We start from the raw sequence: 57,671 nt of genomic DNA, 5'->3' as shown, positions 1-57,671 counted from the left end.
CCGCGCGATATTCTGGCCGTCATATTTTAGTGACGCTTTAGAGTATTGGAAGTAAATTATTTAGGATCCAAAATCAGGGGTGTTTTACACCCCAATTTTGGGTGATGCGTGAATTTGTCGGATGAATTCTCTGTTGAACGATTCTTGATTCAGAGACGTTTGCACTTGTAACTTATGTTTGTGTCCATGCCATATAGGATACCTGAAAATATTCAAAAGGTGTCGAGGTAGAAAACGGAGGTTTCGCCGGAGCAACACCGGCATTTTCGACGATAAAAACCGATAAATGTTTGAATTATATGAGGCAGGTATGAACTTAAAAGGTAATCGACCACAAAATGCTTTAATTTTAATCTTAAATTCCAAAGTGCGATCAATGAGAAATTTATTTCTGATAGTATTTATAAGTCTCTTGGTTAATGCAACCTACGGACAAGGTGGTGATATGATTGTGATCGAAGGCGGCAGTTATATGCCGCTGTACGGAGACTCAGAAAATGAAGTTCAAGTGACTGCATTCCGACTGGATCAATATCCGGTCACCAATGCAGATTATCTTGATTTTGTCCGGGACCAAAAAGAATGGCAGAAGGACAATCCCATTAAGTTGTATGTGGATGAAGCCTATCTTAATCACTGGGCCTCACCACTGGATTTGGGTGACGCCTTACCAGAGGCTGCGGTGACCAATGTGTCCTGGTTTGCCGCCAAGGCTTACTGTGCATGGAAAGGAAAACGTCTGCCTACACTCGATGAATGGGAATACGCTGCCATGGCGGGCGAGAATGCTACAGATGCCCGAACGCTCGAAGAATACAACCAATACATTCTTTCCTGGTATGAAACTGCCCATACTCATCTTAATCCGGTAGGAACCGGAATGAAGAATGTGTATGGTATTTATGATTTACATGGCTTGGTGTGGGAGTGGACATATGATTTTAGCTCCGTCCTCTTGTCCAGTGAGTCTCGTCAGGGCGGCAATTCGGACAATAACTTATTTTGCGGTGCAAGCGCTATCGGAGCGACGGATCTCATGGATTATGCTGCTTTTATGCGGTATGCATTTCGATCAAGCATGAAGGCGAGATATACCTCCAGAAATTTGGGATTCCGATGTGCTGAAGACGTAAAAGATAATCAACAATGAAACAATTACTATTTTTAACAGCGATATATGTTTTCCTCGCCACAGCATGCCAAAATGAGCAAAGTGTTCACTCGGATGATCCAGCGACAGCGGAGGAAACGTCCCTTCCGGAAATGTCTGTCTATCACTTACCTGGTACATGGACAAACCAGGATGGGCAAGAGTTTGAATTGAAAGAACTCAAAGGAAAGGTACTGGTGATGGTGATGATCTATACCACGTGCAAGGCGGCGTGTCCGCGATTGATCGCCGATATGCGCCGAATTGAAGAACTGGTGCCTGAAAAATATGGCGATGATGTGCAATATATAATGGTGAGTATTGATCCGGAAACAGATACTCCGGAACGATTAAAAAGCTTTGCAGCCGAAAACGATATGACAGATAAACGTTGGATGTTCATCCGATCTACGCCGGAGTATACCCGCGAATTTGCTACAGTACTAGCGGTTAATTATAAACGAATCTCCCCGATGGACTTTTCGCATTCCAATATTATCAGTGTTTTTGATCCACAGGGTGAAATGGTCTATCAACAAGAAGGACTCGATGCCAAACATGAAAAAACAATCAAGAATATTGTGGAGCAGGCAAAGAAGATCGGTAATCGGTAAGTTTTAGTGTATAGTATGTAGTTCTTAGTGCATAGTTATTAGTCCTAGTGGCCTGTTCCATAAATCATTATAAATTATAACACTTCATATATCTCAAAATGTCTCAGCGTTCAATCTAATCCGACCCTGACTGGGTCAGAATCCTTGCAGGTTAACGACCTCAGAGCGGTCGGATTAGATTCTGAATCGCATAATTCAGATAGTCATAACTTACTAATGGTTTATTTGAGCGTTCTCGGATCGCTACAATTTGTTTGGCGCTCTTAATATATGTGATAAGCTGACCTGCAGCATAGGTCGAAGTACGTTAGCAACGGTTATTGTCAAAATATAGACCTCTCCGAGGTCTATTGAATCAAGCTCAAACAGAGCTTTTATTTGCGCTAAACAGGCATAAGCTGGGGATGGAAACGTGAGATAAAACCGATTCAATTATTTATGAATTAGTGCACTAAGTTAACAGCCTTCAAACGTATTTGTGCGCCAAAAGTTGGTGATGATCAGTAGTCGGTATGTTCTTCAAACCACAAACCACAAACCACAAACTACAAACTAACTTGGCGGTGTATACAGAAGTGGGAAAAACTTGCCGTTCATAGGATTCCCTTTCGGAATCGGTGGGACGCCATCCAGCATCGACTCATCGGAGTCTGATCGCGTTCCATCCGCAAAAACATTGAGAACAAATGCACGGCGGGATCGATTCGAATGGTTCTCATAGGATCCATGCATCATTAGCGGATGATGAAACGACCCATACCCTGCCGGCATTTCCACGGGAACTTTTTGATCATATTGCTGCTTTTGTTCGGGGGTCAAATGTTCCTGAATCCGGTCCATCTCACCGGCGAGTTCTATTTTATCCAATAGCGGCCAGCGATGACTGCCTGGTATATAATACAGACAACCATTGTCTGTGGTTGCATCATCGAGTCCGGTCCAACATGTCAGATGCTGCATCGGAATGGTTCGAGTCCAATAGCTGTAATCCTGGTGCCATGCTACAACACCGCCATGGTGAGCTGGTTTTGAAAACAACTGATCGTGCCAAAACCGGACGGCTTTATTACCCAGCAACTGGGAAGCCGCCACCACAAATCTGGGATTCCAGAGCACATCATGGAACGCTCGGGTGATGCGCCAGTGTCCCAATGAATGAAACAATACTGCATCAGGATCACCGGATTCGTTGGAATGGTATTCGTAAAATAAAGCGTGCTTGGGATGATGACCGGAAGAAATGGATTCCAGATCTTTTTTAAGTTGTGAGATTTGATCTTCATCCAGCATTTTTATTGGTGCTAGATAGCCATTCTCATTGAAAAATTCAATTTGGTCGGCCGATAACCGGTATCTATCCCAGGCCTCTTTCGGCGTAAGATCGGGAAATAATTCACCAAGCAATCTGTGGTATTCGGCCAGATCATCAATGTTATCCATGAAATTTATTTTATTTGTGAGAAAGATAAAGATATTAAGTTAACCTCATTAGGTTTGCAGACGACTATTTTAGGGGATATGCGATTATTATCCCAGTTCTTTGTATTTTTCCGCATAATGACAGATCGAAAATGAAAAAGCTTACTCGAAAAAAAACTCGATTGACGAAAATCCCACCAGAACGTATTTTGCAGTTTGGCGGCGGGAACTTCCTCCGTGGATTTGTGGACTGGATGGTGGATGTACTGAATAAAGAAAACATATTTAACGGATCAGTGGTTATTGTAAAGCCCACACCATCCGGTGACTACGATGAATTGAAAGCACAGGATGGATTGTTCCATGTCGTTCTGGATGGTGTAAAGGATGGGAAGCAGATTCATCAGATAGACCTGGTTCAGTCAGTCAGTCGTACAATCCAACCCTACACCCACTGGAAAGATTTTCTTCAAACAGCCCGGGATCCCGGGTTTCGCTTCATCGTCTCCAACACCACCGAAGCAGGTATCGCCTTTTCCAAAGACGATCAGTTTAATGATAAAGCTCCCAGTGAGTTTCCAGCAAAATTAACACGATGGCTTTATGAACGGTTTACCTTCTTCGGAGGTAGCCCTCGCCGTGGTTGTCTTATCCTGCCCTGTGAGTTGATCGAGCAGAATGGTTCCACACTGCAGGAGGTTGTGCTCCGGTATGCGGACCACTGGCAGCTGGGCCGTAAATTTATAGAATGGATTCAGGACCATAACTATTTTTACAATACCCTCGTGGACCGGATTGTTTCTGGTTTTCCTACAGATCGAGCTGAAGAGATTAAAAAATCCATTGGATACGACGATAAATTGATTGTGGCCGGCGAATATTACCACAGTTGGATTATTTCCGGAAATCCGGTGTTGCAAAAGGAGTGGAAATTGGGTAATGCGGGGTTAAATGTACAGTTCGTCTCCAATATTACTGATTATAGAAATCTCAAAGTACGGGTACTCAATGGCGCACACACCGCTCTCGTTCCGGTTGGATTTCTGGCGGGACACAAAACAGTGGATGAAGCCGTGGGAGATGAGAAAATCGAAGACTATTTGATGGAACTATTGACCCGGGAGGTCAAACCTACCTTGGACTTTCTTTCGACCACTGAAGTTGACACTTTCATCAATGCAGTTCTTGATCGATTTCGGAATCCGGTCTTGGCACACCAATTACTTGATATTTCCTTGAATAGCATTTCCAAATTTCAAGCTCGATTACTGCCAACCATCGAGGACTACATCGACCACACGGATGATTTGCCCAGACGAATTATTTTTGCATTGGCTGCATGGATTCTGTTTTACAGAGGCCGGTTTCATGGCATGGATATCCCGTTAAAAGATGATGAAAAACACGTTCAGTTTGCATCTGCGATCTGGATGGCCTACGATGAGGATAAAATCGGATTGATCACACTCGTCGATCAATTTTTGGCTAAATTTGGCGTGAATCGGAAGCTCGGTCCGTACGAAGACATCCGAAGTCTGTTGGCGGACGATATTAAATCTATACACAAATCGGGGGTTTTGGAAAGTTTGCCGGAATAACCGTTATGGGGTGTTTAAAAATCTGTCATAACCGCTGTTATATCGACAATCACAGACGACCAGACACCATGATGCCTTGCGTGGTTACTTCATTTTTCCTCGATCAAATTTTCAAAGTCATCCGGAAAGATCAGGACCCGAATAGCTTTTTCCAGATTGCTGAATTGAAGGGTGGAATTGAGCATTTGGAAGTAGCGGTATTCCTTTGGATCCACTCTGATTAAAATAATTCCTGGTTTTAACCCCGTTTGAAGGGCATACCAAAGGGACTGACCAATCGCTTCTTTCCAGTTTTTAGCCCATTCTATTTCATAAGCGTATTCTTCAGTGACCAAATCTACGCGGCCGTTGGTTACGGAAAATTCCCGTTGGCCACCTAAAAGTTCTTGAATATAGTCTGCATAATGCCGCTCGTGAAGGGCTTTGTTTTGTGCTAATAGTAAAAAAGGTGCTGCTACAAGCAGGCTTATTAGTATACATTTTACAGATTGGGTCGACATCTAATTGTAGTGATTTTATGAAAAATTAATCGTGATGGTCGGGGGCTAAAACTTACAGGTCCTACAAATAAAAATTAGGGTTCACCTCATTCAAAATCAGGCGTTCCAGTCTAGGGTTGAGGTTTCCTTTTTAGCTGTATCGTACCCCAATTGCCGCCATGCTTTGATGATTTCAGGCCGGGCATCGAGGGTACCTCCCAGTGACCGGGGCGGTTGGATGATTTTTATCTTGTATCGACGATAAATTTTGGAATCGATTTTCAGTTTATCCAGATTCTGTGCGCGAAGCATGTCGTTAATCCATATAAATTGTTCCAGGTCGTTTTTAAAAATCTCAGCCATGGTAATATCGAGCATGGAGCGAACCGCGATATCTACGATGGACGGGTCGGGGTCAATAGGGGGCAGGCTGCTGGTGCTGCAGTTGATGACGATAATGTAATACTCTTCGTCGTCCTTTGCTCTGGAATTGATTTCATCGATCACATCTTTCAAGGGAGTGACATTGCGAATACCTCCATCGACATTGTCAAAAAATTTTTCACCGGCGATGGTATGAATGTAAGGAATTGGAGGCCATATTACCGGCATCGTGGAAGATGCCATGATGGCTTTTTGCAGTTCTTTATTGTTGGGCAGTTGATGGTGACTCACCGATTTGTATCGGCCGTCCCGCAAAGATACAAAGCCCATTTTATAATCGACATCTTTGAATTTGTCCAGATGCACATGCTTTTTCAGTAACTCCAACAGTGGGGTATTATCGGCCAGACCTTCCAGATCAAGAAAATTTTTCAACACCTGGCGTGCAAATTTCTCTTGCCTGCTTCTGGAAAAAATCAGCAGCAATCGCTGCCAGATCGAAAGATCCGGAACCAATTCGGTTAGTATTTTTTTGATGTCCGGTTTCCCGTGTTCCAAGTATTTGGAAGTGTATACTATGTCAGGACCTTCATGGATAATCTTGTCAAACCAGATTTCTTTCAATGTTTCCAATTGACGTGTTGCCACGAAAGCCCCATTAAGCGATCCGACCGATACCCCGGAAATAATATCAAAATGATTGATATCCAAAACTTCATTTTCAATCATCACGGGGTTGTACAGCAGGTATTCAAGTGCGCCAATCTGAAAAGCGCCTTTGAAGCCACCTCCGCTAAGGACCAGTGCCAGCTTTTTTTTCTTTTTCTTCATTTATTAATGGTTTTACGCGTTGGAACACATTTCTTTTGGATGGTTAAAATTGGGCTTGATTGGTGTCAACAAGAATATTAATTTACTGAAAAGATATGAAAATATTTGAGATTGATCAAACTGCAGAATCGTTCGGACCGGTCGATCGTGCCGGGTACTCGATTTATAAATTTAATACGGTATTAGTCTATTGGGACAATATAAGTGATCGGGTATTCCTGGGATGTGTCGTGATCATTCCTATAGGGTTTGAATCCAGCAGAAACAGGACAGGTACGCGGTTTTCAATCGATCAGATCGAAGGTTTTTAAAACCTGTTTTTTAATTTTCTGCTGAAAGATCCGAAACGAACTAAAAATGGAACGGTTATTGATGCATTATAAATGCTTATAATGTCTAAATCGCTTTAAAATAACTAGATATGAGGTGTGTTCACTGGGTTTTTACCCTGTTCTTTTTTTTGTTATTAGGAAAGGTCTGTGCGCAGGATTGTCGGCCTCAAAACGATTCAATGGTCCTCGTTGATTTTTTTGGTGCTACAAATGGGGGGAGCTGGAAAGTCAGGTGGAACCTGAATAGACCCTTTAAGGATTGGCACGGAATTAGTGTAAATCAGGCAGGATGTGTGACGGCGATTCTGTTGTCTGACAATAATTTACAAGGAAATATTCCGGACCTGAATCTGCCGTTTTTGGTTAAACTTGATGTGTCCGATAATAATATGCTCAGTACACTGCCCGCATTTTCAAAGGTTCAAAAACTACAACATTTAAATATCTCTAAAAATCGCTTCCACGGAAGTTTACCAGCACTGAAGAACAGTGCTGGAATGGAAGTGTTGATCGCTAACCACAACAGGTTGGATGGTTCCTTGCCTGACTATTCGCATATGACTGAGATTCAAATCCTTAATCTGGCCAACAATGCACTATCCGGAACGGTCTCCTTCCTATCCATGATGGATCAACTAAGTTACCTCAATCTTCGAAATAATAACTTTCATGGGAATCTGCCAATTCTACACAATAAAAGTAATTTAACCGAGATCGATGTGTCTCAAAATCAATTCAGTGGTCCATTGCCTGTGATTGACCGACTTGGACAGATGACTAAGGCTAATTTTTCCGAAAATAAGCTGACCGGTTCATTCACATGGCCCAAGGAAGTATCTGTACTTCAGGAGTTGAATATTTCTCATAATAGGTTATCTGATACGCTTCCTGCCACGGGTCCGATCGGAAAGCTGGAGAAATTTTATGCGTCCGGAAATCGCTTTTCAGGTCCTATCCCTCATTTGGATTTGCCCCATTTGCGGGAGCTCCTCTTGGATGGTAACCAACTAACTGGATCGATTCCTGTCTTTGATGATCTACCCGTTTTGGAGCAATTTTCCTTACGGAAAAACGAATTGGAAGACGTGGATTTTACGCATGAATATTTGAATCAGATTATTTTTTCTGATATCAGCGAGAACCGACTCACATTTCAAGATGTAGTCCCATTCAGAAATTTTCGAGGAGGAACGATTGTTTTGTTTCCACAAAAGAATTTTAACTTTTTGTTTGATTCATTTACGGTTACAAAAGGAAATAATTATACGATTAAGTTAGATACCGATGAAGATCATTTTAATACAGAATACCGGTGGTTTCAAAATGGGGAACGAATCAATCAACACCTGAACAAGGAATATTTTATATCGAATACCATACCTCAAGACGCTGGTACATACACCGTAACGATGACAAATTCCACCTTCCCCGGTGTGTCTATTATGAGTGATACTTTTACGCTGGTAGTCAATTGTCCACAGGTCATTGAAGAACGTCAGATTAAATTGTGTCCGGGTGAAATATTCACCTACAAGGGACGGACTTATGATGCTGATACAACCTTCGCCGACAGTGTCTTTAGTCAGAATGAATTTGTATGTGACAGCTTATATTTATTTACTGTGGAGACTTTTCAGCCAGATACGGTTCATGCCATGAGTGAATTGTGTGAAGGGGAGGTTTATTATTTTGGTCCCGACTCATTGGAGCTGACCCAATCCGGATCCTACCTGGATACCTTCACGAATCTGGGAGGGTGTGACAGTATTGTCCGACTGGATTTGCGCTTTCGACCGGTATATCACGAGACACGGGATGTCGGATTGTGTCCGGGTGAGGAGTTTCACTATGAAGATTCTGTATATCATACAGATGTGGATTTGGTGGATTCATTTTCTTCCATTTACGGATGCGATTCGATCGTGACGCTGCAGGTGCGGTTTTCTGACCCTGTCCGTACGACAACGCGCTACGACCTTTGTTCGGGCGACAGTATTCTGCTGAACGGACAATATTTTTCGACTTCGACTTCCTGGACCGATACATTGTCAGCCAGGGGAGGGTGTGATTCGATAGCCACCGTACAGGTTGTGGTTCATGACCAATATGAGAAAACCATCAACGTCGAATTATGTAGTCCGGATACCTACGAATGGCAAGACCGAAAATTATCTTCTTCCGGGAGGTATTCTGATACGCTTCAAACGATATTTGGTTGTGATTCGATCGTGCATCTCAATTTGACCATTGCACCGAGCTACTTTTCCCGGGATACGATCTATATGTGTCCGGGAGATTCCGTGTTTTTTAATACCGGCTGGCTCACCGGACCAGGTATATATTTTTCTGAACGAACCTCCGTATCCGGTTGTGACTCTGTGAATGTTCTCGAAATTATGCTGCAGGAATATGCTGAAAAAGAGCTGGTGCTGGATCGATGCATGGGAGATACGGTGCGGATCAATGAAAAATCATATACCCGATCTGGGATGTATACGGATACCCTATTTTCTGAGACAAGTTGTGATACGTTGATCACAATCGACCTTTCTTTTACAGAGTTGGTTCTGATGGATAGTACGATAGTAGGGACGGGGACGACAGACTCTACGGGGTCGATCACCGTAGAAGCAGGTGGAGGGCAGGCTCCTTATCGCTATGCGTGGAATACCGGGGATACGACGGCATTATTGGATTCGGTGGCTGCAGGAGATTATACTTTGACCATCACGGACTCACTCGGATGTTCTGCCATTTTTGAGCTGACGGTCCCTGTGATGACTTTTGTGTGGCAATCGGTGGAAAAGAAAAGCTGGATTAAAGTGCGTCCTAATTTTGTGGATCGAAGCAGCCGAACCTCTGTCTATCTCGATGTGCAGAAAGGGATGCGTGGAAGTACCATCTCCCTGTACAATGAAATGGGACAGGAGGTCAGCAAAAAATCATTTGATGTCCTGGAATCGGGTCATTCGATGATCTGGGAACTGGGATCTTACCCGGCGGGCGTGTATTATTTTCACATCCGGGAAGAAGGCACATCTGCCTTTCAGGTGGAGCGATTGGTGGTGTTGTAGAGTAGTCGGAGCTTTCAGCTCCGGAGAGAGCGTCCCACACCTTGGTATGGCAGTAAGGCGCAGGACGGCCGTTGCCGCTCATCCTTTGCTGGATGCATTACACGCATACTAAGGTGGGGGACGACTGTTGTCGCGCTTCCTCTGCTGCATGCATCACACACCATATTCCTACTCCAAAAACGGCTTATTATCCACCGTATCTTTGGGGGTGGGTTTGATGTTTTTTTCAGGTTTTACGGGTAAGGGAGGGCGCTGGAGACTGTCCTCCACATACTTTACCGCATTGATCTTAAGCAGACTATCAGCCATGGAAATAGCGCTTTCCATCGTGTTTTGGTAGCACTCTTCCTGTCTGTTTTCGATAAATTGATTCACGCGTTTGGTGATTTCCTGTTCCCGCAGCTCTTCGAGCGTCAGTTTCTTCTCTTTGGAGCATGCCAAAGACCCGAAAATCAGCGCAATAAAAAGAATCCAGTGCTTCATCGTCCGATCAATTTATCGATTTCTTCTTGCCGTTCCATCATGATGGAATCAACCCAGCGTTGCATGACGCTGTCCTTGAACTGGATACATGCGCTGTCCATGACCGGAATCAGGGAGTCTTTTTGTTTGGTGTACAGCGAGTCGATAAGTTTGTAATCATCTCCGCTGAGCGATATCTCGGTTTCCAGGCAGCCGGTCAGTGAAAAACAAAGTACGCATAGTAATAACCACTTGGAACCTGCCTGCCATTTGTATTGGTGTTTACCTTGAAGGCATCCGGCAAGAGGTCTGAACATATTTCTGAAAAGAGATCCATTATGCATCGGGCTCGATCAGTTTTCTTTTGAGTTCAAAATGTTGGCCGAGATATACCTTTCGGACCAGTTCATCTGCAGCAAGTTCCTCTGACGTACCATCCCGTAAGATCTTTCCTTCAAACATCAGGTAGGCCCGGTCCGTAATGGATAAGGTCTCCTGCACATTATGATCAGTAATGAGGATGCCAATGTTCTTGGTCTTGAGCTTGGCCACAATATGCTGGATGTCCTCCACGGCGATCGGGTCAATCCCTGCAAAAGGTTCGTCGAGCAAGATAAATTTGGGGTCGGAAGCCAGAGACCGGGCAATTTCTGTCCGGCGCCGTTCCCCGCCGGAAAGCGAGTCGCCCATGTTTGTCCGCACCTTTTCCAGTCCAAATTCATCGATCAGACTTTCCAGTTTTTCCTTTTGTTCGGTTTTTGAAAGGGGCATCATTTCGAGAATAGCTTTGATGTTGTCTTCCACGCTAAGTTTTCTAAAAACACTGGGCTCCTGCGGCAAATACCCAATGCCTTTTCGGGCCCGACGGTACATCGGTAGCTTGGTGATGTCCTGGTCGTCGAGAAATACACGGCCTTCATTGGGGCTGATAAAACCAACCGTCATATAGAAGGTCGTGGTCTTCCCGGCACCATTGGGGCCCAGAAGTCCGACGATCTCTCCTTGTGCAACCTGAATGGATACATCGTTTACGACCGTTCGCCGACCGTATTTTTTCTTCAAATGCTTTGATTGTAACAGCATGCTATTTTCTCTTGGTGTCAAAGTTACAACATTGAGTTTTTAGTTTATAGTATATGGTGGATAGATTATAAGGTTTATGGGGTTTATGGGGTTTATGGGGTTTATGGGGTTTATGGGGTTTGTGGGGTTTGTGGGGTTTATGGGGTTTATGGGGTTTGTGGGGTTTGTGGGGTTTATGGGTTTTATGGGGTTTATAAAGTTGATAAGGTTTGTGAGGTTGAGGCTAGCGGCGAATGGGAGTTCGTCTGAACAGGTGTAGGGGGGATAGATGGGATTGATGAGATTCCTACCAGAAGATGCGATTAATCGCGACTGTACGGGATAGCCAGAGACCCAATAAATCGCATCTTTAAGCGTGTGTACAGTTATTTTGTTGAGCTGTTTGTTTAATTTGCTATTCCGAAATCAAGTTCACTTCTGTTTCCTGGATCCAGTTTACGCGAAGATTTTCGATTTCCACTTTTTGAATCTGCTCTGCCGGCCGCCGGCCCGGGTATCGCGCCGGATCCCATATCCCGTTTTGGTTTTCATCCCAGATTACTTCCAGGGTATAGGCGCCCGGTTTTAAAGAAGAAAAGACCTGTTTCTTGTCGAGCTCTGAGGTTGTTTTTTCGGTAATGACTTTGTCTTTTTGCTTCAGCCGAAGAAGAAACTGGGGGGGTAATCGATAGTTCTCTGCCGCCGTTAATGTGATTTCCAGTGAGGCCAGTGATTCCGGAGCGACGGGCTGGATTCGGTACGTGATGGTGTCATGAGAAATATCATTCTCAAACTGAAGGGCACCGGGGAACAGCGTCATTTGATAGGAAGAATCAGCCTTCCAGGGGTATTTGATTTGGAAAGCATTGAAGTTATAGAACATCGTATCCAGGTCAATTCGCTGGCTGTCTCTTTGTTTTTCCATCTGAATCTGACTCACGTCCAGGGATTGCAGCGGCCAATTGGTTTTAAACTCCAGAGATTCGCTCGGTAGTAAAGTCGGATCGACACGGGCTATTTCTAGATCGTTGGCATCAAATGATTTTTTATCTGTCGACCGTACATTGATCGTATCGCGCAGCCCTTTGTTGTTTTCGGTAACGACCCGGACCGGCAGCGAGTCGGGGTGGTAGTAGATCCGGAGTTGATTATTAATGCGATCAATATGACGGATGGGGTCTGCGGTGACCTGTAGACTGGCGGAATCCGTAATCGGCCCGCTAAAAGTCAGGACAATCAGACTGGACGTGGCTGTGTCCACATTGTCCAGATAGACCGGTGGCGGTCCCAGCGACAAGGTGAAGTTGAGGGTGCTGTCATTCACCTGGTTCGTCGATATGGGCTGAGGAATAAAGCCCAGGGGTTCGATTTCTTCGCTGTGCCGAAAGTCCAGATCTTCATCCACATAAGCCAGAAGTTGAAAAGTGTCCGCCCGCAGATAGTTGAATCGGTATTCCCCCGCTTTGTTGGTCCGGGCAAAATAAGAAGGAGGTAAAGTCGAGATGGCCGAATCTGCCAGATTGCTGTATAGCATGACCGACGCATTCTCCACGGGTTTTCCGGTAAGCGCATCAGTAATCACACCTGAAAATCCCAGTGAATCCAATACCTCGCCGGTGCTGAACACAAATTGGTAGTCTTCCAGAGGATTTGATTCGGTAATATCCTGAATGGATGTGCCTAGATTTACGATGTAGGTGGTGTTCTCCCGAAGTTCTTCTTCTTCATCAAACGATATGATCAGAGATTTCTTTTTGAGTTGATATTGTGGTCTTTTCTCCAGTGGCGGACTGATAAAAATCTGATTGAAGGGATCGTCCAGCTTGACCCATTCGTCAAAGGAGATGATTATTTCCTGCGGCGTGAAATTGGTTTGAGGCGTGGGCGTCGAATTGGTGCTGTCCACCACCGGAGGCGTTTCATCTTTTGGCCCCCCCTGAATACTGCCGGGCGAAGCGCATCGGAAGAAAACCAGGCATACGATCAAAGTCGCTGCGAGCAGATGGAGGAAATTGGATGTTTTTAGATGCATCTTACGATCGGTTCAATGGATGAAATTTATGAATCGTGTTGCGAAGATATTCATTATTTATATGAGTATAAATTTCTGTAGTCATTATCGATGCATGACCGAGTAATTCTTGCACCGCCCGCAGATCCGCTCCACCCTCGACCAGGTGGGTAGCAAAACAATGACGGAGGGTATGCGGTGAAATATTTTTTTCGATGCCGGCCCGTTCCCCGGCTTCCTTGATGATGTGATAAATCATATGCCGGGTGAGCCCGCGGCCGCGGCGGTTGAGAAAGACCAAATGCCGGGCTTCGGCTTTGATGAGACCGTTTTTTCGTTCGCTCAAATATATGTTGAGATATTTTAATGCACGCTGGCTGATAGGCACCAGTCGTTCTTTATTATTCTTTCCGAGCACTTTGATCATTTCCAGCTCTTCATAAATGTGATCAATATGCAGGTGAATGAGTTCGCTCACCCGAAGTCCACAGGCATACAGCACCTCCAGCATAGCCCGGTTCCGATGCGCCAAGGGCTGACTCAGATCAAAACTCTCCAATAAAGACTTGACCTCCTCAATAGAAAGTACTTCAGGTATCCGTCGCGCAATCTTGGGTGCCTCGATGTGTTCCATGACATCAGAGGGAATCATTCCTTCCAGAATAAGATATTGCGAAAATGCACGTAGTCCACTCAGTATCCGCGATTGACTTCGTGGATCAATATCGCATTGGTGCAGTTCCTGAAGAAACGACCGGATGTGGTTGATGTCCAGTGCCTGGATGGGCAGCTCACCGAACTCCTTCTCTACAAAACGAGCCAGTTTTTCGACATCCCGTTCATAGGCTGAGATGGAATGGTCGGACAATCCTTTTTCCACATTTAGATATAGTTTAAACCCCCGGAGATAGGTATTCCAGATCATGATGAAGAAATTGAGTTGTAAATGGAATCCATCTCTTATTTTATATTTTTCCTCATTACCAGATTTTTTTGATCGCCGGGTGATAGACATACTGCGACCATCGTTTGTTGTAGGTGTGTACTTTTTGGGTCACCTCGCCGGTAGAATTAACGACCGGGTGACCTTCGTTGACCCACTCAAAAATACTGCCGTACAGATTGAAAACCTTGGAAAATCCCCTTTTTTGCAAGTCTTCGCCTATTTTTTCACTGCGATACCCCACGCTGCAATACACCACAATGGGCCTTTCTTTGGGAATGTCCCGGAGCACTGTATAGTCGGGGTTCGAAAAGTTCATGTATTGCGCCCCTCGGATGTGACTGACCTGATATTCTTCCGGAGTCCGGGTATCCAAAATAAAAAAGTCCTTCTTATGGTCATAAAATGAGTCTACGGATACGACTGGAACGCTAAATCGAAGTATCCGGCTGAGCCGTTGGTCAAACTCGGGATTAGTGACGTGGACCCCGGTCGTGTTTTGGGAACAGGCCGAAGGTAAAAACGCCAGGGATAAAAGGCTCCATTTGATATATGACCACATCTTTTGACTCATTTTAATTTTCGACTACCAGACCCCATCTCATCATCGATCCATTGTCTGTCAACACAATAGGAAATCAATTCATCCTGAATAAATTTTTTCACCGGATCTTTGTGATGATCTGGATACAACAAATGGACATTGGGTCCGGCATCCAGGGTGAAACACACTGGAATACCCGTATCCTTACGATACCCCTGAATAGCCTGGATGATGATCAATGTGTTGGGATGCATCAAAATATATCCGGGAGAGGAGGCCATCATCAGGGCATGGAGTGTCATCGCTTCGGCTTCGACCAACGTGGTAAATGCGTCCAGATCGCCCGATTTTAAAATTTCTAATAAATTCTCTGTGTTTTTTCGGGCCTCCTGGTAACGAACATCTCCATATGGATTGCCCACCATAAGTTGATGACCGGCACTGCTCGAGACTTTTTTTTCGCCCTGATCGACCAGGAGAATAGCATCCTTGTACTGCTGAAAGACCGGATGTAGAATGGTGCCCAGTCCTACTGCATACGCATCACTGGAGCCGGGATAGCTGCATTGACCCCAAAGGGCGGCATTGGCATAATTGCTTCGACAGGCACTTCCACTACCCAACCGGCTGAGCCGGGAGATGCGCTGATCAAATTTCGATTGCTTTGTTTCTTCAGAAGGTATAGATATGGTAATTTGTCTTTCCATATCTATCAGCGCAGCAGCCAAAGCATTCATGGCCGAAGCACTTGAGGCGATCCCGGAAGAGTGGGGAAAAGTGTTTTCGGAAGATATCGTTAACCGGTAATTGAGAAGCAAAGGAATTTCTTCTGCCATCCGGTTGAGGTATTTTTGGATCCTTTGCCGGAAACTTTCTTTTTCCTGTCCATGAAAATAAAAGGTGAAATCCACATCCGAAGACGACGGGACATCTTTTCGTTCCCATTCCAGGCTGGTGGTGGTTTGTGCATTTTTTAGTGTAAAACTAATCGATGGATTGCAGGGAATTTGTTCGTGTTTTTTACCCCAGTATTTCACGAGCGCAATATTGGAAGGACTTTGCCATTGGCAATGGCCGCTGTCTTTAGCATCTAAATTCATACTGTTCCCAAATTTACTTTTATTTTTATGTTTTTAGCCGAATACGGCTTTCTAAACTTATCCGACCACCTCCGGGTCGCTGTTCCGCAATGCACATTGACCTCATCCAATCCGTCCACCTCCCGGGGCGCTGTTCTACGATGCACATTGATCTAATCCAATCTGACCGCCTCCGGGGTGGCTGTTCTGCGATGTACATTGATCTAACCCTATGCGACAGCCTCCCGGGTCTGTCGGCCTCCGGTTTGCTGGTATAGCGAGATTCAATCCAAATGCCGAATGATCTAACTGAGATTGACCTCAGAGAAGTCAGATTAGGTTAGCAACCTAGTTATTTCAGTTTGATCGACCTCAGCGAGGTCGGATTAGGTTTTTCCAATTTACCCAATTCAATCGTTTTAGGCCAGAATTTATATCAAACAGCTTTTTTGCAAAAGTCGTTATTTTAAATCTTGAAACAGGTTTTGTGGAGGAATTATTCATTAAATTTCACATCAAAGTCGTCCAACACCATATCCATGATCGGGTCTTTACCGACCTGATATCCTTCTTTGAGATCGTAATCAAAAAACCCCGACAGTGTACTCCAATAATTAGCCGTCAGCCAGCCACGCGCATTTCTGATGAGTACATACATGGGAATATCGAGTTCTTTCTCGATCATATGAATCAGGATCCGGCCCTGGGTTTTGGTCAGGTTTTTGAAGATGTCTTCGTATTTTTTAAACAATTGTTCCTGAACCCGACGGGCGTATTTGCGTTTTTTCCAGATGCTCAAATCAGCGGTGACCCTTTCAATTGTCTCATAGGTCTGGATAGCTTCCACGGCAAACGGATACACATCCTGCGCATATTTTCGGTAGATGAGATAACGCCGATACTCCGCATTGGAAGCAAAAAAACGCTTGGACGTCACGCTGATCTCGTCAAAGGTGGACATGAGCAGGGTGTCATCGCCGTCAATAATGACCTGGACGATTTCTCCGTCGATCACCAGATCTTCCATTTGAATGGAGTCTTGCTTATGGTGTTGGGTTAAGGAATCCGCAGACATGGGGTTCTGGGCAGGCAGGACCATGGCGGGCATCCAAAAAAGCAGGAATCCGAGTAATCGGGTGATCATTTCAGCAGATAGTGTTTTCATCATCACATACAACGTACCATCGAAATTTATTGTTTTCAAGAGGGGGGTGATTAAATGCAGTGACGGTTTTCAATTGCGTGCCCGTTTCGCAGTATTCATGCCTTGTGAAGCAAGTATTGCCTGGGATGTGGGAGCTCCAGCTCCCACAAAAAATTAAAAAATTGAGCTGGGGCTCCATTTCCCGTGGGAGATAAAAACGCTGCTCGACTGCCAACAACTTACAGACTCTGCGACTAGAACTTGTACCCCACAGAAACATTCAAACTCCGGTTGTGGAAGATGTCGCCGGGTTTCTGGCCGTCAACCTCTGGTTGTATATTCGCCAATCCAAGCTGAGCCTGGACCTGAAGCGAGAATACACCCCAAAAATCATAGCCTGCCAGCAGATTGACCCCATAATCCAGTGGTTTACCATAGAGGTAGTTGCCGAATTCACCATCTTTTACATCTTTTTTGAATATGACATCGCCGCTGTTTTCTATGATAATATCTCCGATGACCACGTCGGTCTGAGTTTCCCACTGGCCGCCCAGCCCATAACCGATATAAGGTCCGGCTCCGAGCACTAAATTTCCAGATCCGACCTTGGGCTTATACAGCAGATTTACGGGTACTTCAAAGTAAGAGACCTGGGCTTTAAATTCATTGTCTATGCCGGCGAACCCGTTGGAATTTTGCTTGAACCCCTTTTGGGAATAAATTGCCGCTGGTTGGATGTATATATTCCCGATGACAGGTATGTCAAAGGTTAACCCGGCTCGTATTCCCGGAATCCCCTGGGTTTCATCCACATTGCCATTCTCATTTTCAATATAGCCTTTTGAGAAATTGGCACCAGCTGTGATGCCCACTTTGGTCTGTGCGTGAGCCGTTTGATGGGTGAATACAAAGACCAGGATCAGACCGAGAGATAGAAATATATTCAAGTACTTCATCATAATATATTTTTGCATTTTGAATTAATCAGGTGCTTGCGCATTTCCTAGAGAAACGATTCTAAGCCAGCGAACTTTATCCAAAACGCCGGTTTAAAGGTTTGTTGACTTTTTTTTGTTATTTTTATCAAAATGCATTTTTGCCAAATACCAATCCAAATCATTATGAGTGTTCAGTATTTGCCCATGGTCGTGGTTTGGGGTAGTAGTCCTTCTGTGCTCAGCATGCCGCAGTGAGAAATTCGCTCTCATACTGATTTACTCGAAACGAAGTTCGTGATACTGCCAAGGTATCCCGCAGATTACACAGATCAACGCAGATATTACCACGCCATCGACTTGGTTTGAAAGTAAATCTGCATAAATCTGTCTCGTTCTCTTATGTGTTTAGTGTTATTAGCAACTCGGGATATGAGATCTGCCTGCTCCCACGAAAAACGCATAATGGAGCAGGGGCTCCATTCTCCCAGGCGGATGAGACGAGTACTCGTCCTCAGACGAGACGGGGAATATAGTGATTTAAGCAAAAATCGTGTGAGACACTCGCTTCTACACCATGCTACATACGGACCGGATTCTGCCATGTTTCACACATCAGAAAGTTTTTCGGACCGCTCACTGTTCCTTTGTGAAATCCTTAGTGTCTCTCCGTGAAAGAGCCTATGTTATTTCAACACCCCGTACTTCTCCGCAAATTTCCGGTACAGCTTTTTCTGTTTATTGTCCAGATCCACTTCCCGACCATCGATAAAGGCCTGCAGGATCATGCTGGATTTGGGGTCTAGAATATCGCCATCGCTGATAACGATCGTGGCACTTTTCCCGGCTTCCAAGCTGCCGTATCGTTTGTCGATCCCAAGGATACGCGCAGTGGACAGTGTCAATGCCTGGATCGCTTTTTCTGGATCGAGGCCAAATCCGACTGCCTGGCCGCCCTGGAAGGGCAGATTCCGCTGATCCCAGGATCCTTCGTGCGAAAAGCACCACAATACGCCGGCGGCTTCAAGCTGTGCCGGCGTTTGAAAGGGTTGTGTAATGTCGGTATCCGTGTGTCCAGGAAGACGCTGCGTCGAAGCTAGGATGACCGGGATCTCTTTTTGGGCTAAAGTTTCTGCGATCTTCCAGGAATCTTGTGCGCCGGTGAGTACGATCCGGATGCCCAATCGCTCGCTCCAGTCAATGGCATCAAGCATGGCTTTTTGGTTGTTGGCATGAACAAACACCGGATGGTTCGCTGAGATAACATCACTTAAAGCCTGGAAACGGAGATTCGTGTTGGCGTGGTCCTTCCGCTTCCCATAGGCCATCGCAGACTGGAAATATTTTTCGATACTGCGGACGTTTTCTTCGTATTTGTCGCTGGTCTTGAGTCGTCGATTCTTGGAATCATAGGTATAAACACTGGGCCAGTTGAGATGGATTCCGGCCGTATCCTGTACACTTGCATCTTCCCAGTTCCAGGCATCGAGTTGAACTAAGCTGGATTGGCCCGAAATAATTCCGCCGCGCGGTGTGACCTCACTAAGCAGGATGCCGTTGGACCGGAGGGTTGGGATAATCCGGGAATCGGTATTGTAGGCAATCAAAGCCCGGACATGGGGGTTGTATTGCCCGACTTCCTGAAAATCCCGGGTGGCTCGGACCGCACTGATTTCGACCAAACCAATATCGGTGTTGGGGGCGATCAAACCCGGATAGATGTGTTGCCCGCTCACATCAATGATTCGCTCAGCGTCCTGAGCTTCATCGCCCACATAGTTGATTTTTCCTTTGTCAAACAACAGATGGCCGTTTTCGATGATCTCGCCATTGCCGATGTGGATGGTGCCACCCCTCAGGGTAATCGATTCGGATTGGGATGGAGACGGAGGATCCTGGGCGAAGCTGACCTGACCAGGAATAAGCAGGAATAAGACGAGGAAAAGAACTGAGATTCCTAGTGATATTCGTCGGGGTGAAATGATCCGTAGAGCTATATAATTCATATTCGATTGTCGTTTAATTTTATTCGGATTGTCATGATTTTTGCCTGCTCTCTGAGCTTGTCGCAAGAGCAAAAACCCCGCCAATCTTTTTTTGGTGTTGTGTTGTTTTTCTAATATAATTCGACCTCGCTGAGGTCGTTAAAGCGTTTTGATATAAATTTAAAAGTAAGTAACGCAAATTGTTTTCCATGTTATCCGATTGTCTTTATTGCCTACAGCCATGAGCCACTTTTAAAGCCTTCCTGGCTACATTTATTATTCCTAACTGTCGTCAGACAGGCTTTAGCCCACACGTTCGGCGAATCAATTCGCCGCTACGGGGGTGCCGTACATCGTTCCCAAAGGTGTAGTTAAATTATTTCCACTTTTCATTCCCCTTATATGACTCGGATTACCGTTTTCATTGATCATATCAATTAGAAATTCATAATTCACCATTTATAATTCACCATTAACATTAATCATCACAATGGTATTCTTCCTCCGGTGTTCTTTCTGCTTTTTGCGTGGGTGAACCCCCTTTCTTTACGCGGATCATCGCCTGGATTAAGCGGTTGCGTTCCTGCGCAATGGCTTCTTCTTCTTTTGCATTTTTCTCCCGGTCAAAATACAGCCGGCCATCTATAAATACTTTCTGCGCACTGGCCACAATGGACAATGGGTGCGCGTTCCACAAGACCACATCACCATCTTTCCCCTTTTCGATACTACCGACCCGGTCATCGATGTGGAGCATTTTGGCCGGATTCAGCGTAACCAGCTTGAGCGCTTCTTCCTCGGTTAATCCCCCATACTTGATGGTCTTGGCGGCTTCCGTGTTGAGTCGGCGGGCCATCTCGGCATCATCCGAATTCAGGGCGGTCAATACGCCCACATCGTGCATGATGGCTGCATTGTAAGGAATGGCATCAATCACCTCGTATTTGTATGCCCACCAGTCCGAGAAAGTAGATCCCGCCACACCGTGCTCCTTCATCTTGTCTGCGACTTTATATCCTTCGAGGATGTGGGTGAAGGTATTGACCCGAAAATCATACCGTTCGGCCAGATGCATCAGCATGTTGATCTCGCTCTGCACATAACTGTGGCAGGTAATGAACCGTTCTCCGTTCAGTATTTCCAACAAAGTTTCCATCTCCAAATCCTTTCGGTAAGGAATGCCCCGATCTTTTTTATCCCCATATTCGAGGGCCCGGGTAAAGTGATCCTCCAGAACCTGCTCTACGCCCATTCTCGTTTGTGGAAACCGTACCGTATTTTGTTCCCCCCAGTTGGATTGCTTTACATTTTCGCCCAAGGCAAACTTGATGAAAGGATCTGCTCCTTCAAACTTCAGATCTTCCGGGGGTGCACCCCAGCGTAATTTAATCAAAGCCGATTGGCCCCCGATGGGATTCGCCGATCCATGAAGCAATTGAGAGGTAGTCACGCCACCGGCCAGCTGGCGGTAGATGTTAATATCTTCAGAATTGAGAACATCGCCGATTCGCACGGCGGCACTACTCGCCAGAGTGCCTTCGTTGACGCCATTGTTGATGGCAATGTGGCTGTGTTCATCGATGATTCCGGGTGTGAGATGCATGTCCGTCCCATCAATATGTATAGCGTCTGATGGCGCACGCACATTTCCGACTTTAGCGATTTTACCATCCTGGATTAATACATCAGTATTCGTTCGAATACCTCGATCCGTATTGGTCCAGACGGTGGCATTTTCGATAACGACGGTCCTTTGATCCGGTAATGCAGGGCGTCCATACGCCGTAAACGGATAAGTCATCGGGGTAATGACTTCCATGGAATCCTTTGCTGGCTTTTTGTCAGAACTTTCTTTTTCTTGTAAAACAGCCTGAAAACTTTTCTGGTCTCCGCTGCCATCCTGATAAGTTCCTTTGATATCACCGTTTTCTGAACGATACCCCAGTAATCGGAGGTAGTCCCCAGATTTGGTTTTGATTAAAAAGGTGATTCGATCCAGTTCCTCCCGTACCGTGCCCTCAAGCTTGGTTGAATCCGGGGAGACTAAGGTGATTTTATTGGCTTTGCGGTTAATGGTCGCCTCAAAAGATGCATGGTCTAACGTGAAATCAAATTTTTGATCAGCCAGATCAGAGTCCGGGGACTGGATGACGTCAGGGACGCCTTGAATCCAGTTCTCAAGAATCTTAGCGCCCGATTCAAAAATAGGCTGATCCGTGATTAAGAAATTGGCGAGAAACCCTTCTTTGAGTTGACCGAGTCGATCTTCTTCACCCAACCACTGCGCCGGCGTGGTCGTCAGGGCGTGCATGGCGGATTTTTCATCGAGCCCGTATTGGATGGCTTTTCGGACGTGGGTGAGAAATTGTTTTTTGTCATCCAACAGATCGCTGGTAATGGCAAACGGAATATTGTGTTCGGCTAGTACCGCGAGATTTTTCGGTGCCCACTCCCAATGTTTCATTTGGGCCAGGCTTACCAGATCGCCATCGAGCGGGTCTTCGACATCATAGGCTTTGGGATAATTGACCGGTATGATCAGTGGCATCCCGGTTTGGGCAATTTCTGCAGCGCGTTGGTATTCGTCGCCGGTGCCCCGGATAATATAGACGTTGTTGTATTCCTGAGCGATCCGGGCCGCTCGCAAAACTTCGAGTTTGTTTCTGACTGCAAAAAACTGTGGAAGATTTTTAAGGTTTCTCCAGGCAGCCAGGGAAAGGTTGGTAGTTTCATTTTTTCCGGCCATCTCATACCATTCGGCATTGAGATAAAACTGCCGAAGCAAGGCAATCATTCCCATCTGTGAAGAAGGGGGCGACTGGTACGTTTTTGCTTTCGAAAAAGCAAGATGACTCGATGCGCGTGGATTCAATATCGTTTTATGAGGACGATCATTTTGGAGGGTGGTCAACACCCCCGATCCCTGGACGATGCCATTGTCCCGGTGGGTCAACACGGTCCCAAATCCTATTTTTCGTAGTGCGGCGGCTGCTTTTTCGTCGTGATCAAATTCGGTACTGGCGTCATATTCTGGAATCAGAGATTCATTCCACGAAAAAGCCCCTTTTTTTCCCGAAGAGAACTCCTGTTTGGACGGACGGGGACCTTTCATCGTGGCGGCAGGTATTCCATAGGTGGTACTCAGTTCTATAAAAGAAGGGTACACGTGTTTGCCGTCCAGGTCTTTTACGATGGCACCGTCGGGAACGGATGTTTCGCTGGTGACCGAAACGATCTTGCCGTTGCGAATCACCAGGGAGGCATTTTCGACTATTTCGTCGGGATTGATATGAATGGTCCCGTTGGTCAAAAAGTAAAAATTCGCCCGTTCATCATGTGCTCCGTTGACCGGAAAGGTCTCTTGGGCATTCAAGGTGATCCCGGTCAGGATCAGAACAAAAAGTGCGGTAAAAAATGTTTTCATGTAATAAATTAGTTTTGCACGCAATGCGTACATTGAATGTAAATAATTAATGGGTATTATCCAAAAAGAAAATTATTACAGTTCCCAGGGTTGGCGCAGGGATTTTCGTACACAACCTATTTCACAGAGGAACACAGAGGAGTTTCACAGAGCGACACAAAGATATTTCACGGAGGAGCACAGAGTATTTTCACAGAGCGACACAAAGATATTTCACAGAGGAACACAGAGGAGTTTCACAGAGCGACACAAAGATATTTCACGGAGGAGCACAGAGTATTTTCACAGAGCGACACAAAGATATTTCACGGAGGAGCACAGAGTATTTTCACAGAGCGACGCAAAGATATTTCACGGAGGAGCGCAGAGGAGTTTCACAGAGCGACATAAAGATTTTTCACGGAGGAACACAGCGGGTTTTCACGGAGGGACACAGTCCCCCTCACACGAGTGGTGGCTAGAAGACCCAAACGACCAAAGGGCACCAAACCACAAACCACAAACAATACCACAAATCATTGGAATACTCTCCAAAGCTAAATTGCCATCAATACTCAAGGTCTGACTCCTCACTTAAGAACTAAACCACAAACTACAAACAAAACCATCTATCGTCATAAAATCCCCATAATCTTAACTGTCATCAAAACCCAAGATCTCACGCCTCATCTTCTGTACCCTGCAAGTATCGATTGATCATGCCCATGATTTCTAAGTCGGAAAGAATTCCCAGGAGTTCTTTGTCTTCGTTCGCGACGATTAGTGCTTCTGAACGATTGGTTATCATCAGCTCAATGGCCTTGCGTATGGGGGTTTCTTCTCCAATTATAATGGGTTTTTTTTCCATGATCTGACGAACGGTGATTGTCCCTTCGCCTTCGTGTTTTTGCCGCAAAAAGGCTTCAATAATTTGTTTATAGGAGACCATACCGACGATCCGGCCTTTGGCATTTTCGACCGGTACCTGTTTGATGTGCTTCCAAATCATCATTTCTGCCACCATTTCAATCACATCTTCCTGTCGTACAGTGAACACATCTGTGATCATTGCTTCAGAGACCGTATAGGCAATCATATTGTTGAGTTTAAAGTCATTTAATTTAGGGAGGGACCAGGTATGAACCGGTTGATTGGTGGCCTGATTTTGCCGGATGGCGGAGGTCAATATGGTTTGTGCCAGTTCTTTTTCAGTACCGCTTTTAAGTTGGGTGTATGATTTGAGCTGCCACCGGGCGCCGGTCATATGTTTTTCAACCCGACTGCTGATGATGTCGAGATAGCGATCCGTATCTTTTGAATCAATTTTACGTTTTTCGAGTCCTTCACGGGCCAGTGGAATCAGAATTTCTTTCAGCAAGTCCGTTGAACTGATTTTTTGATCCCCGAACCAGTTGAAAGTGTTGTCAATGCCATATCGCGCTGCTTTGGCAAAGTTATCCCGGACGTCAACAAATTCTATTTTGTCCCGAACATCCCCGTATTGGTCTTTCATGCCGACCATGGCACCCAACCAAAAAGCCGTGTTGGCCATCTCATCGGCAACCGTTGGTCCAGCAGGCAGTACTCTGTTTTCTACACGGAGGTGAGGTTTTCCATTCTCACTGATTCCATAGCAGGGACGATTCCAACGGTAGACGGTGCCATTGTGAATTTGTAATGCGGATAATTTTGGCACCTCCCCGTTTTGGATTTTTTCGATCGAGTCCTCAATGTTTTTGGCACCGATAAGCACCCGAAATCGGGCGATGTCTTCCTGGAATAGCTCGACGACGCCTTTGTTCATCCACCGATTGCCGAGGATAACCCGTGGACTTAATTCGCGCATATGTTCCCGAACGGTCCGCGTATCGATGGATTGTTGAAATAATGCTATTCGTGTTTCATGCCAGAGCCGTCGGCCAAAGAGCAGGGGAGAGTTGGCCGATACTGCCAGGATGGGGCCGGTCAATAACTGGGCGATATTGTAATAAGTGCGGTACTCTTCCGGACGAACCTGAAGGTGAACCTGAAAACTTGTATTGCAGGCTTCTAACAGCGGAGAATCATGACGGACAACCAGCTCATCAATACCACGGAGCCGCAAATCATAACCGTGATTTGCGTCTCGTTGTGCATTTATGGCTGATAATAAGGAGCGATACCTTCGTTTCGGAAAAACGTTTTTCATATCCAGATCATATTTCCGAAGTGTTGGTAATATGCCCGTCAAAATGATATGCGTGTCTTCCTTGTCCAGCTCTTTTTGAACGATATCCAGGTAGTCCTGAACTTCCTTTTCAACTTTTTGAAGTGCTGCCCCCTTAAAAACCTGTGGCGATAAATTGATTTCAAGATTGAATTTGGACAGCTCTGAAGTCAACCATTTGTACTTTTTTAGTCGTTTAAGAATCTGGGGCGCGATGGGGTTGGGTTTGTAATAGGAATCGACTAATACCATTTCCTGTTCAGCACCAATGCGTATGGGGTCTTTCTCAAACCAGTCATTTTCAAGCATGTACTTGAGGCTATGAAGGTCTTTTAGCAAGGCAATGATAAAATTTTGATTTTCTTTCTTCGAATTAAGACGTGATACTTGTTGATTCCCCATAGGCTCTATTGTAGGTTACTATACCTGAATTTTTTCAGATACATATGAAAAGTTAAATTACCTCGTTTCAGTAAGAATACCAAGAATAATTTATGACCAGATTCTTTTTTTACTTTTTAGTAAGCTATTTCCTGTTTTCCTGTGATGGTAAAAATGAAAATGTGGCCGGGCAATTTACCATCGAAGTACCCGTCGATATAGGAGCTGGCTTACCTCCCACTAAAACGCATTACTTCCTGCACCGAGATGTGGGGATCAAATTTTCAGAATATCTGTCATCAAGGGGGTTGGTGGAAGAAGATGTACTCCGCGTGGAGCCAGCCTCTGCGATTCTCACCCCGGTCACCCGTGATATAAAGTGGAGCTTTGTGGAACATGCCACTATTTATGTATTTAATCCGGACAATGTGCAGGAAGAGTTTCTCTCTTTCCGGACAGAGTTTGTTCCACTGAATGTGGGTGAATATCTGAATGTATTACCTTATCGGGTTGATCTAAAAAGATTGTTTCTCGCTCCGGCTATTGGTTTGCGCACGGGCTTGCACTTCCGGGGTGCCTCTCCCCGAACGATACAGTCGGTGCTCCAGCTTAAGTTTAATGTGGTTGTGGAATAGGGGATGCGAACTTTGTTTCCTCAAAATTCTTAGAATCAGAAACACAATTGTTTTTGGTGAAAGAATGGTGCGTTATGGCAAGCGCTTTCGGTATCCTGGTCGGGGTCAGTGCATGTCATCAGAGATGATGAATGGTTCCTGAAAGTATTTGAAGTATCCGGTCTGCTATCCCTAGATCCTATGTGAAATGTTTCAGATTTCGTATTTCCTCCCGCGTCAGAGGCCGGTATCGGCCTCGGCCAATAAATTTTTTGGTAAGACCGGCATAGTAAACCCGGTCGAGTTTGATAACCTTGAAACCAAAATACTCAAAATATCGTCGAACCACCCGATTTTTACCACTGTGAATCTCGATGAGTACGTCCTGGTTTCCCCCACCGGTGGCAAAATTAACGGCATCTGGTTTGAGATAGCCATCCTCGAGATCTGCACCTTGTTGAAATTTTTTAAGATCATTCTCGGAAATTGGCTGGTCCAGAGTGGCCTGATAGACCTTGGTGATTTCATAACTGGGATGGGATAATTTTTGGGCCAAATGGCCATCGTTTGTCAGGATGATTAGCCCGGTTGTGTTGCGGTCCAGTCGGCCGACAGGATAAAGCCGGTGTTGTTTTGATTCTTTCACCAAATCGAGGACGGTGCGGCGATCTTTATCATCGCTGACCGTGGAAATACAGTTTTTGGGCTTATTGAGCAGTAGATAGATAAATTCCTGGGTGGGTTCGATAACTTTCCCTTTGTACCGAACTTCATCCTCCTCATTAATCTCAATAAAGGGGATCGAAACCACTTCTCCATTGACAGTTACTTTGCCCTGTTTGACCAATTTTTCGGCATTTCGTCGGGAGGAAATACCAGCATAAGCAATGTACTTATTCAGTCGCATCGGCCACAGATTATCTATATCTTGTTTCATTAATAAGGATTTTAGGTTGTATGGAGGACATCAGATCCCATCGCAGTGATTGGCTTATTGAGGGAACATGCATTCCAAATGAATCAACACATAAAGCGACCAATTCCTCAAGCAAATCAATATCTCAACAAGAAATGACTGATCGCATCCCTATCGATCAAATCATTTGGACTTCGTTCATTGTTTTTCCTCAGCCTCAACAGCCCTTGTTGTGCAGACTTATAATCCTACGCTCCTCTTTTGCCAAATTAAAAATTTAAAATTAATAATTCAACATTTGATTAGAAGGGTACATCCTCATCCATATTCATTCGGGAGGGTTTGATACTACTTTCATCATCGAAGGATGGAAAACTAAATTCATCCAGATTTTCAAATCGGGTATATTCCGGAATAAATTTGAGCTTGATCGTATCGGTGGGCCCGTTCCGGTGTTTGGCCACGATGATTTCGGCAATCCCATCCAATGATTGATCCATCTCATCACTTTGGATGTCATAATACTCCGGCCGATAGATGAAGGAAACCAAATCCGCATCCTGCTCGATCGCTCCGGATTCCCTCAGATCGGAGAGCATGGGGCGTTTGTCCGAGCTTCGGGTTTCTACGGCCCGAGATAACTGAGATAGTGCGATGACTGGTACTTCCAGCTCTTTGGCCATGGCTTTAAGCGCTCTGGAAATGGAGGAGATCTCCTGTTCCCGGGTCCCGTTTTTCTTATCTACACCCCCGGTCATCAATTGCAAATAATCGATCATGACCATCTGAATGTCGTGTTTTATCTTTAGTCGCCGACACTTCGCCCTCAATTCGAAAATATTGATGGAGGGGGTGTCATCAATGTAAATAGGAACTTCACTCAAGTCTTCGACAGCCCCGTTGAATCGACGCCATTCTTCTTCTTCGAGCTTTCCGGTCCGAAGTTTTGATAAGCTGACGCCTGACTCCATCGAGATAAGACGTTGTGTGAGCTGTACATCCGACATCTCCAACGAGAAGAAAGCCACGCCTTTATTGTGTAATAAAGCGGCATTTTTGGCGAGAGCCAACGTAAAGGAGGTTTTTCCCATACCTGGACGGGCAGCGATAATGATCAGATCAGATGGCTGCCATCCGGAGGTTAATTTATCCAGGTTCGTATATCCTGAAGGAACTCCCGTGACGCTTTCATTCCTGGAGGCCAGCTCTTCCATCTTTCTTTGGGCTTTACCGGCCAGGCTGCTCAGACTTTCATAGCTTCGGTTTAGGTTTTGCTGGGTGATATCAAACAAGTTACGCTCCGAATCATCGAGTAACTCAAATACGTCAATGGTGTCGTCGAACGCATTGGTAATGGTTTTGGTAGAGACACGAATCAATTCCCGCTTGATGTGTTTCTGGGCAATGATCCGGGCGTGGTACTCAATGTTCGCAGCAGAAGCAACTCGTTCGGTGAGTTCAGCCAGGTAGGCAGCGCCTCCTACTTCCTGCAGTTTTCCCATTTTCAATAATTCCTCATGCATGGTCAGCAGATCGATAGTCTTGGCTTGATTAAAAAGCTGTTGCATAGCTTCATAAATGATCTGATGGGCCTCGTGATAAAAACTATCAGGCCGGAGTAAGTCGATAATGTCCGGCATGGCATCCCGGTCCAGCATGATGGCACCTAAAACAGCCTCCTCCAACTCCAAGGCTTGAGGTTGGATTTTACCGTAAACCATCCGGTTCAGATCGCTGTCTGGTTTAAGTGCTTTAAGCTTGTTTGATTTGATTGGTTTGGCGTAATTTGTCTGATCTGACATTCATTAATTTTTAATAATATGACTTAACAACAACAAATGTAATATATTCCCAATGTGTTTTTTTTGACGGTTTGTTTTGCCCTGTGAATTCCATGTGGAAAACATACCATTTCTTGTTAGTTAGTACACATTCAACGTTGAATTAGTTTCATTTCATTGTGTATTCTTTCAAACAATTCATATTGTCAAATTGAGATACGACGAAAAGTGGAATTTGATAAGATCCTTTGTTCTCCACACAGTGGTGGGACACATTAAAGTAATTACATTGTGTAACTCATTGATTTACTTTTACGAGCCGACAAAATTTACTTATTGTTAAAAAATTCATGAATATTTTTATTTGTTATATGTAAGTCGCCTGATAAAGTTTGTGCTAGCTAAAAAGTGTTTCTAATTCCCTCATGGTCATCCAACTAAATAAATATCCTTTGCATGATGTGAATAAGGGGGAATATACCTTCTTTTTTGGGCTTTTTCCGAATTAAATATTCACTGATAGGGAGTTATATACAGTGTGTTGTATGATTGATTGAATGCTCAAGAACTAAAAAATAAAAAATTCGTTCTTAGAGGAAGTTTATCTTTCCGTGCACTTCATTTTTTGAGGGAACGTATTTTAAAATCGTAGGATCATCGCGTGGTTTTTAGTCTCTCACGCCGGACAATTGGCTTTGCGTTTGATGGATGACATTTCTTTGTTCTTGAATTTTTTCCGCCATTTGATCCTGGGCATGAAGGTTCTCTTCGATCTTGATCCGGGCATCTTTAATCTCTTGCTCGGCTTTGGTTATAGTACTATGTAGCTTTTTATTGTCTCTACGCAGTTTTTCAAGTTCTTTCTCTAATTCCGCCAGTCGAGCCTCCTCTTGTTCGACTTCATTTTGAATTTGTTTGGTTTCGAGTGCGGTAAAATAGGTGTCAATAAACCGGTCAATATTATCATAAGCGCCCGGATTGGAACGGGGTGTCATATATTCTGTGCCATCGACAAACCACAACCGCATTTCGGTCTGTTCCCCTTTTTGCTCAAACAGTGATTTGACGGTCAAATCTGAAGGAAGGCCGGTGATGACGACATTATTGGCTAGCTGCACGCTGGATCCTTTGATGCGCATCACGCGACTTTTGTGTTCTCTGATGAGTTGATTCCATACTTCCCGGGCGGTGCCCGCTTCTGTATTGTCCAGATTGATCACGTATGCTTTTTCCATGCCTTCCGGTGAATCGGCAGCCCGATCCGTCATTTCTTCAGCAAAGCCACAACCTGCCATTATACCAGCCATCAAAAAGATATAAATTAAGTAAAAGATAGAATGTTTCATAGTTTTTATAATTTGGATGTGTTCTAAAAGTTAAGATTTATATCTTTGATTCTCAATAGTTATCTTACATATGGACACACTGGGCATAAAAAAAGTTTCAAAACATTACGGAAATTTCACAGCAGTGGATCGTGTTTCTTTTCAAGTGCCGCAAGGTGTCATCTATGGGCTGCTCGGTCCAAATGGAGCCGGTAAAACTTCTCTGATCCGGATTATTAACTCCATTACAATGGCAGATGAAGGCGAAATTTTGTTTTGCGGCGAAACTTTAGGCCGCGAACATCAAGCAAAGATCGGATACCTACCGGAAGAGCGCGGGCTTTATAAAAAAATGTCAGTTCAGGATCAGTTGGAGTATCTGGGGCAGTTAAAAGGGCTGGATGCGAAGACTGTCCGAACACGGATCGCAGAGTGGTATGCGATTTTGAATATGGACGAGTGGGGCAACAAGAAGATCGAGGATTTGTCCAAGGGTATGCAGCAAAAAGTCCAGTTTGTGGCGACAGTCCTCCACGAGCCACAGCTGCTGATCCTGGATGAGCCGTTTAGCGGATTGGATCCGGTCAACACCAATTTGTTGAAGCAGGAGATTCGTCGATTGCGAGCGGAGGGGACGACGATCCTGTTTTCTACGCATCGCATGGAACAGGTCGAAGAAATCTGCGAGCGAATCGCATTGATCAACAAAGGTAGTTTAGTATTGGAAGGACCGATTGCGGATATAAAACAGCGGTATAAAGACTTTTTATTTGAGTTTATTTTTGCCGGGGATCATCGGCCGGATTTCTCAGACGAGACCATACATCCTTCGTCCCGGGAGCAGGGGATCGTTTTGCAACTAGAGAGTCTGGAGCAGGCGAATACCCGGATGCGACAGTGGATGGATGAAGGATATGTAATTCATGAATTTCGTGAAATCCTGCCTTCTATCAACGATATATTTATAAAAATTGTAACCACAGAAGCTTAACCTAAGATGAGAAAAATACTGCTGATTGCCAGACGTGAATTTTTAATCCGGGTCAAAAACCGGAAGTTTTGGTTAATGACTCTTTTGGGACCAATCTTACTGGCCGTTTTTATGGTGGTTGTGGGTTTTATCTTTGCCTATTCGGGAGATGATGAAAAACAAGTGGTCATTGTCGATGAAGCTAATTTGTTTGAGGGTACACTGAAAGACCAGGCGAACTTTTATTTTACTTTTTCCAGTGAAAGTCTTGAGAATCTTCGAAAAATCGAAGAACCGGATTTTGATGGCATACTCTTCATTCCGGCCAATGAAGATCTAAATCGGTCGGAAGTCACCTTTAACTTTTATACTTCAAAAAATCTCAACCTGGATCAGCTGAGCAGTCTCAAATCGATCATTCAGTCAGAAATCCGGGAGCACAAGCTGAAGATGCTCAATGTCACTGAAGATCAACTCAATGCGCTTAGTACTCGGGTCACCATACAATCTGAAGACATCGACCCTGCCTCTTCTGCCTCAGAAACCTCCACTGTCAAATCGTCCGAATTTAGTTCTTATCTCGGTGCCGGGATCGGTATGTTGATGGGCTTCATTATGTATATGTTGGTTTTTATTAATGGCTCCATGGTGATGCGTAGCGTGATGGAAGAAAAAACGAACCGGATCGTCGAAGTTGTCATCTCGTCGGTTAAGCCGTTTGAACTCATGTTGGGTAAAATATTCGGTGTCGGTTTAATCGGTATCATTCAGTTCCTGAGCTGGGCGATTCTGATTCCGGTGATAGTTCTCTTAGGAAACCTGGTTTTTGGATTTGAGACCGATATCCAGACCTTGGAAAGTATGAATGCTGCCGGAAGCATTTCTCCCGATGATATGGAATACATGGTTTATCAATTTATGAAGGAAATCGACCAAGTTCCTTGGTTTAAAATCATATCCCTTTTTATTTTATTTTTTATCGGTGGCTATCTGATTTATTCTTCTCTTTTTGCAGCGGTGGGGTCTGCGATCGGCGATGATATGCAAGATAGTCAATCCCTTGTTCTTCCGATTACCATACCGGTGATTATGGCCTTCTATATTATGCTGACCACATTGCGGGTGCCGGATAGTACACTGGCGGTCTGGTCCAGTATTTTTCCACTTTTTTCGCCCATCGTAATGCCGGCGCGACTGGCTTTTGATCCACCCTGGTGGCAGATTATCTTATCTTTGGTCTTGTTGATTGCAACGGTGGTCGCTTTGGTCTGGGTTTCTGGCCGGATCTACCGGGTAGGTATTTTGATGTATGGAAAAAAAGCTTCTTTTAAGGAGTTGGGTAAATGGATTTTCAGAAAGGATATATGAGTTGGGACGCTGCGCTTTTGGGTGTTTGGACGCTGGGCTTAGGGAATTTGGGATGAATCTATTTAACTAAAGCGGGAATTTTTGCTATGGATCTTTAGACGATATTCGGGGGCTCAATCTATATTCTTGTATCGATTTAATAAAGAGCCATCGGCTCGCACCATGTGATAGCCGCTGGTTTCAACCGGTGGCAAGGTAGATCTAAAATAATATGAGAGCCGTGGGCTCGGAACATTCCGGCGCCAATTGGATGGGGCAGGTGTTGGGACGCTGCGCTTTGGGACGCCTCCCTACTTCGTAACGGGAGGTAAATTTCGCTGTTGGGTGCATCCATGCAGTGCCAAAGCGCTTTCTATACATGGAATCAAACCACAAACTACAAACCACAAACAGCCGAAGGATAAAGCTAACTATAAATCGTGGCGATGATCTTCCGAGAGTGGCGCTGATTTCGGAATTCACAGTAGTAGATTCCCTGCCAGGTTCCCAGATTGAGCCGGCCGTCCGTGATTGGGATAGATACCGAATCTCCGCACAACACACTTTTGACATGTGCCGGCATATCATCCGGACCTTCAATGGTGTGTTTCAGATTGGGGAAGTTTTCAGGCACCAGGTGATTGAACAATGTTTCGAAATCTTCCAGAACGGTGGGATCTGCGTTTTCATTAATGCACAGTCCAGCCGAGGTGTGTTTCATAAACAAATGCAGAATTCCCTGGTCAGGTAGATTGGGAAGCGCTTTTACAATATCATCCGTCACGATGTGAAAACCTCTTCCCAACGCAGGGAGGGTGAGTTGTGTTTGAGTAATCATGGTCTTTTACTTTGAAATATCGGGGCATTGCAAGCCACCAAAAAAATAAGTTACGCCAATACCAATGTAATTGTAGCTGTCTTTGTTCACGCTGTCGCCCCGTTGTTTTCCGACATAGCTGTTTTCTGTGGGATCAGAAAACAATCCCGCATCCGGATCATTTCGAAGTGATTCGATAACCAGCAAATCCGGGTAAGTAGTACTGACATCATCGAGGTAGTCAGTGGTCAGTATGCGGGTACTCGCTGTAAGAGACAGAATCCATCGATTGTTTAGGGCGTATTTGAATCCGCCCGAAATGATACCGGCAAACTTGGTGGATGCGTATTCCTCGCCGATGTTTTGCCCTTCCGTGCCCAGCATCCGAAGTTTTTTGGTCATGCCCTGATAAGTAGCTTTGGGTTCAAACTTGAAAAGTCCGATCCCGGCACTGAGAAAAGGTGTAAAGAATTTTTCACGGTCTCCGGGTTTGAAAGCAAAAAAGTTAAACTCCAGTTCACTTCCCAATTCCCATACGTTGCTTCGAAAATTGAGACCACGCTGCTGTTGAAAATTGTTGTCGTACCGCAGGTCATCTCCATGGACATAGAGGTAGTTCGCACCAAATTTAAGATTAATCCGGTCATTGAACACATACTTTACGATCAACCCGCCGGCTATTCCCGGATGTGTAATATCATAGTCGGGGTTGAGATCTCCAAAATAGACACTGGGTCCAATCCATCCCCCGGCTTCAATGCCTTTTTGACCGTATGACACCGAGAGGCAAATGAAGAATATGAAAAGGGATATAATCAACTTTAAATTCAAGTGGTTCGATTTTTTTCTAAAACGTATGGGCTTCAGAATGATTGTACGGTATGTCATTAATTCTTATTGGCGAGTTGACCACAAGCGGCATCAATATCTTTGCCCCGGCTGCGTCTTACCGTGACCGGAATCTGACGGTCCGCCATCATTTTTATGAAATAATCAAATCGTTCTTCCGATGATTTTGTGAGTGTCACCCCCGCGACCGGATTGTATTCGAGTAAATTAACCGTCACCGGAAATTGTCTGGATAATCTGGCCAAAGCATCTGCATCTTCTTCAGTATCATTGAATTCGTGAAACAGGATGTATTCGTAGGTGATTTTGTGGCGGGTCGTGTCATAGTAGTATTGCAATGCTTCCATCAAATCTTCGATCTTATCATTTTTGTTGATCGGCATAATGAGATCCCTTTTGTGATCCAATGCAGCATGGAGCGATAGAGCCAGTTTGCATTGCAGATTATCATCGGCTATTTTTCGGATGATTTTGGCAATACCGGCCGTACTGATGGTAATGCGCCAGGTCGCCATATTCATTCCTTCATCGGAATTGATAAGTTCTATGCTCCGTTTGACATTTCGGTAGGAAAGCAAAGGCTCACCCATTCCCATATAAACGATGTTCGTCAGCGGATGACCAAAATGTGCCTGGCAATGCTGATTCACTTTGAAGACCTGCTCGTAGATTTCAGAAGCGGATAGGTTTCGTTCACGCTTCATCTGACCAGTAGCACAGAACTCACATGCGAGACTGCAGCCCACCTGCGAAGATACGCAGACCGTATACCGATTATCTCCCGGCACAGGAATTAATACACTTTCAATCTTGTGGCCATCTTTGAGGACAAATCGGAATTTGACCGTTCCATCCAGACTCTTTTGTACGACATCTGCTGTCATCGTCAGAATTCCAAAATCCTTCTGAAGCTGGTTCCGGAGTTTTTTGGGTAAATTGGTCATTTCATCAAAGGAAGTGACACCGTATTTCCACAACCACTGGTAAATTTGTGCGGCTCGGTACCCTGGTTCGTCGTGAGTTTCAAGATAATTTGTAATTTCATCGACAGAAAGATCTCGGATATCCAATAATTCCTGTTGTTCTATGGTTTTTCTCATATAAATGCAAAGATACAAATATCCGAAATGTTTTGTTTGGATCGTTAAAGTCCGATTAAACCAAACCTTTGGGGTTAATATAACAAGTCCGAAATTCAATCGTTTAGTTAAAATATAGCAACGAATCGCCGTCGATGGATATTTACAGAAGGAAGAACAGATGGAAACTGAACCTGGTAGTGGCAGGCGTTTTTATAGTACTTATCACCATTTCCTATACTTTTTACCTGGGTAGTCGTCTTAAAGAGGTCCTGGAAATAAACATGATCAACTTTGCGGATGCGTATCAGAGCATGGTGCAAAACCCGGAAGATCTCAACAAGGATGTAAATTTTGAGACGGATGTATTACAACGGAATACGAATATTCCGATTATTATCGTCGATGAACGCGACTCCATCATTATGAGTCTCAATTATACAGAAGCCCAGATGGGAAATTCCAGGTATTTGCGAAAACGACTGGAAAAGATGGAAGCTTCGGACCGCAAACCCATAGCAGTCAAGTCTGAGGTCGGTGTATTTCGGATCTATTACGCCCCGCCCTTTGAGTACCAGTTGTTGTCTCTGTTGCCTTTGATTATTCTTTTATTATTGGCGACCTATATATTTATTGGGTACCTGGGATTCAGCAGCAGTCGTACTTCTGAGCAAAACAGGGTGTGGGTGGGCATGGCCCGCGAAACAGCGCACCAATTGGGAACTCCGATATCGGCGATTATAGCCTGGTTGGAGCACCTTAAAATGACGGAAGTCAATGAAGAGCAATTGGAAATCATAGATGAACTGGAAAATGACGTTAGTCGTCTGGAACTCATCGCGGACCGATTTTCTAAAATCGGTGCAGAACCCAGTCTGGATCGAATGGATGTAGCTGAACTTATCCGGGATACCATGGCTTATATGGAAAAGCGGGCGCCGCGTAAAATCGAATTCAAAATGATGACGAATAATGGCCAGGTGCATTATGCCCGGGTAAATAAACATCTTATCAATTGGGTCGTGGAAAACCTGATGCGAAATGCGCTGGATGCAATGGGAGGGAAAGGAAAAATCACAACAGTAATCAGTGAAGACGGGGAGTGTGTCAATATTGATATTAGTGATACCGGTAAAGGAATTTCATCTGCTAATATGAAGACCGTTTTTGAACCTGGGTACACGACTCGCCAGCGAGGCTGGGGGCTGGGGCTCTCCTTAGCTCGTCGCATCATCGAGAATTATCACCAGGGAAAAATTTTTGTAAAAAGTAGCGTAGTTGGTGAGGGAACGACCTTTACCATACGGTTGCCGAAAGGCTAAGCCAAAGATCTGACAGTTCTTGGGGCACTAGTGTACTGAATTACATAAGAAGGGTAGATATTATTTCGCGCTCCCAGATTGCTCCACTCCGGTCAGCACTCACGGATCGCCAGCTATAGCCTCCGATTCGTGAGCATGGAGAGAATCGGAGTGATCTGGAAGCGCAGAATAACTAATAACAACTCATATGTCCCTAAATGACTCAGAGTTCAATCTAATCCGACCCGGACTGGGTCGAAATTGGTTTTCTTACTCACATCTAACCTAATCTGACCCTGACTGGGTCAGAATCCTTGCAGGTAAAACATCTCAGAGATGTCGGATTAGATTCTGAATCGCATCATTTTCTTCGTTACATTTTAATTATAAAAATGTACAAAGCTAGAACGAAAACCCGATAGTGAATTCCCAGGCTGAGTACCGGTCGTCGTCATCAGAAAAACGAAGTTTCCCCTGATCCAGGCCCTGATAGGAGTGGTCGACAGAATTGCGTGTGATGTCCATAAGTCCATGACTGTATCTGGCTCCTACGAAAAGGCTTTGATTGATAAACAAGTTCAGTCCCGCATGCAGCCCGGCGTCAAACGTCCGGAAAAGACCTTTGTCTTTTTCTTCAAAATCATGGTAAGCATTGACCTGCGATGCAATGAGCTCGGGTTCATTGTTAATTCGGATTTGTTGATTCGCCGGTGCAACCCCTCCTGGTTTATTGGACCGGTAATTATAATTCAGCGTTTGTTCGACTTCACCGATTACTTCCGCTAGCTCTGAGTATATCACCCGACCGGCTCCCGTTGATGAGACCAATAGGCTGCCGTATGCGCCCCCTTGTAGTTGAATTCGGTTAAAAAGTTTATAGGAAAGTGATACCGGAATTTGAAAATAGGTATTGCTGATATTGATCGACATGTCCCGATTTCCGGAGAATGTGTATTTGGTGTCGGGCGTGCGCAAAATGGCATATGAAGGCCCTTTGTAGCTGTAATTGTATCCTTTTTGATTGTACATAAATTCCGTGAGCAGGGTGAATTCGTCCGTAAGATTGACATTGAGCAAAAGAGACAGGATAAAAGCCCGGTTTGCTTTGTATGATTCAAGTTCCATTCCCGAACTAGTGGACTCCAGTGGACCGTCTATGGATACATTGGATAATCCGGCTTTGAATCCAAAAGAGATGTTTTGTGCTTGGCTGGATACCAACGCGGATAGGAAAAGAAGCGCTGTAATGACCAAATATTTTATCTGCTGCATGATTTTATTCCTATTTATTTCTGCAAATATAAGAAGTATCAATGAATCAGTCCGGGTTATTAAACACCACATCTTGTTATAGTGTTCCATGAATTGAATATCAGTGGATTAAGCGCGCGGGGAAGAGGTTTGTTTATCCATCCGGGTGGGATTGACTTTTGATTTCAGTAATTTTGTGGGAGCAGGTAGTTATTCCATACCTTATGACATGGCAGATCAATGCTTTGACATTGATCTGACTCCCGTGGCATAAGAAATACTGCTTAGCCGTCATTCTTGCAGGATAGGAATTAGAGAACTTATGCTTATCTTTCCGAATTTTTATTCCAAGTACAATAATTCATGTCGGGCAAAGGAAAATTAAAGAAATTTGCAGAGATAACCTCATTTCCCAATGTTTTGGAAGCATTTACATTTGAGAATGGGTACTTAAATGCTGATGCGGAAACCAAAGTGTATATCAAAGGGAAGTGGGGCACGGACTTTTTTGATGAGGATCGGCCGATCAGCCTGGAATTAGCCTGTGGTAAAGGAGAGTACACCGTTGGTCTGGCCCGGCTTTTTCCCGGACGGAATTTTGTCGGAGTTGATATAAAAGGGAACCGCATTTGGAAGGGTGCCCGCCAGGCTATTCGAGAAAATCTAGATAATGCTGGTTTCTTGCGGAGCCGGATCGAATTCCTCAGCACTTATTTTGCTCCGGATGAGGTGGCCGAAATCTGGATCATTTTCCCCGATCCGTTTCTTAGACTTCGAGATAGTAATCGACGTCTGACTTCATCGGAATTTCTCGACCGGTACAAAGAAGTTCTTAAAGATGGCGCTTTGATTCATTTGAAAACAGACAGTGATGAATTGTATGAGTATTCTCTGGAGTCGATCAGTCGGCATCCCCATTTTGAAATGGTGACGTCCAGCGCTGATATCGATCAGGTAGAACGTTCGGTGGAGTTGAGTATTCGGACGTATTATGAACAGCAGCATCTGGCGGCAGGAAAGAAAATCAAATACATCCGTGCTCGATTTAGGAAGCATCCTTCCATAAAATAAAATTATCATCACATCATGTTAATACAGCAGCGTGTGCAACCGTTTCTGCACACGACTCCCGTTTTGAATTTGGATGGTTTACTTCTATAGCACTCATAATTGACGCATGTATTCAGAAATTCCTTCGATTCTTTTCGCCATTATTACCAGGAGTAATCCGCAATAGTCAAACGTCACCCAATATTGGGCTATGTAATATGCCCAATTTTGGGAGTTAAGCAATTGATGCACTGTGTATTATAAGTCATAACACATTGACGTGGTGAATATAGCGGGTTAAAACCCAGGTCGGTCGCTCGGCAATCAATCCCAAAAAAAGCGCCCTGTCTTTGTGGAGGCAGGGCGCTGTTGTCAATCAGTTCTTGTTGTAAACGATTAATGTTCGTGTAGTAGTTCCACTTTTTTGAAAAATCGCTCTGAGGAGTTCTTCATGTTCTTGAAGATCCCGCGACGTACTTTTTCATTAATATTGGATATCGGGATGGAACGGCTTTCAATCTGATCCAGCCAGTTTTTCGTGTATTCGTTGTACGTATTATTATCTATGCGGAAGTAGATGGGTGAATTCTGGTACAAGTAAGTATGTTTATCCGATACCTGGAAGAGAACTGAACTCACGGTTAGTTCGTGAATGTAAAAGTTATTCGGCGTTTCCTTGTTCTGACACAGGTGTTCAAATTCGTCGAGAAACACCGCCATTTCGTCTTTCAGTTCCATGACTTGTTCCAGCGTAATGGTGTCGAGTTCCAGATGGTACTCAATTAACTTGAAGTAGGTCTCAAAAATATTGGGTGACAAGTAGGTGTGGAAGTCGCAATACCGGAAAAGTTTGGTTAGCTTTTGCGACTGTTCGTATTCTTCTTCAAAAGTTTCATCAAAATCAATCTTATCGTATTTATAGTGATTGAGATTGAAAAGGGAGTTAATGTTTTCCATCCATACGAAGACCGTGAACTGAAATAGTTTTGGGTAATCAGACAGCAGTTGCATTGGAATCAGGTTGGTGCAATACCGTACCTGAGGCTTACTGTAGTCATTGATGTACAATCTAAATTCGTCAATAAGAATCTGTGTTAGCTTGGAGAAATCATGATTTTCTTCCAAAAGAAAAGGGAAGTCGGTGGTGATGATGCTGCCCATCTGAAAAGTATGTGCTCTGTATTCAGTGGATATTTTGCCATACTCACTCAGTGTGAGTTCACTGGTGCAGTTTACTTTGTTGTATGCGGCACTTTGGGAAATGTCCAGCAAAGAGACAAAGTCTTTGACCAGCTGAGCCCGGCTGTACTTCGTCTGCAGCTGCTCAATCAGTTTTTCTTGTAATTTCATAATTGGGTTAATTTTTAGATTAAAAATTGATCAGAACGCATGCGTTCCACATTTCTCCTGGTGCTGATGCTTATTTCATCGAAGACAAACCGGGGGTGCTGCGTCCTTGTCTAGCACGTAAAAATATTAATAAATGGAAGCGTCTGGATGGAGCACTTCCAGCATTACGATTGCAATATAATCAAATAAATCAGAAGAGGGGGCAGAATACTGCAAAAAATGCGTATGTTTTATTTTATGTGTGAAAAAAGCATCGATCTTGCGCCTGATCTGATTACATTATTAAGAGGAGCAGGTTGCGACGTTTTTATTTCGTATTAAAATGTTGCCATCCCTGCGCTTTGAGAGGATGAATGTTCCCTCCTTTGCTGTGAAGAGCAATGCCTTCGCCCGTTGGAGTCATTTCGCCAATGATGGTGGCGTCAGCCATTTTAAGGACCTTGGGTCGATCTGCGGGATCAATGGTGAAAAGCAATTCATAATCCTCTCCACCGCTCAATGCTGCTATGGTGGGGTCTATATTAAATTTGAAGGCCATCTCCTTGGTTTCCTGTGCGACGGGAATCATGTCTTCTTCGATAAATCCATGCACACCGGACTGATCGCAGAGGTGGAATAGTTCGGACGCCAGACCGTCACTAATATCGATCATCGATGTCGGGGTGATCTGTTTTTTCTCAAATTCTTCTATGATATCTTTCCGTGCCTCTGGTTTAAGAAGTCGGCCGACCAGATAATCCTGATCTTCCAAATCTGGCTTTATATCGGGATTTTCCATAAACACTTTTTTCTCTCGTTCCAATAGTTGCAGGCCGATGTAGGCCCCACCCAAATCGCCGGTGGTTACCAGTAGATCACCGGGTGATGCTCCATTTCGATACGTTATTTTATCAGAAGATGCTTGACCCAGTGCGGTGACACTAATGATCAGACCACTTTTGGATGTGGTGGTGTCGCCACCGACCAAATCCACGTGATAGAATTCACAGGCTTTTTGTATTCCTGCATAAAGTTCATCCATGGCTTCTACGCTAAATCGGTTGGAGATAGCCACCGAAACAGTGATCTGGTGCGGTCGGGCATTCATGGCGTAAATGTCAGACAGATTGACCACGACCGCTTTGTATCCCAAATGCTTCAAGGGGTGATACATCAGGTCAAAATGGATCCCTTCGACTAACATATCGGTGGATACGACCGTGCTGTCGGCGGTATTTTTGAGAATGGCCGCATCATCTCCTACGCCATAACGGGTGAAAACCGGATCAATGTCAAAGTTTTTGGTCAGGTGGTCGATGAGACCGAATTCGCCCAATTTTTCAATGTTGGTTCGTTCTGGTTGACTCATAGATGAAGATCGTTTTTTGTTGTGTAATTATCAGAATTGGCAATAGCTGCAACCCCGGACTTTATTTGGGATTTTGCCAGATTCCACAGGTTGTCGTCCGGTAAAGCATGATCGAAAATTCTTACCGGTGGCTCATCTTGGTACTGAATGACATATTCTAAAGCATGCAGATGAATGGACCGATCCCGGTTTTTGCGCCGGGCGCCGTATTTTACATCTCCTTTAATGGGGAAACCCACCTGGGCGAGTTGTTGTCTGATTTGGTGAAACCGGCCAGTGTCAGGTCTGATTTTTAATAAAGTGTATCGATCGAGCTTTTTTAATACGGTATAGCTCAATTCAGCCCGTTTCCCGTGCTCTGGGTCAGGGATTGATTTATTTCTTTTTCCATCGCGGCGTAAAGAGGAAACCAAAGTCTGGGATTGGCCCACCTCCTGGGGCGGATGTCCTTCGACCAGACCCAGATAGGTTTTGCTTTTGATCTTAAAGTGCAAAAAAGACTTTTTGGGGTTTTCCCGATAGAAAAGAACAAGACCGCTAACTGGCTGGTCGATCCGGGTCCATATCTTTACAGATTCATTGAGGTAGTTCCCCAGCGATTGATCCAGTGGATAGGGTGGCTTGAGGTTTTGTGTCTGACAAGGAATTCCGGGGTGTTTGTGTACGGCTATACAATACTTGTCCGCGTACAACAGCTCGATCTTTGTGAGCATATTATTTGACCTCTTCATAGTCGATGTAGTCGTCCTCTTCTTGCGCTCTCGGCGGTGGTTGACGTCGCTGGTGATTGAAGTCATCGTCTCTTATATACCGATGGTCTTGTCGGTAACGACGCTCGTTTCTTTTTTTGAACCGGTTATAAAAGTACCATATCACCAGACCGATAAATAACCATTGAAACATATTTCGAAACTTAGTGCTTTGAAAACAAATGTACGACAATCCAATAAAAGACGGCTCATTATGTTTAATAATAATGATTATTTTCGGCGTGATATACGGTGGAAAAATTACGCTGAGCGGACAATTTTAGTATTTTTGAGCCTAAATTGACATTATATTCATGAACAACCGATACAACCAATTAAAGAATATTGCCGGATGGGCTGTATTTGTGATCACATTTATCGTTTTCGCGGCCACCACGGAACGAACCGGTTCCCTGTGGGATGTCGGAGAATTTATTGCAGGTGCTTACAAACTTCAGGTCGTCCACCCGCCTGGTGCGCCCCTGTTTCTGCTGATTGGACGGATCTTTACTTTATTTGGAGAGCTGTTTTCGTCTTCACCTTCTGCACCGGCATTTGCCGTTAATCTGCTTTCGGCCTTCTCGACATCGGTCGCTGCCATGTTTGCCGTATGGATTTGCATCCGGTTGAGCCGGCATGCGTTGGTCGGGCGCCATGAATCCACCACTTTCGGACAGGATCTGGCGCTGATACTGGGCGGGGTTGTGGCGGGATTTGCCAGCGCTTTCGCCACATCGGTATGGTTTTCTGCGGTCGAGGGCGAAGTGTATGCTCTGTCTACATTTTTTACCATGCTGACCCTCTGGGCGACAGTAAAGTGGTACACCTTGCCGGAGTCCAAGGGCAATGATCGTTGGTTGTTATTGGCCTTTTACGCCATTGGTTTATCGATCGGGGTGCACCTACTATCGGTACTTGCCATTCCGTCTATGGCGCTCTTTTATTACTATAAAAAGTCAGATAGACCTTCAGTCAAAGGTTTTCTTGTGGCGTCTGTCCTTGGGCTGATCAGTCTGGTGATTATTCAAAAAGGAGTCATTGTTGGACTGCCGCTGTTGTGGTCCAAATTTGAATTATTTACCGTCAACTCCCTGGGTATGCCGATTCAAAGTGGATTGATTCCCTTGGTGTTGTTACTCATAGCCGGGTTTTATTTCGGCTTGAGATATGCGTGGAAAAATCAAAAATATGTGATCGAACGCGCACTGATTGCGTTGATGCTGGTCATCATCGGGTACAGTACCATCATGGTCGTGGTACTACGTGCAGGCGCTGAACCACCGATTAATATGAACAACCCGGACAATGTGTTTTCACTTATTCCTTACATAAACCGGGAACAGTATGGTGAACGGGCAATTCTGAAAGGGCCTCAGTTTGATAAAGATCCGATAGATATTGAGTTTAAAGACCGCTATGGGCGGGTAGGAGATCGCTATGAAATCACGAATCAAAAGGCCAACGTGAAGTACCGGGATCAGGATGAGGTGTTGTTCCCGCGAATGTCTTCGGGGCAACCCAAAGATGTTCCCCGTTACCGGGCGCATTGGATGAAAAGGCAGAATGGTTCACCGACGCTGGGGGATAACATTAACTTTTTTATACAGTACCAGGTGGGCTGGATGTATATCCGTTATTTTATGTGGAACTTTACCGGACGACATGATGGCAATCAAGGATATGTTCCCTGGAACTGGACCGAGGGGCACTGGGTGTCGGGAATCCCTTTTATTGATAAGATCACCAAAATGGGTTTTTATGATTACAGTAAAGATCCGGACTGGGTGAAGGCCGATGAGAACCGGAATTTTTATTTTTATTTACCGCTTATTTTTGGTTTGATTGGTTTCTTCTGGCAATATTCCCGCCGTAGACGGGAATGGGTCACCATGTTGGCCTTTTTTGTCATCACCGGTATAGGCATTATAGTCTATTCCAATCAGCCGCCGATTGAACCCCGGGAACGGGATTACGTGCTGGTGGGGTCATTTTTTGCTTTTGCGATTTGGATGGGCATGGCAGTTCCTGCCATTTATGAGCGTTTGGCGGAACGGATGAAGGGCGTATCACCGGCGGTTATTGCCGGAGTCGTTGTGCTGATCGCACCGGCTTTGATGGCATTTAATAATTACAATGATCACAATCGACGTAACCTGCATGGTGCCAGAGATTCAGCCAATAATTTTCTGGAGAGCTGTGCAGAAAATGCTATTATATTCACCTATGGAGATAATGATACCTATCCACTCTGGTATGCCCAGGAGGTCGAAGGCATCCGCACCGATGTTCGCGTGGTGAACCTTAGCTTGATTCCGGTGGACTGGTACATCGATGGACTTCGGCGAAAACTGAATGATTCTCCACCCATTAAGTTCACCTTTACCCGGGATCAGTTCCGTGGATCAAAGCGCAACAATCTTCCATACAGGGAGGGAAATACGATGCCATTGAAACAAATCATTGATTTTGCAGCAGCAGATAACCCGACACCGGCATCAGGTGGCCGGGAATTTGAAAGCTTCCTGCCCTCCAACCAATTTTATATAGAGGTGGACCGAAACGACCCGAGCATGGAAAAAATGACACTGCCAGCCGATAGTGGACGAATTGTTTCCCGCATGACCGGTACGATCGATGGATCCAGGAATTTTATCAATAAAGGTCAGCTCGCTGTGTTGGATATTATCGCAAGCAACTGGCAGGAACGCCCCATTTATTGGTCACTTACAGCACCGAAGGATCAGTTGTACGGATTGCAGAAATACCTGCGCCTCGAAGGGTTGGGACAGCGATTGGTTCCGGTGCAGGGCCAGAATATGGTCAATCTCGAGGTGCTTCACGATCACATCATGAATGATTTTCGATGGGGTGGCCTGGACAAATACGATCAGACTGTAGCGGATGGATTCCGGGGAACGATCATGGCACTGAAGAATATGTTTGGCTCGGGCGCCAGCGATGCCGTGGCCAAGATGAATTCCGCGGGTACGGAGGAAGAACGGCAGCATTATCAGCAAATCGGGATCGATCTGATCGATAAGTATTTTGCGGTATTCCCGGATTTCAACTTCCCGTATGATGGTGAGACCCTGGTATTTGTTCAGTATTATAACCAACTCGGAGTTCCGGAACAAATGATTCCACTCCTCGACAAAATAATCGATCGGTTTGCCGAACAAATGGTGTTTTACCGCTCCATCAGTCAATCTGCACTCAATGCCGGATTCGGTGCGCAGAAAGAACAATGGGACAGCCGTATTCCCGGATTGGCGAATCTTGTCGTGCAGACGAAAGATCCCGATCTGGTCGAAAAACTACATTCAAAACTGGGCGGATTTGCAGATCTTTCCCGATTTAACTTGTAGGAAGACGAAAAATGGGGAAAACGTAATAATTATAATACCATGAAAAGGACCATACACGCGATACTTCTGCTTGTTTTTATGGGGACATCTTTTTCGCTGACCGCGCAAAAGGTAGGGACCGATTTTATGAAATTGAGTACCTATGCAGATCGGCTGTCTGAGGAGAATATACGCAAGCATCTGGAGATTTTATCCGCAGATGACATGGAAGGTCGGGAAGCGGGACATCCCGGTAACCTGAAAGCCGCGAAGTACCTCGCTGGTCAACTTGAGCTTTTTGGTTATGAGACGCCAGTGAGAACCTCCGATTACTTTCAATATTTTCCGTTGTACAAGCAAGTGTGGCAGGATATATCGATGACGATCGACGATAGACCCTATCGGTATCTCACTGATTTCTATGCCCTGCCCTCCCAAAATCCCAATTTGCCTGCCTTCACCAGTAAAGAAATCGTGTACCTGGGGTACGGAATGAACTCCGAGTCCTACGATGATTTTCAGGAAGGTGACCTGGCCAACCGAATTGTGATCATCAAAGAGGGAAGACCGGGGAACAGTGAATTGAAAACGTCCGGTTTGGAAGAAAATAAGCTGAAAGCGGCTCGTAAAGCCGGGGTACGACTCATACTAGTGATTACGGATCGATACAATGAACGACTTCGACGCTATCGGCAAATTTTGTCTGCACCTACCATTACGACCCGGTTACCGCAATCCAAACGAACCAATGTGGTGTATATTTCACCACGTGTAGCGGCGCAGCTGATGGATGACTATGCTGGTGATATCGCTGAATATGATCGTGAAAAATACAGCTCACCCCGTGTGGAAAAAGATCCCGTGGTGATCCGCACTGATTTTGCTATCGCATTGCATAAACGGACAGAATATGAATATGTCCCCAACGTAGTCGGCATTTTACCCGGAAAAGATCCTGAATTACGTCACGAATTACTCGTGATGTCTGCACACCTGGACCACCTGGGTGTGCGTGGAGATCAGATCTACAATGGAGCCGACGATGATGGATCGGGCACTTCGACCATACTGGAGATTGCACGGGTCATCAGTGAATTGGCCCAGGAACCGGGAAATGAACCCCGTCGATCCTTATTGATTTTATTTGCAAATGCTGAAGAAAAAGGATTATTAGGTTCTGCCTATTACACGGATCACCCGCTGTATCCGCTGTCTTCCACCATAACCAATCTCAACGTGGATATGATAGGCCGACGGGATGAGGCGCATCAGGATAACCCCTTCTATACCTACATTATTGGATCGGATAAGCTGAGCAGTGATCTTCATGCGATCAATGAAGAGGTCAATCAATCGCTGACCAACCTGGAGCTGGATTATACTTACAATGATGAAGCGGACCCCAATCGCTTTTATTACCGGTCCGATCATTACAACTTTGCTAAAAATGATATTCCGGTTATTTTCTATTTTACCGGCGTCCATGAAGATTACCACAAATCGACGGATACCATTGAGAAAATCGAGTTCGGAAAAATGCGCACCATCGGTCAGTTGATTTTTGGCACAGCCTGGGAGTTGTTGAATCGCGACGAACGACCCGAAGTGGACATGAAATAGAATCTATCATGGCGCCCGTACGGGATCCACATGATAAATTATACCATTTGTACTTGATCATGCTGTATAAGATTTTGGAATATATGCGGCAATTATGAATTCAAATGGTATTATTCAAGGCTATCGTGCCTTATTTTCAAAATTTGATCCATGGATTGTACTACTTGGGAATATCCATAAAAACTGGAACCAATTTAAAATCGTTGCCGGTTATTGACCAAACTTTATGATCCTTACAGAGCTCCCAATCCACCGCAAGAGGGATTTTGCGGTCCCTCGTTAAAGATCCGCAGGATCATTGGTTCTACTACCATGGAACTTCTCTCGGTCATTCTTCGATTTGTCAAAAAATAATCTGTTGAATAGCATACATTACGTATGATTCCGTGCACTTAAACCGATGTCGTGAAGTACCCTTTTCATACTATCACGGAATCACCCGACGATATTGAGCAACACGCCGCGACCAATACGAAGAGTCTTCCAGAACTTCTTCGATAACCCCTCGGGAGGTCGTACTGTGAATCATCCATGTTTTCGCGGGGCCCATGCGGGATACGACCGCCACGTGATCAATTCGTTTTCCATGACGAAAAAATACCAGATCACCGGGAAGTAATTCATCCTTGTTTATTTTTTCGCCGTACCGGATCATTCCACTGGCTGATCGGGGCAGTTGAATATCTTGTTCAGCAAAAAGTGTCAAGACCAATCCGGAACAATCATATTTGTTTTTCCCGGTTCCTCCATACCGATACCCAGCTCCAAGTGCATTCCGTGCATCTTGAACGATGTCATATCGCGCGGGATTGACCGTATCAAACTCCATTTTATTTGTCTTCTTTTGAAACGAACACGATAGGATGCTGACGAAGAAAAAGCTCATCAGAATATAGCCTGGGATTTTTGTAAAATTGACCATGGGGCTAAATTAATACATTATGTTTAAATGTAATATGTGAACACTGAAATTAACATTCGTTGACACTTTGTTTGCGCAGTCTTTGAATATTTCAGCGCGGTAAATCACACTGAGGTTTTCCCCTCGCCTCTTTGAGTGATTCAAATGGCAGATCAAATGTAAACATATTATTGGAAAAAATTGGGTGGAAGGAACTTTAGCCCGCAAAAGTCAAACGTCACCCAAAATTGGGATGACTGAAAGCAGTGGTTCGGCCGAGACCAATGGTCGTCATTCGTCCTTTGTTGAAGGAACTGTGAGCTCCTGCGAACAGCGCTTAGGATGTTTTGGAATTTAAGCAATTGATGCACTCTTAATATGCATCATAACCCACAGGATCTTAGGTTCCAATACCTTGGAACTTCTCTCGGTCATTCTTCATTATGTCAAAAAATAATTTCTTCAATAGTTTCTTTTACTTATGATTTGGCAGCACTACTGCTGCAAGTCAGAAATTGTATGCATTATATTAAGCGCTTCCATCCCTCACAAGTTTGGGTGCGTAAATGTAGATTATAAGAAGACCTGCAGCGCAGGTCCAAGTATATTAGCACCGGTTATTGTCAAATATCGACCTCAGCGAGGTCGTAATGTATCCTTAGACATTGCGACTTCTCGGAAGTCGAAGAATACTGCTAAACCATCTGCTAATACAGTTATGACCTCTCCGAGGTCTATTGAATCAAACTCAAATAGAGCTTTTTATTTGCGCTAAAGAGGTACAAGCTAGGGATGGAAGCGCTAGATAATACCTATACATTACTTATGATTCGGCGCACCAGTGGTGTGTTTCATAGTTCTATATGTTTAATTAATTGGGCTTTCAGATACCTTACGGGCTCACGAATCGCAGATTGAGTTAGGCGATTCGTGAGCCTGCCTGGCTATAATTTTTGTCTTTAATTGCCGGCAGACAGGCGTGAAACGATCTGGAAGCGCCTGGATTATTTATAATATTTATGAACTGAGTGCTCGTGCTCCAATTCATAAATACCGTACTAAATTTATAAATCGAAGCAATAGTCTGATCCTGATGGGATCAAGCTGATTGGAGTTTGAGGCCTGATGAACGTGGGCTGGACAGGTGTAAGCCTTCTCGCCCCCTCGCCAGGCTTCGGCACCGGATTTCCCTCGATCATTTCCCCATACGTCCTCTCCAACTATTTGATCAGGGTGACATCGGTGATGCGCTGGATGACCTGCCCGTCGATGTATTCCACTTTGACCAGCGCCACATAGACATCAAAAGTAACCGGTTGACCGGCGGAGGTGCCATCCCATCCTGTGATCTGTGCCTGCGCGGGCGATATATCAGATTCTTCCCACATAAGATTCCCCCAGCGGTCATAGATTTGAAACTTCTTAATCGACCGTACAGAAGGTCCCGGGATAATGGTCAGTAAATCATTGTGACCATCACCGTTGGGTGAAAACGCATTGGGGATACCCACGTCCCGCCTTTTACGAACCAGAACAAAAATTTCGTTGCTTCCCACGCAGCCTCTGGAGTCGATGACTTCCAGGCCTATAACGACATTGTCGACGGCGGTGAAAGTCAAGGTGTTGTCTGAACTCAGAGAATCTGCTGATACCGGTGTCCAGATGTAATCGTCGATGGGGTTGTCCGCTGTAATTTGAGCAGAGATGTCGGTGTTTTCGCCCAAGGAGACCTGAAGCGTGTCCGGCTGATTAAAGTCGACAATGATTGGGGCGGGTTCCCGGATCGTGACCGCATTGGTCACATTGCAGAGGTTCCCGTCGAACACCGTAATGTCGTGCGTGCCGGCCAGGATATCCAAAGGATCACCCAGGGGTACAGGAACTCCGCCATCGACAGAATATTGATAGTCCATGCCGGTTCCGCCGGTGGCATTGGAAATGGTGACTGTGGTCGTATAGCCGGCGCATTCTGGTTCTTCTATGGGCGGTATTGTGAAATTAACCGGTTCGGGCTGTTCCAGCATATAGGTGGTATTCGCCACACACCCCAGAGAATCCTCGACCCGGATCTGATAGTTGCTGGCTTTTAAACTGTCCAGAAAGAGATCATTTGTTCGTTTGGCCCCGCCGCTGAAATTGTACCGGATTTCTTTGGTGCCCGGATTTCCTCCGGTGGAGACCAGTAAAAGACTTCCATCGCTGTCCCCATAGCAAGAGGGAAGGGTCACCTGACTGCTGTCCACGGTAACCGTAAAAGGTTCAGGTTCTGTGATAGTGAAAGACTTATTATAATCAGGACATTTGTTGGCGGTGACAGGTGATTGATCTTTTATTCTTACTGAATAAGATCCGGGTTGAAGATTTCTTTTTGCAATCAATGGTTCATCTTGACCAGAGTTATTGAATTCATAAAGAAAGCCAAAATTACCTCCTCCTACTTTTCTGGCAGATACGTAAATCTCACCATTTTCATTTCCATGGCAATCGATATTTTGAATAGTTGAATCAATTATAATGACATTGTTAAACTCAAAGCGAAAATTGGTGTCGATAGCAACGCACTCTCCTTTGAATATTTTGAGATTATGTTCTTCGTCGCCAAAGAACCGCATATCATTTAAACCTACTGTAATGGGACCATTATCCCATGAAAAGCCCAAACTGTCAGGGTGTGGATTGGTGTGAGCAACCATAATAGCTTCAGGATTAAAACAATTGTCAATGAGTACGGGGTTTAATCCTAGTACCATAACTCCACCCGCCTCCGAGGCCACGTAGATGGAGTCCCGCAGCGGGGTGCACGCCGGATCCTCCGGAGTAATGGTAAATGGATAATAGCCGGGTTGACTGACCGTAATGATTTCCGTGTTTTCACCGCTGTCCCAGAGAATGGACTGATAGTCACTTCGGATGGTCACGCCGACGTTGATCATGGTATCTGCATCGCACGGAAGGGTTCCTTCCGTTTTGGTGAAGATGACGCCTGCTTGGATGTTGTATGTTTCCGTCAAGCTGCATTTCGATAAGGTATCGGTCACCGTGACGGTATACCGACCGGTATCCAGATCGGTGACGGCGGCCGTGGAATCGCCCGTGCTCCACTCGTAGGTGTAACCGTTGCCGGTAGGAAAGACCGTCAGGCTGATGGCACCCAGCTCCGATCCCGTTCCGCACCCGATCGGCGTGATTGTGGCATCGACGCTGGGGGGCGTCGTGGTCAGATCTTCGATAGTAAAGCGAAAGGTGGTGTCGGTGCACTCGCCCTCAATCGCCCAGTAGTACTCTCCCGCATCCAGGTCAAATGCTCTCAAAAGCCCGGTCGACGCATTTGCAATGTAGTATATACCATTGACCGGTGTATCATCGGCAAAGAATAGATCAGCCCGTGCAAATGGATTGCCCGATCCGCTGCTGTTGGTCACCGTTCCGCGGTATTGCAAACCCGGGGTATCGAGATTTTCACAGTCGATGTTATTGATGGTTTCTTCACTCAGGGTGAATTGATCACCTCCCACAGGTGTTGAGGTAACGGTTAAATTCTCAGCACATGACCCACCACTGCCATCTCGTATATTAAAGGTTTCTGAGGTACTGTAGAGATCTAAAGTGATGCTGGACGATGAGACGTTGACCGAATTGCCTCCATTGTAAATATCATAAGGAGGTGTGCCACCCAAAATGTCTATTTGGACGGAACCTGGTGCGCCTGAACAGCTCGGTGGAGTAAGCACGGTCGCGGTGGCTTGCAAGCCCAGGTCTTCCACGGTATAGGTCCCGGCTGCTTGCTCACAGTTGTTTTCATCGGTAATGAATAAGCGGACTTCCCCGCCGCTCAAATTTTTCAGTGTGTCGACATTGTAGTAGTTTTCATTGTCATAGGTCCATTGAATCTGGTGGTTGCCGGGCAGCGGTGCGGCCAGGTAGACCATTCCATTCGGATTACTGGTACTGCAGGTATTGGGAACTCCACTTACCTGGGGGTTAACATTGTTATTTTGAAGCGTAATGTCTTTAGAGACACTTTGACCGTCGGCATCGGTGATTACCAGGGTGTAATCGCCGGCGCTGAGCCCGGTGATGTCAAATGGGGTGGACAGACCACTCGCATCACCTGTTGCTGCACCGGTCAAGGTGTAGCTGTAGGGTTCCGTTCCGCTAAAAACTTCCACATTCATCTCAAAACCACTGCCCGATTCGCAGGCTGAATAATTAAAATCCAGATTTCCTGTCGGAACAACGGTTATGCTGCCGTCCGATATAGTAAAGTTAATATTGGGATCGGACAGTGAAGAAGTATCTGTAAAGCTAATATCTGTCTCCTTATAAGATCCCACGGTGAGATTTGTCGAATCACCTATCTGTCCGATTGCTTCAAAACAAACCTCCAGGAATGTTGAGTCATCGGGAATCTGGATGGGGGCCAAATTATTTGCAAACCAGGAAAATACAAGGACTCCTTCATTGCTGAGGTCTTTATTCATTGCGAGATTACTCCCTCCGGTACTCAGTACAGGGTTCTTGAAATTTAAGGTGTCGAAATCTATAACTCCAGGATTCCAGCGCATGACAAAAGAGAAAGTACCCACATTATTAAATTGATTCACGGTCAGCGGAATACATATTTGTGCTCCCCGCGCCGTGGTCGTATCTGGCATAGATATCTCCAAAGGAGCTTGTGCGGACAAAGAATGAGTAGCACAAAACCAGGTAAATATCAATAAACTGAATAGCCTCATAGGTGGTTTATCGGGATTAATATTTTTGCGAAATAGGTTCGAAGTTGCATATAAACTATGTAAAAAACGAGGAGATGATCGCTTTAGTACAAAGGTTTGAAAATTTAAGGGAAAAGGGATTCAATCCAAAAGCAATTTCAAATTTCTATTCGTTAGTAACTGTAATACAAAAGTATACACATGTATACAAATGATTATGTTCACATCAAAGAAGATCAGGATCAGGTTTTCGGATCAGATCTGGATAATAAATATGGAAATGTATGCATGAAATTTTTTACCTTGCAGCCGGATTACGTTAAAGAAACAATAAAACATGGCTTTATACAAGGCGGCAATCAAGGGTGTGGGGGGATATGTGCCGGAAACTAAGTTGACAAATCAGGATTTGGAGAAAATGGTCGATACTTCGGATGAATGGATCCGAACCCGAACCGGAATTGTCGAACGACGTATCCTGAAAGAAGAGGGGAAAGCGTCGGGTTTTATGGCGGAGCAAGCGGCCAAAGACCTGCTTCAAAAAACGAATATGGATCCCCGGGATATTGATCTGGTGATCTGTGCGACGGTAACACCCGATATGATATTTCCAGATACCGCCAATTCAGTTGCTACCGCGATTGGTGCGGAGCGCGCTTTCGGATTTGATTTGAGTGCGGCTTGTTCAGGATTTTTATTTGCCTTTAATACTGCGGCACGGATGGTCGAGAGCGGCGCATACGAGAACATTCTGGTGATCGGAGTCGACATGATGTCCTCCATCGTAGACTATACAGATCGAACCACATGTATCATTTTTGGAGATGGTGCAGGTTGTGTATTGGTCGGCCGGAGTGAGAACGGAGAAGGGTTTGAAGATGCGGTATTGCGGGGTGACGGTGCCGGCGCAGAATACTTGTATATGAAGGGTGGCGGTTCGCTGCGTCCGGCTTCACATGAAACCGTGGACAACAAGCAGCATTATATTTTTCAGGAAGGCCGTCCGGTTTTCAAAGCAGCGGTGAAAGGAATGAAGGAAGCCACGCTGGAGGTACTTAAAAAACAGAACATCACAGCAGATGATTTGGATTGGGTAGTTCCTCATCAGGCAAATATGCGGATTATCAATTCGTTGTCTGATTTTCTGGAAGTGCCCAAGGAAAAAGTTATGATCAACATTGATCGATACGGCAATACGACCGCTGCGACTATTCCACTCTGCCTGTGGGATTATGAGAAAAAACTCAAAAAGGGTGACCAAATAATCCTGACTGCTTTTGGCGGAGGTTTTACCTGGGGGACGATTTATCTGACCTGGGCGTATGATTCCCATTAATTTATTATTTTGTAAATCAAATGTAGAGATAACTTACTTATGGCAAACACATCTGATATCCGCAAAGGACTTTGCATAAATTTCAACAATGATTTGTATCATGTTATTGATTTTCAGCATGTAAAACCCGGAAAGGGAAACGCATTTGTACGGACCAAGCTCAAAAGCATTACCTCAGGTAAAATATTGGACCATACTTTTGCAGCCGGACACAGCATTGATCCGGTTCGCGTAGAGCGAAGAAATTTTCAGTACCTTTATAGTGATGAGTACGCGTTTCACTTTATGAATAATGAAACGTACGAGCAAGTCGCGGTAAACAAAGAAATGGTTGACCATCCGGAATTTATGAAAGAATCAGAGCAAGTAGAGATTCTTTTTCATTCAGAGGAAGAAAGACCGCTTGTGGTGGAGTTGCCTCAGTATGTTGAGTTGGAGGTGACCTATACCGAACCCGGTGTACGGGGTGATACGGCGACCAATGCGCAAAAACCTGCGACCGTAGAAACCGGCGCAGAGATCCGAGTGCCATTATTTATCAATCAATCCGATGTCGTGAAAATTGAAACGGAAACGGGAAATTATATTGAACGCGTAAAACAGTAACAGCATGAACTATAAAGAAATCACCGAATTGCTTAAACTGATCAGTGATTCACACTTGTCAGAATTTAAAATCAAAGATGGAGATTTTGAATTGTCCATCAAAACAGATAAATACCAGAAAAAATCCAAGGAAAGCAACCAAATCATCCAATTGCCGGGCAATCAAAACCTGCCCGCTGGAATCCAGGAAGCACCTGCTGAGGCACCCGCTCCGGCAAACACTGCAGCGAGCAATGCACCTGCTGGTTCGGATAAAGATCCAGAGCAAGATAAAGACAGTCAACTTCTTGAAATCAAATCACCCATGGTGGGTACATTTTACCGGAGTCCGTCCCCGGATAAGCCGCCATTTATCAAAGTGGGGGACCAGATCGAGAAAGGAGATGTGGTATGCATCGTAGAAGCTATGAAATTGTTTAATGAGATCGAATCAGAGATTAGCGGGAAGATTGTTAAGATCGTTTCTGAGGATGCGGCACCTGTAGAATACGACCAGGTGTTGTTCCTGATTGATCCCAATGGATAGCGCCCGAAGCCGAGATCTATGATGCCGGCCGGCGTACGGTGGATGGCTGGTGAGTTTATTTCAGTAATCAACGAATTCAATCCGACATGTTCAATAAAATATTAATAGCAAACCGGGGTGAAATTGCACTGCGAGTCATTCGTACCTGCAAAGAAATGGGAATTAAAACGGTCGCTGTTTATTCGACAGCCGATAAAGAAAGCCTGCATGTACGATTTGCAGACGAAGCAGTATGCATCGGTCCGGCTCAAAGCAATCTTTCCTACCTGAATATTCCCAAGATCATGGCGGCGGTCGAGATTACGAATGCGGATGCAATTCATCCGGGCTATGGTTTTTTGGCTGAAAATGCTGATTTTGCAGAGATCTGCACGGAGTACGGCATTAAATTTATCGGGCCGACCGCTGAACAAATGCGTCTCATGGGAGATAAAGTCACGGCAAAAGAGACTATGATCAAAGCGAAAGTGCCTTGCATCCCAGGATCAGAAGGCCTCGTTGATGATGTGAAAGCAGGGTTGGAGATTGCAGATAAGATCAAGTACCCGGTGATGATCAAAGCAACAGCCGGTGGCGGTGGTAAAGGAATGCGCGTGGTTCATAATAAGGAGGAATTTGAGAAAAACTGGAACAGTGCGCAGATGGAAGCCAAGGCATCATTTGGAAATGATGGTTTGTACATCGAAAAATTCATCGAGGAACCGCGTCATATAGAAATACAGGTGATCGGTGATCAGCATGGAAAGGTGGCGCACCTTAGCGAGCGGGATTGTTCTATCCAGCGAAGACATCAAAAACTGGTGGAAGAAAGTCCCAGCCCTTTTATGACAACGCGATTGAGAGATAAAATGGGTAAAGCAGCCATCAAGGCCGCCAAGGCTATTAACTATGAAGGTGTAGGAACCATTGAGTTTTTGGTAGATAAAAACAGGAACTTTTACTTCATGGAAATGAACACCCGGATCCAGGTGGAGCATACGGTAACCGAAGAAGTGATCGATCATGACCTGATCAAAGAACAAATCAAGGTCGCGATGGGAGAAAAGATATCGGGGAAAAACTTTATACCTTTACTTCACGCGATCGAATGCCGCATCAACGCGGAAGATCCGTTCAATAATTTCCGGCCATCACCTGGCACCATTACGGGGTTTCACAGTCCCAAAGGGCAGGGGGTTCGGGTGGATACCCATGTGTATGCCGGCTATGTTATTCCCCCGTACTATGATTCGATGATTGCAAAGTTAATTTGTAAAGCACAGACCCGGGAGGAGTGTATTCGAAAAATGAAGCGAGCCCTGGACGAGTTTATCGTGGAAGGTGTGAAAACAACGGTCCCTTTTCATATGCAGCTTATGGAAAATGAAGCTTTTGTGAGTGGGAAATTTGATACCAGTTTTATGGAGGATTTTAAGTTGGAAGAACCCGCCGGATAGATTATCTGATGGACAATACAAGACAGACCTTTGAGGACCGATCGAAAAGATATATGGCAGTTAGTCGTACCTTATAAGTGGTACTTTGCAGGCAATATATTGTCTAATGTCTTTGTGGCGTTGTTTACCCTGGTCAGTATTCCTATTCTCAAACCTTTTTTTGATGTCTTATTCAATCAGGTAGACACGACGGTGACCAGAGCAAATCCCGGCGACTTGTCGTTTCAAAATTTTATGGAATACATCAACTTCCATTTGTATGCATTTGTGGAGGAATTTGGAAGAGCCCGCGCATTGCTGATGGTTTGTATCTTTTTGGTTGTTTCATTTTTACTAAAAAATATTTTTCGCTATTTGTCTTTGGTTTGTATGGCTTATATGCGCACCGGAGCGGTACGTGATAT

At 44.9% G+C, this 57,671-nt stretch carries 46 protein-coding genes (1 of these 46 cut by a window edge); 18 read left to right on the top strand and 28 right to left on the bottom strand.

All coding sequences use genetic code 11. The annotated features are described in order from the left end of the window. Positions 1–376 precede the first annotated feature (376 nt). Positions 377–1,150, top strand: a complete 774-nt coding sequence (locus tag KUV50_RS06920) for a formylglycine-generating enzyme family protein (RefSeq protein ID WP_222579374.1) — start codon at positions 377–379, stop codon at positions 1,148–1,150. Next, positions 1,147–1,764, top strand: a complete 618-nt coding sequence (locus KUV50_RS06915; RefSeq protein ID WP_222579373.1) for an SCO family protein — start codon at positions 1,147–1,149, stop codon at positions 1,762–1,764. The genes KUV50_RS06920 and KUV50_RS06915 overlap by 4 nt, the downstream gene beginning before the upstream one ends. Before the next feature lie 552 nt (positions 1,765–2,316). On the opposite strand, the gene KUV50_RS06910 is transcribed toward KUV50_RS06915, so the two are convergent. After that, positions 2,317–3,204 (bottom strand): phytanoyl-CoA dioxygenase family protein, encoded by an 888-nt coding sequence (locus KUV50_RS06910; RefSeq protein ID WP_222579372.1) that lies wholly within the window; start codon positions 3,202–3,204, stop codon positions 2,317–2,319. A gap of 131 nt (positions 3,205–3,335) precedes the next feature. Between KUV50_RS06910 and KUV50_RS06905 the strand changes: the two genes are divergently transcribed. Beyond that, positions 3,336–4,781 carry a tagaturonate reductase gene (locus KUV50_RS06905; protein WP_222579371.1) on the top strand — a complete coding sequence of 482 codons (1,446 nt, stop codon included), beginning with the start codon at positions 3,336–3,338 and terminating at the stop codon, positions 4,779–4,781. 89 nt (positions 4,782–4,870) lie between these two features. On the opposite strand, the gene KUV50_RS06900 is transcribed toward KUV50_RS06905, so the two are convergent. Continuing rightward, positions 4,871–5,281 carry a hypothetical protein gene (locus KUV50_RS06900; RefSeq protein ID WP_222579370.1) on the bottom strand — a complete coding sequence of 137 codons (411 nt, stop codon included), beginning with the start codon at positions 5,279–5,281 and terminating at the stop codon, positions 4,871–4,873. A gap of 96 nt (positions 5,282–5,377) precedes the next feature. Continuing rightward, positions 5,378–6,475, bottom strand: coding sequence for a patatin-like phospholipase family protein (locus tag KUV50_RS06895; protein WP_222579369.1), 1,098 nt, complete (start codon positions 6,473–6,475; stop codon positions 5,378–5,380). 95 nt (positions 6,476–6,570) lie between these two features. Between KUV50_RS06895 and KUV50_RS06890 the strand changes: the two genes are divergently transcribed. Then, complete coding sequence (locus KUV50_RS06890) at positions 6,571–6,786, top strand: hypothetical protein (RefSeq protein WP_222579368.1); 216 nt, start codon at positions 6,571–6,573, stop codon at positions 6,784–6,786. Between the two features lie 110 nt (positions 6,787–6,896). Next, complete coding sequence (locus KUV50_RS06885) at positions 6,897–9,881, top strand: hypothetical protein (RefSeq protein ID WP_222579367.1); 2,985 nt, start codon at positions 6,897–6,899, stop codon at positions 9,879–9,881. Positions 9,882–10,049: 168 nt separating this feature from the next. Here KUV50_RS06885 and KUV50_RS06880 read toward each other — a convergent pair whose 3' ends face one another. From KUV50_RS06880 to KUV50_RS06825, 12 genes are all read right to left on the bottom strand, one after another. Further along, positions 10,050–10,364: a hypothetical protein gene (locus KUV50_RS06880; RefSeq protein WP_222579366.1), complete on the bottom strand. Its 315-nt coding sequence runs from the start codon at positions 10,362–10,364 to the stop codon at positions 10,050–10,052. Further along, a complete protein-coding gene (locus KUV50_RS06875; RefSeq protein ID WP_222579365.1) occupies positions 10,361–10,660 on the bottom strand; it encodes a hypothetical protein in 300 nt (99 codons plus the stop codon). The genes KUV50_RS06880 and KUV50_RS06875 overlap by 4 nt, the downstream gene beginning before the upstream one ends. A 19-nt stretch (positions 10,661–10,679) precedes the next feature. Further along, positions 10,680–11,426 carry an LPS export ABC transporter ATP-binding protein gene (gene lptB / locus KUV50_RS06870; RefSeq protein ID WP_222579364.1) on the bottom strand — a complete coding sequence of 249 codons (747 nt, stop codon included), beginning with the start codon at positions 11,424–11,426 and terminating at the stop codon, positions 10,680–10,682. 394 nt (positions 11,427–11,820) lie between these two features. Continuing rightward, positions 11,821–13,437, bottom strand: a complete 1,617-nt coding sequence (locus KUV50_RS06865; protein ID WP_222579363.1) for an Ig-like domain-containing protein — start codon at positions 13,435–13,437, stop codon at positions 11,821–11,823. Between the two features lies 1 nt (position 13,438). Beyond that, positions 13,439–14,341: a site-specific tyrosine recombinase XerD gene (xerD, locus tag KUV50_RS06860; protein WP_222579362.1), complete on the bottom strand. Its 903-nt coding sequence runs from the start codon at positions 14,339–14,341 to the stop codon at positions 13,439–13,441. 55 nt (positions 14,342–14,396) lie between these two features. Beyond that, a complete protein-coding gene (locus KUV50_RS06855; protein ID WP_222579361.1) occupies positions 14,397–14,921 on the bottom strand; it encodes a rhodanese-like domain-containing protein in 525 nt (174 codons plus the stop codon). 8 nt (positions 14,922–14,929) lie between these two features. Continuing rightward, complete coding sequence (locus KUV50_RS06850; protein WP_222579360.1) at positions 14,930–16,003, bottom strand: diphosphomevalonate/mevalonate 3,5-bisphosphate decarboxylase family protein; 1,074 nt, start codon at positions 16,001–16,003, stop codon at positions 14,930–14,932. Between the two features lie 475 nt (positions 16,004–16,478). Then, the gene (locus KUV50_RS06845; RefSeq protein ID WP_222579359.1) at positions 16,479–17,186 is read right to left on the bottom strand and encodes a DUF4294 domain-containing protein; all 708 of its coding nucleotides are present in this window, start codon (positions 17,184–17,186) and stop codon (positions 16,479–16,481) included. Between the two features lie 194 nt (positions 17,187–17,380). Further along, positions 17,381–18,082 carry an outer membrane beta-barrel protein gene (locus KUV50_RS06840; protein WP_222579358.1) on the bottom strand — a complete coding sequence of 234 codons (702 nt, stop codon included), beginning with the start codon at positions 18,080–18,082 and terminating at the stop codon, positions 17,381–17,383. A 665-nt stretch (positions 18,083–18,747) separates the two neighbouring features. Beyond that, complete coding sequence (locus KUV50_RS06835; protein ID WP_222579357.1) at positions 18,748–20,067, bottom strand: amidohydrolase family protein; 1,320 nt, start codon at positions 20,065–20,067, stop codon at positions 18,748–18,750. Between the two features lie 457 nt (positions 20,068–20,524). After that, positions 20,525–23,470 carry an amidohydrolase family protein gene (locus KUV50_RS06830; protein WP_222579356.1) on the bottom strand — a complete coding sequence of 982 codons (2,946 nt, stop codon included), beginning with the start codon at positions 23,468–23,470 and terminating at the stop codon, positions 20,525–20,527. Between the two features lie 658 nt (positions 23,471–24,128). Beyond that, positions 24,129–26,057 carry an HPP family protein gene (locus tag KUV50_RS06825; protein ID WP_222579355.1) on the bottom strand — a complete coding sequence of 643 codons (1,929 nt, stop codon included), beginning with the start codon at positions 26,055–26,057 and terminating at the stop codon, positions 24,129–24,131. A gap of 92 nt (positions 26,058–26,149) precedes the next feature. Between KUV50_RS06825 and KUV50_RS06820 the strand changes: the two genes are divergently transcribed. Further along, positions 26,150–26,671, top strand: coding sequence for a hypothetical protein (locus KUV50_RS06820; protein ID WP_222579354.1), 522 nt, complete (start codon positions 26,150–26,152; stop codon positions 26,669–26,671). A 178-nt stretch (positions 26,672–26,849) separates the two neighbouring features. Here the strand turns inward: KUV50_RS06820 and KUV50_RS06815 are convergent, their stop codons facing one another. From KUV50_RS06815 to KUV50_RS06805, 3 genes are all read right to left on the bottom strand, one after another. Further along, on the bottom strand, positions 26,850–27,587 hold the full coding sequence (locus KUV50_RS06815) for a pseudouridine synthase (protein ID WP_222579353.1): 738 nt from the start codon (positions 27,585–27,587) through the stop codon (positions 26,850–26,852). Positions 27,588–27,868: 281 nt separating this feature from the next. Continuing rightward, complete coding sequence (gene dnaB / locus KUV50_RS06810) at positions 27,869–29,368, bottom strand: replicative DNA helicase (RefSeq protein ID WP_222579352.1); 1,500 nt, start codon at positions 29,366–29,368, stop codon at positions 27,869–27,871. Between the two features lie 647 nt (positions 29,369–30,015). Next, positions 30,016–30,693: a hypothetical protein gene (locus tag KUV50_RS06805; protein ID WP_222579351.1), complete on the bottom strand. Its 678-nt coding sequence runs from the start codon at positions 30,691–30,693 to the stop codon at positions 30,016–30,018. Positions 30,694–30,763: 70 nt separating this feature from the next. Between KUV50_RS06805 and KUV50_RS06800 the strand changes: the two genes are divergently transcribed. Then, the gene (locus KUV50_RS06800) at positions 30,764–31,663 is read left to right on the top strand and encodes an ABC transporter ATP-binding protein (protein WP_222579350.1); all 900 of its coding nucleotides are present in this window, start codon (positions 30,764–30,766) and stop codon (positions 31,661–31,663) included. Positions 31,664–31,669: 6 nt separating this feature from the next. Then, entirely contained in the window at positions 31,670–33,010 is a 1,341-nt protein-coding gene (locus tag KUV50_RS06795; protein WP_222579349.1) for an ABC transporter permease, read from the top strand. Positions 33,011–33,416: 406 nt separating this feature from the next. Here the strand turns inward: KUV50_RS06795 and KUV50_RS06790 are convergent, their stop codons facing one another. Genes KUV50_RS06790 through rlmN form a run of 3 tightly spaced genes read right to left on the bottom strand, consistent with a single transcriptional unit; the run spans position 33,417 to position 35,755 of the window. Next, complete coding sequence (locus KUV50_RS06790) at positions 33,417–33,827, bottom strand: secondary thiamine-phosphate synthase enzyme YjbQ (protein ID WP_222579348.1); 411 nt, start codon at positions 33,825–33,827, stop codon at positions 33,417–33,419. A gap of 6 nt (positions 33,828–33,833) precedes the next feature. Further along, entirely contained in the window at positions 33,834–34,694 is an 861-nt protein-coding gene (locus KUV50_RS06785) for a DUF6089 family protein (RefSeq protein WP_261395030.1), read from the bottom strand. Then, positions 34,694–35,755, bottom strand: a complete 1,062-nt coding sequence (rlmN, locus tag KUV50_RS06780; protein ID WP_222579346.1) for a 23S rRNA (adenine(2503)-C(2))-methyltransferase RlmN — start codon at positions 35,753–35,755, stop codon at positions 34,694–34,696. The genes KUV50_RS06785 and rlmN overlap by 1 nt, the downstream gene beginning before the upstream one ends. Before the next feature lie 134 nt (positions 35,756–35,889). Between rlmN and KUV50_RS06775 the strand changes: the two genes are divergently transcribed. After that, positions 35,890–37,056 carry a sensor histidine kinase gene (locus KUV50_RS06775; RefSeq protein WP_222579345.1) on the top strand — a complete coding sequence of 389 codons (1,167 nt, stop codon included), beginning with the start codon at positions 35,890–35,892 and terminating at the stop codon, positions 37,054–37,056. A gap of 381 nt (positions 37,057–37,437) precedes the next feature. Here KUV50_RS06775 and KUV50_RS06770 read toward each other — a convergent pair whose 3' ends face one another. Further along, on the bottom strand, positions 37,438–38,307 hold the full coding sequence (locus tag KUV50_RS06770) for an outer membrane beta-barrel protein (RefSeq protein ID WP_222579344.1): 870 nt from the start codon (positions 38,305–38,307) through the stop codon (positions 37,438–37,440). A 342-nt stretch (positions 38,308–38,649) separates the two neighbouring features. Here KUV50_RS06770 and trmB point away from each other — a divergent pair, with 342 nt between their 5' ends. Continuing rightward, positions 38,650–39,357, top strand: a complete 708-nt coding sequence (gene trmB, locus KUV50_RS06765; protein ID WP_222579343.1) for a tRNA (guanosine(46)-N7)-methyltransferase TrmB — start codon at positions 38,650–38,652, stop codon at positions 39,355–39,357. 375 nt (positions 39,358–39,732) lie between these two features. Here the strand turns inward: trmB and KUV50_RS06760 are convergent, their stop codons facing one another. The 4 genes from KUV50_RS06760 to KUV50_RS06745 form a co-directional block, all read right to left on the bottom strand. After that, complete coding sequence (locus tag KUV50_RS06760) at positions 39,733–40,686, bottom strand: hypothetical protein (RefSeq protein ID WP_222579342.1); 954 nt, start codon at positions 40,684–40,686, stop codon at positions 39,733–39,735. Between the two features lie 307 nt (positions 40,687–40,993). Further along, positions 40,994–42,034, bottom strand: a complete 1,041-nt coding sequence (gene thiL, locus KUV50_RS06755) for a thiamine-phosphate kinase (protein WP_222579341.1) — start codon at positions 42,032–42,034, stop codon at positions 40,994–40,996. Next, the gene (locus KUV50_RS06750; protein ID WP_222579340.1) at positions 42,031–42,747 is read right to left on the bottom strand and encodes a pseudouridine synthase; all 717 of its coding nucleotides are present in this window, start codon (positions 42,745–42,747) and stop codon (positions 42,031–42,033) included. The genes thiL and KUV50_RS06750 overlap by 4 nt, the downstream gene beginning before the upstream one ends. Before the next feature lies 1 nt (position 42,748). Continuing rightward, positions 42,749–42,937, bottom strand: a complete 189-nt coding sequence (locus tag KUV50_RS06745; protein ID WP_222579339.1) for a hypothetical protein — start codon at positions 42,935–42,937, stop codon at positions 42,749–42,751. A gap of 160 nt (positions 42,938–43,097) precedes the next feature. Between KUV50_RS06745 and KUV50_RS06740 the strand changes: the two genes are divergently transcribed. Further along, complete coding sequence (locus tag KUV50_RS06740) at positions 43,098–46,148, top strand: DUF2723 domain-containing protein (protein WP_222579338.1); 3,051 nt, start codon at positions 43,098–43,100, stop codon at positions 46,146–46,148. Between the two features lie 39 nt (positions 46,149–46,187). Beyond that, a complete protein-coding gene (locus KUV50_RS06735; protein ID WP_222579337.1) occupies positions 46,188–47,747 on the top strand; it encodes a M28 family peptidase in 1,560 nt (519 codons plus the stop codon). A gap of 427 nt (positions 47,748–48,174) precedes the next feature. Here the strand turns inward: KUV50_RS06735 and KUV50_RS06730 are convergent, their stop codons facing one another. Next, positions 48,175–48,669: a C40 family peptidase gene (locus KUV50_RS06730; protein WP_222579336.1), complete on the bottom strand. Its 495-nt coding sequence runs from the start codon at positions 48,667–48,669 to the stop codon at positions 48,175–48,177. Positions 48,670–49,868: 1,199 nt separating this feature from the next. After that, on the bottom strand, positions 49,869–53,384 hold the full coding sequence (locus tag KUV50_RS06725; protein WP_222579335.1) for a gliding motility-associated C-terminal domain-containing protein: 3,516 nt from the start codon (positions 53,382–53,384) through the stop codon (positions 49,869–49,871). A 180-nt stretch (positions 53,385–53,564) separates the two neighbouring features. On the opposite strand from KUV50_RS06725, the gene KUV50_RS06720 reads away from it, so the two are divergent. The 6 genes from KUV50_RS06720 to KUV50_RS06695 form a co-directional block, all read left to right on the top strand. After that, the gene (locus tag KUV50_RS06720; protein WP_222579334.1) at positions 53,565–53,756 is read left to right on the top strand and encodes a hypothetical protein; all 192 of its coding nucleotides are present in this window, start codon (positions 53,565–53,567) and stop codon (positions 53,754–53,756) included. After that, positions 53,701–54,699, top strand: coding sequence for a beta-ketoacyl-ACP synthase III (locus KUV50_RS06715; protein WP_222579333.1), 999 nt, complete (start codon positions 53,701–53,703; stop codon positions 54,697–54,699). The genes KUV50_RS06720 and KUV50_RS06715 overlap by 56 nt, the downstream gene beginning before the upstream one ends. A 39-nt stretch (positions 54,700–54,738) precedes the next feature. Next, positions 54,739–55,305 carry an elongation factor P gene (efp, locus tag KUV50_RS06710; protein ID WP_222579332.1) on the top strand — a complete coding sequence of 189 codons (567 nt, stop codon included), beginning with the start codon at positions 54,739–54,741 and terminating at the stop codon, positions 55,303–55,305. Between the two features lie 4 nt (positions 55,306–55,309). Further along, positions 55,310–55,831 carry an acetyl-CoA carboxylase biotin carboxyl carrier protein gene (gene accB / locus KUV50_RS06705; RefSeq protein WP_222579331.1) on the top strand — a complete coding sequence of 174 codons (522 nt, stop codon included), beginning with the start codon at positions 55,310–55,312 and terminating at the stop codon, positions 55,829–55,831. An 86-nt stretch (positions 55,832–55,917) separates the two neighbouring features. After that, entirely contained in the window at positions 55,918–57,267 is a 1,350-nt protein-coding gene (gene accC / locus KUV50_RS06700; RefSeq protein ID WP_222579330.1) for an acetyl-CoA carboxylase biotin carboxylase subunit, read from the top strand. 30 nt (positions 57,268–57,297) lie between these two features. Then, positions 57,298–57,671 carry the 5' end (the start) of an ABC transporter ATP-binding protein gene (locus KUV50_RS06695; RefSeq protein ID WP_222579329.1) on the top strand. The gene runs 1,450 nt beyond the window's last position, so only the first 374 of its 1,824 coding nucleotides appear in the window; its start codon is at positions 57,298–57,300; the stop codon falls past the right edge of the window.

Origin of the sequence: Membranihabitans marinus (assembly GCF_019802045.1) — a bacterium.
In the GTDB taxonomy this organism is placed as follows: Bacteria; Bacteroidota; Bacteroidia; order Chitinophagales; family Saprospiraceae; genus Membranihabitans; species Membranihabitans marinus_A.
Note: the sequence above shows the minus strand (reverse complement) of the source record. Positions and strands in the feature narration are given on the sequence as shown.

Bases quoted from the DNA above. Each gene is read 5' to 3' on its own strand.
- KUV50_RS06745 (WP_222579339.1), bottom strand. From the start codon at position 42,937: ATGTTTCAATGGTTATTTATCGGTCTGGTGATATGGTACTTTTATAAC.
- KUV50_RS06725 (WP_222579335.1), bottom strand. From the start codon at position 53,384: ATGAGGCTATTCAGTTTATTGATATTTACCTGGTTTTGTGCTACTCAT.
- KUV50_RS06910 (WP_222579372.1), bottom strand. From the start codon at position 3,204: ATGGATAACATTGATGATCTGGCCGAATACCACAGATTGCTTGGTGAA.
- KUV50_RS06770 (WP_222579344.1), bottom strand. From the start codon at position 38,307: ATGCAGCAGATAAAATATTTGGTCATTACAGCGCTTCTTTTCCTATCC.
- KUV50_RS06740 (WP_222579338.1), top strand. From the start codon at position 43,098: ATGAACAACCGATACAACCAATTAAAGAATATTGCCGGATGGGCTGTA.
- KUV50_RS06830 (WP_222579356.1), bottom strand. From the start codon at position 23,470: ATGAAAACATTTTTTACCGCACTTTTTGTTCTGATCCTGACCGGGATC.
- KUV50_RS06785 (WP_261395030.1), bottom strand. From the start codon at position 34,694: ATGACATACCGTACAATCATTCTGAAGCCCATACGTTTTAGAAAAAAA.
- efp (WP_222579332.1), top strand. From the start codon at position 54,739: ATGGCAAACACATCTGATATCCGCAAAGGACTTTGCATAAATTTCAAC.
- KUV50_RS06825 (WP_222579355.1), bottom strand. From the start codon at position 26,057: ATGGGGAATCAACAAGTATCACGTCTTAATTCGAAGAAAGAAAATCAA.
- trmB (WP_222579343.1), top strand. From the start codon at position 38,650: ATGTCGGGCAAAGGAAAATTAAAGAAATTTGCAGAGATAACCTCATTT.
- KUV50_RS06835 (WP_222579357.1), bottom strand. From the start codon at position 20,067: ATGAATTATATAGCTCTACGGATCATTTCACCCCGACGAATATCACTA.
- KUV50_RS06905 (WP_222579371.1), top strand. From the start codon at position 3,336: ATGAAAAAGCTTACTCGAAAAAAAACTCGATTGACGAAAATCCCACCA.
- KUV50_RS06760 (WP_222579342.1), bottom strand. From the start codon at position 40,686: ATGAAATTACAAGAAAAACTGATTGAGCAGCTGCAGACGAAGTACAGC.
- KUV50_RS06720 (WP_222579334.1), top strand. From the start codon at position 53,565: ATGTATACAAATGATTATGTTCACATCAAAGAAGATCAGGATCAGGTT.
- KUV50_RS06920 (WP_222579374.1), top strand. From the start codon at position 377: ATGAGAAATTTATTTCTGATAGTATTTATAAGTCTCTTGGTTAATGCA.
- accB (WP_222579331.1), top strand. From the start codon at position 55,310: ATGAACTATAAAGAAATCACCGAATTGCTTAAACTGATCAGTGATTCA.
- KUV50_RS06790 (WP_222579348.1), bottom strand. From the start codon at position 33,827: ATGATTACTCAAACACAACTCACCCTCCCTGCGTTGGGAAGAGGTTTT.
- KUV50_RS06855 (WP_222579361.1), bottom strand. From the start codon at position 14,921: ATGTGGTCATATATCAAATGGAGCCTTTTATCCCTGGCGTTTTTACCT.
- KUV50_RS06900 (WP_222579370.1), bottom strand. From the start codon at position 5,281: ATGTCGACCCAATCTGTAAAATGTATACTAATAAGCCTGCTTGTAGCA.
- KUV50_RS06850 (WP_222579360.1), bottom strand. From the start codon at position 16,003: ATGAATTTAGATGCTAAAGACAGCGGCCATTGCCAATGGCAAAGTCCT.
- thiL (WP_222579341.1), bottom strand. From the start codon at position 42,034: ATGAGTCAACCAGAACGAACCAACATTGAAAAATTGGGCGAATTCGGT.
- xerD (WP_222579362.1), bottom strand. From the start codon at position 14,341: ATGATCTGGAATACCTATCTCCGGGGGTTTAAACTATATCTAAATGTG.
- accC (WP_222579330.1), top strand. From the start codon at position 55,918: ATGTTCAATAAAATATTAATAGCAAACCGGGGTGAAATTGCACTGCGA.
- KUV50_RS06840 (WP_222579358.1), bottom strand. From the start codon at position 18,082: ATGAAGTACTTGAATATATTTCTATCTCTCGGTCTGATCCTGGTCTTT.
- dnaB (WP_222579352.1), bottom strand. From the start codon at position 29,368: ATGTCAGATCAGACAAATTACGCCAAACCAATCAAATCAAACAAGCTT.
- KUV50_RS06865 (WP_222579363.1), bottom strand. From the start codon at position 13,437: ATGCATCTAAAAACATCCAATTTCCTCCATCTGCTCGCAGCGACTTTG.
- KUV50_RS06890 (WP_222579368.1), top strand. From the start codon at position 6,571: ATGAAAATATTTGAGATTGATCAAACTGCAGAATCGTTCGGACCGGTC.
- rlmN (WP_222579346.1), bottom strand. From the start codon at position 35,755: ATGAGAAAAACCATAGAACAACAGGAATTATTGGATATCCGAGATCTT.
- KUV50_RS06820 (WP_222579354.1), top strand. From the start codon at position 26,150: ATGACCAGATTCTTTTTTTACTTTTTAGTAAGCTATTTCCTGTTTTCC.
- KUV50_RS06885 (WP_222579367.1), top strand. From the start codon at position 6,897: ATGAGGTGTGTTCACTGGGTTTTTACCCTGTTCTTTTTTTTGTTATTA.
- KUV50_RS06805 (WP_222579351.1), bottom strand. From the start codon at position 30,693: ATGAAACATTCTATCTTTTACTTAATTTATATCTTTTTGATGGCTGGT.
- KUV50_RS06715 (WP_222579333.1), top strand. From the start codon at position 53,701: ATGGCTTTATACAAGGCGGCAATCAAGGGTGTGGGGGGATATGTGCCG.
- KUV50_RS06775 (WP_222579345.1), top strand. From the start codon at position 35,890: ATGGATATTTACAGAAGGAAGAACAGATGGAAACTGAACCTGGTAGTG.
- KUV50_RS06815 (WP_222579353.1), bottom strand. From the start codon at position 27,587: ATGAAACAAGATATAGATAATCTGTGGCCGATGCGACTGAATAAGTAC.
- KUV50_RS06895 (WP_222579369.1), bottom strand. From the start codon at position 6,475: ATGAAGAAAAAGAAAAAAAAGCTGGCACTGGTCCTTAGCGGAGGTGGC.
- KUV50_RS06795 (WP_222579349.1), top strand. From the start codon at position 31,670: ATGAGAAAAATACTGCTGATTGCCAGACGTGAATTTTTAATCCGGGTC.
- KUV50_RS06750 (WP_222579340.1), bottom strand. From the start codon at position 42,747: ATGCTCACAAAGATCGAGCTGTTGTACGCGGACAAGTATTGTATAGCC.
- KUV50_RS06875 (WP_222579365.1), bottom strand. From the start codon at position 10,660: ATGTTCAGACCTCTTGCCGGATGCCTTCAAGGTAAACACCAATACAAA.
- KUV50_RS06800 (WP_222579350.1), top strand. From the start codon at position 30,764: ATGGACACACTGGGCATAAAAAAAGTTTCAAAACATTACGGAAATTTC.
- KUV50_RS06735 (WP_222579337.1), top strand. From the start codon at position 46,188: ATGAAAAGGACCATACACGCGATACTTCTGCTTGTTTTTATGGGGACA.
- lptB (WP_222579364.1), bottom strand. From the start codon at position 11,426: ATGCTGTTACAATCAAAGCATTTGAAGAAAAAATACGGTCGGCGAACG.
- KUV50_RS06730 (WP_222579336.1), bottom strand. From the start codon at position 48,669: ATGGTCAATTTTACAAAAATCCCAGGCTATATTCTGATGAGCTTTTTC.
- KUV50_RS06880 (WP_222579366.1), bottom strand. From the start codon at position 10,364: ATGAAGCACTGGATTCTTTTTATTGCGCTGATTTTCGGGTCTTTGGCA.
- KUV50_RS06915 (WP_222579373.1), top strand. From the start codon at position 1,147: ATGAAACAATTACTATTTTTAACAGCGATATATGTTTTCCTCGCCACA.